This is a genomic window from Pseudomonas sp. 57B-090624 (assembly GCF_003234055.1).
Lineage (GTDB): Bacteria > Pseudomonadota > Gammaproteobacteria > Pseudomonadales > Pseudomonadaceae > Metapseudomonas > Metapseudomonas tohonis.
Genome location: NZ_QKRU01000025.1, coordinates 1 through 55,683, shown reverse-complemented (window position 1 = coordinate 55,683; position 55,683 = coordinate 1). Strand labels below are relative to the sequence as shown.

Sequence of the window (55,683 nt, the reverse complement as noted above, 5' to 3'; positions counted from 1 at the left end):
GGTGTCATGTATGGTCAGTTCTTCGTTTAGAAAATTTATGATTTTATATTTGTGGAGTTTCTTTGAGATCATTCTAGGCAGGCCGTACTCTTCCAGGTCATAAACTACAGAAGGAAGGAAGGCATGAGATAGTTTTGTGGAAAACGAAGAGATTTCTACATTTGAGTTTTTGAATATTGATTTCTGTAGGGTGTTTATGTCGTTCAGTAATGAGGAGAGTTTGAATGATACATTTCTCTCTAGCATGAAAAATGATGAAATATCTATTCGGTGTTGTGCTAGTTCATCTAGTAGTTGTGGGATTGAGTGTGTCCAGTTTTTGGAAAGAATTTTAACAAAGGCCACAAATTTACTGTACTCGATATCCCATTTTCCTGGCAGTAGGTTAATTGCTTTGTACAGTGGTCTCTCCCAATGGTATGGGGTTTCAGAGTTTAGGAATGCAAGGCCATTCCACTCTGATGGGTTCTCCTTCATATCTCTTGCTATGTGTCTGATTAAATTTGCGTCTCCTTGTAGGGTGCCGGATTTTTGGAGGCTCTCATAGTCAAATCCAAGAAGCTCTTGCATCTCATCTTGATAAGATATTATTTTTGCTATTTGTTCATTTGTTAGATCTTGTTTGTACTTGCTGGAGGAAATGTCAGGAAGAATCTCGTCCGGCAGGGTCAGGTTGAGCAGTGTAGCCTCTTCCTCAGGGGGGGCATCCAATATGAATATCTTCCCTATGAAGTGTTTAAACATCCTCCCGCCGCGGCCAATTATGTTCTTATAAGTGAAGTCGTTGAGTTTCGACTTGCCATTTTTATTTCTCCATATGATCACGTTTTCGGCTGATGTATTAACTCCCTCGATTATTGATGAGGTTGATACGATTTTGTTAAGTCCATGTGGTTCTTCAAATAATTTAACTTGGAGCTGGCTTAATGATCTATGAATTTGTCCGTTGTGTATCCCTGTGGATTTTTTTACCAAAGAAATCAAATCCCAGTTCGCTGAGTAGTTGCTCTCTAACCAGTTTGCAAAACTTGTGAGTAGAGGGGTTTCTGAGTTTTTGATATTTTTCTTTATTATCTCGGAAACTCTGTCAATGTCTGCGTAGGTGCCGGCATATATTAAAGATTTTCCATGATTCTTGGATAATATGTCGACTAGGGCTTTGGATTTTTTATTTTCGTTGCCGCCAATTTCGCCGGAATAGTCCTTTTTGTCTAGGTATACAGTATTAAAGTCGAGAGAGATGAATTTCATGTCTCTGGTGAATGGGTTTTCATTTATACGGGATATATTTGGGGCGAGGAAATATCGCTGCTTTGCTATGGAGCCAAGCTTTAAAATGGCACGTAAAAGTGAAGAGGATCGTTCTTTATCGAATAGTTTACTTGCTTTATAGAATTCATCGATGACAAGAATATCAATTGTTTTGATCTTGCTTATATATGAAAGAGCTCTTTCTTGTGGAAATATAAATATATTTCGGTCAGCTGGTTCGGACTCTGTTGTTGTGATGATTTTATGGGTGTCAGAAAACTTAGGGTAAAGCCTGCGGCGCGTTTCATCAGTCAGGGCAATTGTTGGTACTATTATTACAACGTTGTCTGGGTTTTTAATGGAGATAAAGGCGTCTATAACAAAGCTCTTTCCAAAGCTGGTTGGAGCACTTACGGCTAAATTTGTACCATCTAAAAGTTGTTTTAGAAGAGATGATTGCTCTCTATGTAGGGTGATAGGGAATTCTAGCCCAGTATCCACCTTAAATGCTTCAAAGACGAAGCGGTCCTGCCAAGAAGCGGTGTCTGGTTTGAGGTATGGGAAAAGGCCAGTCTCTCTTATTAGTGAGTTTATAAGTGGTGTGTAAGGGATTTTGTACTTCTCATGGTGATCAAGCAGTTTGATTAATTCATTTCTAGCTGCCTGTTCATTGCTTTGGCTTAGAAGGGTATTTATCTCCTGGCACCTCTCAAAAATCTCCATTTCTACTGATCCTTGTAGTGTTCAACATTGGCTAGGAATTTTTTTACGATTTCTTCTTTTGAAGGTACGGGAAATAGAATCAAGTGGAATTTTATTTCGCTGTATTTATGAATGCTTCCGATTTTTTTTGCTTGTTTAGAGAAATATGCTGATGCTCTGTTCTGATGGTATGTGAGTATTTCTTTTTTATATTCCGTAGTCAGGGTTGTTTGGTTTTTAGTTATTTGACACTCATGTAGAAGTAGTATTGGGATGTTGATTTTTGATTTTAGCGGATCAATGGATTCTTGCGGGGATAGTGCTGTTTGTATTTTTCTAAGTATGGATTCGTCTTGCACTACTGATTCTAGGTCTTTGGTGTTAAGTATTATGCTGTTTTCTTTCTTTAGCTTGTTGGTATTGAGGGAGTTTTCAACGGATTTTATTATCTCGGGGAGACGTGCATCTTCAATGCTGTTGTAAAATTTTGCCTCCCCAAACCATAAAGAATAATCGCCATCTTTGATGGTTATGTGGACGCTGTCTGCGCCTTTGGCAGTGTCCTGTGAGTTCTGTTTGTGGAATATTTTAGGTACTACTGGTAATGCCCCGTATTGGTGTTTCATGATTCCGTACAGGACAATTTCTGCAAGTTCGCTTCCTTCGCTTATGTCTCCGTCTTTATCAGTGAGCCTTAAGTTTTTCGCTGCCTCGGTAAGGAGGGAGTGGTTTACTAGTGAAGCTCTTTCTTTAAATGATAGAGATGTCTCGCCGATGTTGTCCCAAATAAAATTTTGGAATTTCTTGAACATCCATTTGCCGTCCTCGAAGTGATTGATCATGCAGAGGACGTTTTTGTTGTGTGCGGGCTGGATTTCGCTTTCTGGAACGAAGGTTAGAAATAGCTCGTCAATTAATACTTCAAAGCTAATGGGCATCTTGGTCTCTTTTAAATATTTGGCTATCGCTAGTCTTCGATCTGCTGGCGCCGGTTTATGCTATGTGGGATTTGTCTTTTATGAAAAACTGCAGGTACGGGGCAGCGAAAGATTAAGAAGTGTCTAAGTCGAAAATATTGATGGTCGAGTAATTGATCGCTAAGACGAGGTGCGAGGGATTGCTGCCAAAGGCCCATAGTGCTTTCCTTTTCGCGCCGAACCGAATCGGCTAATTGGTCCAATGAACTGACATCCTGTTAGGTGATGCGACTTGGATGGCGCATCGCCAGTAGCGTTGTTTGAAATTAGCCAATAAGCAGCGTATTGCGCAAGTAATCCTTTCGTTCAGTACTGGATTCTCGTCGCTATGATCGCTGCAGTGGTTCAGTCAGAGAGCTCGCACTGTAGGGCTAGGATGGATGGCGCATAGGTAAACAGAACCGTGCCGGGTTCTGCTGAAGACTGGGTCTACTCAAGTAGGCTAACCGCTTGCCGCTTTTAGTTGCTTGCCCTCCCGCCCCCTCATCCCTATCCTGCACCGGCCACGGTAAGTCCCGTGGCCGGGTTTGACAGCCCGAAACAACATTGGCGCGAATGCGCCTGAAGGTGCATGCGAAAAACGGCGAACGTTTTTTGCAGGCATCAGCACGCATGCAGTTTTCACAACTGCTCTGCTTTATGGCAGGTCGCGCGGGGAGACCCTCGCGGTCTGCCGGTTCCAATGTTGCCGGTCTGTCAACCCCGCGTGGCCTGCCACCCTTCGACTGACAGCGAATGTGGCGGCCTTCAATCCAACATTGGAGAGCCACCATGCACGACGCATTCACCCGTCTCGTTCTCTACCGCTCAGCCCTGCACCCCATCCTTCCCACCCACGGGGAGGTTTCGGCATGAGCGATATCACTCACGAACAACGCCGCCTCCAGCAATTGGTCCAGGGCCTGGATGCGCGCCTGCATACCACCCTGGTAATTGCCGAGGTGATTCTGGAAAACGTGTCCCTGCACGATGGCGTGCCGGGGCCGTTTCTCGATGGTTACCGGGAGGGCGCGTTGATGGATGCGGTGATCCACCTGTCGCGCAGCAACTATGAGGATTACCTGCGGCTGGTGGAGATGGTCGGGTTGCCTTTGGGGCGCCAGGTGCCCTGATAGGCAGCGGGGCAGGGTGGTGGCGGGCTAGGGCTGCGCCACCCCTTTGGGCGCCGCTGAACTCGGCGGCGCCGTTGCGGTTCCAACCTTCACGGGCTTGCGAACCCCCGGGTGCCGTGGCGCCCGGGCTGGCGCCGTGGTTGCCCGACTTCCTTTATATGAGGTTCGAGCCATGCGCCCATTTGCTGCCTTGCCCATCCGCGCCTTCACCTTCGCGCTCGGCCTGTTGCTCGCCACCGGTGCTTCCGCTGCCGAGGAGGCGGTGCTGGTCGATGCCATCAATGCCTACCGCGCCCAGCCGCAGAACTGCGGCAACCAGCCCACCGTTGCGCTTACGCCTTTGGCCAGTGACCCGCGCCTGGCGCTGCCCACCGGCAATGGCGAAACCTGGCGGGCGGCGCTGGAGCAGTCCGGCTACCGGCCGGGGGATGTGCGCACCATTCTCCTCACTGGCCCGGCCGATGCCCAGGCGGCGTTCAAGGCGCTGCTGGGGTATTGCGATATGCTGCTGAACCCGCAGTTCGTCGATGTGGGCGTGAGCCAGGCGGGGCCGGTGTGGCGGGTGACCTTCGCCCGGCCGTTGCACAGTGCGGCCGTGACCGGCGGGCCGTCGCCGGTGTCGGCGCTGCTGGAGCAGGTGAACGCGGCGCGGGCGCAGCCACGCCTCTGCGGGGGCGAGCCCTTCGCTTCGGCGCCGCCGCTGACCTGGAACCAGGCCCTGGCTGCGGCGGCGACCTCTCACAGCCAGTCGATGGCGCTAAACGGTTTCTTCGCCCACCAGGGCACCGACGGCAGCGCGCCGGCGGATAGGGCGCGCAGCGCGGGCTATACGGGCACGCGGGTGGCGGAAAGCATCGCCGCTGGCATGGGCTCGGCAGCAAGCGCTGTGCAGGGCTGGCTGGCCAGCCCCGAGGAGTGTTCGCGCCTCATGAGCCCGCTGTTCACCGACCTGGGCGGTGCCCAGTCGCCAGCGGCGAAGGCGGGTGGGATTTATTGGACGCTGTTGTTGGGCGCTCCGTAGAAACCTGCCTGCGTTGCCGTCGTCAACGGTATTGGTGGACTACCAGAACGTCGTAATTCGCACGCGTGCGGAGGGCTGTATGGGATGTAGCCCCGACTTGAACCGGGCCAAGGGCGTCATCCCCTCGAGCGCAAGGAGTGGCCAGTGCGGTGCGCATTTGCGGATGGCTTTATCAATTCGTCGGGATTGATATGGCCGTTCATTCAGGCGGCACAGTCGGTTTGGCAGCGCACTCGTCCGGATTCGAGCGCAATGGTTAGCTCCACTGCGGCAGGTTGCCGTATGCGCATCTCCACCTCCCGGTAGTCCGGTTCATCGTGTCGATGCCCATCTTGGCTTCAGAAGCTTCGTGCACTTCCAGGGGCTTTTCCCTATTTCCAGCTCACCATGGTTTCAGCCTACTGTCTCGCGCCCGACTGCAGGCTCATGGTTTCGCATCGAGACAGACAGGCGATGCACGTCGGTCACCATAGGGCTGCCAGCTGTGGCGCCCACCCCGATAAGGCCTGACCATGCTCGCTGGCGTTTGCCCCTTCTTTGATCACAGCTATGCCAGTGACGCTTATGTTCGATAGCGGCCGCATCCCTTCGCCGAACCATTTACGCGTTCCTGCAACGCAATGGAGTCCGAGCATGCGCACACTCAACCAGTCCCCCATATACCTGATTGCGCTGGGGGCCTTTGCCCTCGGCATGGCCTCCTATGTCACAGCCGGGCTGATCCCGATGATCGAGGCCTCGTTCGCAGTCTCTGTCGCGGTGGCCGCACAGTTGGTCACCGCATTCACACTGGCCTATGGCCTGGGTTCACCGATCTTCGTGGCTTTGACGCCAGCACACCATCAGCGCGCCGGCCTGCTGCTGGCACTAGGCCTGTTCGTCATCGCCAACGCAGCCAGTGCGCTAGCCGAGAGCTTCACCGCGCTGATGGCCTGGCGTGCCATCGCCGGCATTGGGGCCGGCGTCTATCTCGCCATGGGTATCGGTGCCTCGACTGCCGTCTCCACCCCGGAACATCGCGGAAAAGCCATTGCAATCATCATGGGTGGCATGGCCAGTGGTGTAGTGCTGGGCGTTCCACTCAGCCTGCTGATCGCAGAACAGCTGGGCTGGCAGGCTGCCCTATGGCTGGTTTCCCTTCTCGGCCTGGTGGCCTTCTTCGGCCTGCTGCTGAAGCTCCCGTCCTTACCGGCAGCCGCTGCCACCACACTGGGCCAGAAGCTGGCTATTCTCGGCGACGGCCATGTGCTGGTCATCCTGCTGGTGTCGCTGCTGGCTGCCGTCGCCAGTTTGGGCATGTACACCTTCATCGCTCCGCTGCTGGCTGATCCGTCCTATGGTGGGGTGCATTCGGTCACCCCCTATCTGTGGGTCTGGGGTATCGGCGGTGTGTTGGGCAGCTTCCTGATCGGCCCACTGGTGGACCGCATCAAGGGCCCGGTACTGACCTTCGTCATCATGCTGATTCTCGCCGTGTCGTTGTTCGTGCTTCCACTTGCGGCTGCCTTCAGCACCTGGCTGGTGATGCTGCCTATCGCGCTGTGGGGCGCGGTTGGATGGGCGCTGCAAGTACCGCAGAACAACGAGCTGATCCTGGCACGTCAGGCACAGGGTGATGGCAACCTGGCTATCGCGTTGAACGAGTCGGCGCTCTACCTGGGTAGCGCCATCGGCGCGGCGGCTGGTGGCTTCGTGCTGCTGTTGCAGATGCCTATCTGGATCCTGACCGCCAGTGCGGGCGGTGTCGCAGCGCTGGGTGCCCTGCTGCAGATTATCAACCTGCGTCGCCAGCCAACCTGGAGCGGTGACGTGCAAACCGAGCCGTGTAACTGACGGAGGCAAAGGGCAGCCCGTCGGAAGCGCCGTGCGGAGGTGCGCACGGCACACCCTACGGCTCGCGTTCATCTTCGGTTCTCAATTCGCATAGTCACCGTATGTAGCCCGGACTTCAGTCCGGGAGTTTTGTGCGCATCGGTTCCCGGGCTGAAGCCCGGCTACGGTAGGGGTGAGAGCTTGTCGCCCTTACTTCGCCTTGGCCAGGCTGGCCATATAGGCCGCGAACATGTCGCTCAAGGCGCCGATCAGTTCGCTGCGCGTGAGCGGCGGCTGGGGATGGCTCATGAAGCGGATGATGGTCATCAGCGCGCTGTTGATGACGACGTAGAGCGTGGGCAGCGGGTTGTCGATGGGGATTTCCCGCAGGTGGCGCAGCAGGTAGAGGCGGCAGAAGTCGAACAGGTGCCGCTCCATCTCGTCGACCACCTTCAGCGTGCGCAAGTCCTGCCAGTGGCGCGCCAGTTCGAGGTGCAGGCTGGCGTTGCGGTCGATGAATGCGAATACCGCCTGCAGCAGGCGCTCCACGGCGGTATGCACGTCGTCCGCCAGCAAGGCCGTGGCGTTGTCGCGGACCACGTCGGCCAGCGCCTGGCTCATGCGGTCGAGCAGGGCCTCGACCAGGGCTTCCTTGCTGGCGAAGTACTGATAGAGCGAACCGACACTGACCCCGGCCTCGGCGGCGATGAGGTTGGTGCTCAGGCGTGCCAGGCCGTCGCGGGCGATGACCCGGGCGCAGGCTTCCACCAGGTCGGCGACCATCTGTTGCGAGCGTTGCTGGCGGGGCTGCTTGCGCATGGCGGGCTCCGGACGCGAATTGAATGCGAGCGGATAGTCGCATTAGCGTGAGGGCGTTTCCAAGCCCTTGCCGGAGCCGCTTTCATGCAAGCACCAGACCTCGCTCAGCCCGCCCATCCACCCGCCCCGCCAAGCCCGCTGGGGCCGGACTCACTCACCTGGCGCTACTTCGGCGACCTGCGCGGCCTGCTGCTGATCGGGCGCACCGGCATACTGCAGAACATGCACCCGGGCCTGGCCGCCGGCGTGCTGCAGCACTCCGACCTGTTCGCCAACCCCTGGAACCGCCTGCTGCGCTCCATCCCGCCCATCCTGGGCGTGGTCTACGACGGCGGCCAGGCTGCCGGCACCGCTTTGCAGGTGCGCTCCTTCCATCGCGATATCAAGGGCCAGGACGGGGAGGGACGGCCCTACCACGCTCTCAGCCCCGAGCTGTTCTACTGGGCCCACGCGACCTTCTTCGAGGCGCAGATCGCCCTGCAGCAGTGGCTCGGTGCGCCCCTGGACGAACAGCAATGCGAGCGCCTCTACCAGGAGTCCGTCCACTGGTATGCCCTCTATGGATTGCCGATGGGGCAGGTGCCGGAGAGCTACGTCGCCTTCCAGGGCTACTGGCAGCGGATGCTGGAGCAACGCCTCCAGCCGACGGAGATCACCACCTGGTACTTCGGCTCGACCGGGGATTTGCAGGCGCCCTATCCCTGGATGCGCGGCCCGCTGTGGTGGTGCCTGCAGCCGGTGCTGGTGGGCGGCGTGCGCTGGGTGGCGCGGGGCACCTTGCCGCCGGTATTGCGTGAGCGGCTGGGGCTGCGGTGGACGGCGTCGGACCAGCGCCGGCTGCGTCTGCTCGCCGGGTTCCTGCGGCTGGCCTGGCGTGTGCTGCCCGGGGAGTGGGGCTATTTCCCCCGGGCGCGACGGGCGATACGGCGTGCGCGGCTGGCTGCCAGCGGAGCGCACCAGGCCCGCCAGGCTTGAGGGGCCTGGGGTAGCCCGGACTTCAGTCCGGGGGCTCTATGTGCGTCCCGCCCCGGGCGGAAGCCCGGGCTACGGGGGCGTGGTTGGGCGGGGGCTTAGTGCGGAGCGCGGTTGCGGATGGTTTTCATCAGGTCATCCGGGCTGATGTGGCCGACCACCTGGGCCGCGGCGCTGCCAGGTTGCGGCAGGTCGAGGATGTGGCCCTTCATCTTGCCGATGACGTGCATTTCGCAGGGCTTGCAGTCGAACTTCAAGGTCAGCACTTCATCGCCGTGCACCAGCTGCATCGGTGCGACCTTGGTGCGCACGCCGGTCACGCCCTTGGCCTGCTTGGGGCAGAGGTTGAAGGAGAAGCGCAGGCAGTGCTTGGTGATCATCACCGGCACTTCGCCGGCTTCCTCGTGGGCCTCGTAGGCGGCGTCGATCAGTTGCACGCCGTAGCGGTGGTAGAAGTCCCGCGCCTTCTGGTTGTAGACGTTGTAGAGGAACGACAGGTGTGCCTCCGGGTACACCGGCGGCGGCACGGCGACGGGCTTGCGGCCACCGCGCGGGTGGGCGGCGACGCGGGCTGCGGTCAGTGCCTCGATGGCTTCGCGGCGCAGGGCCTTGAGCTGGGAGTTGGGGATGAAGAAGGCCTGGGGCGCGTCCAGCTCCACAGCGTCGGCGTGGTACATCGTGGTGCCCAGCTGGCCGAGCAGGTCGTGCAGCTGTTCGAGGGCCTGCTCGGGCTTGTTGGCGGCGCCGAAGGGGCCGTCCAGGGCGACGCTGGCGCTGACGCCTTCCTCGCTGGTGGCGGTCAGTTCCAGGCGCTCTTCACGCAGCTTGGCGACCCAGGAGAGGCCGATGCGGCGCTCGGACGAGGTCTTCTGCAGGGCCTGCTGCCAGTTGTGGTCGAGGTTGCGCGAGAGCGGGTGGTTGGGGCGCAGGCGGAACAGGCCCTCGGGCATCTCGTTGGGCTCGACGCGGTAGCGGTAGCGCTTCTGGCCGTCTTCCTCGAACTCGCCCTTGGGCTCGGCGATGTTGGCGCGGAAGCCCACCACCTCGCGCTTGACCAGCACGTTGAGGCCGTCGCCGTTGGACAGCGGCTCCTGGGTCACCACCAGCAGGTCGCGCTTGTTGACCTTCTCGACGTTGCCCACCAGCAGGCCGGTGAAGGTGGGGGAATCGAAGGCGCCGATGTCGATCTTGCGGTCGGTGACGAAGTAGTCGGTGCTGCCGCGGTGGAAGGTCTTGTCCGGGTCCGGCACGAAGAAGTGGTCGGTGCGGCCGCTGGAGGCGCGGGCCAGGTCCGGGCGGTTCTCGAGGATGCCGTCCAGGCGCTGGCGGTAGTAGGCGGTGATGTTCTTCACGTAGCCCATGTCCTTGTAGCGCCCTTCGATCTTGAAGGAGCGCACGCCGGCATCCACCAGGGCGCTGAGGTTGGCGCTCTGGTTGTTGTCCTTCATGGACAGCAGGTGCTTCTCGAAGGCGACGACGCGGCCCTGGTCATCCTTCAGGGTGTAGGGCAGGCGGCAGGCCTGGGAGCAGTCGCCCCGGTTGGCACTGCGGCCGGTCTGGGCGTGGGAGATATTGCACTGGCCGGAGAAGGCCACGCACAGCGCACCGTGGATGAAGAATTCGATGGCCGCGTCGGTCTCGTCGGCGATGGCGCGGATCTGCTTGAGGTCCAGCTCGCGGGCCAGCACCAGCTGGGAGAAGCCGGCCTGGTCGAGGAACTTGGCCCGCTCCAGGGTGCGGATGTCGGTCTGGGTGCTGGCGTGCAGCTCGATCGGCGGGATGTCCAGTTCCATCACGCCCATGTCCTGGACGATCAGCGCGTCGACGCCGGCGTCGTACAGCTGGTGGATCAGCGCGCGCGCCGGCTCCAGCTCGTCATCGTGGAGGATGGTGTTGATGGTGACGAACACGCGGGCGTGGAAGCGCCGGGCGAACTCCACCAGCTGGGCGATATCGGCCACCTCGTTGCAGGCGTTGTGCCGCGCGCCGAAGCTCGGGCCGCCGATGTACACGGCATCGGCGCCATGCAGGATGGCCTCGCGGGCGATGTGTACATCGCGGGCAGGGCTGAGCAGTTCGAGGTGGTGTTTGGGTAGGGACATGGCAAAAAGGCTTCCGGCACGGTGCAGGGCGCGAATTGTAGCCGTACAGCGCGTGCTCGGCACCCTTGGGCGCGCTCATTCCCGACGGTCGCCGGGGCTGCCGACGGTTGGCGCCCCGGCAACGCCTTCAGCAACTGGAAATATCGCGAATCCAGTCGTCGATCCGCGGGCGGGGTTGCAGCAGGTCGGCGTCGGCGGCGTCCAGCCTTGGCAGGCCGTGGTGGCCGGCGCGGCGCACGTGCAGGCGGATGCGTGCCTGTTGTTCATCGAGGATGTCGCGCCCCTGGCGCAGGCGGGCCAGGAGGCGATCGTCCACCTGGTAGCTGCCACATTCCCGGCAGCGCAGGGCGAGGCCGGGGCCGCCCGAATCCAGGGGTTTGGCTTCGTGTTCGCAGATCAAGCACTTCACGTGGGGCAACTCCTTTGTCCGGTCGACGGCGGGCTTGAGTGGAGTCGCCGCCGCATTGGCCCGCGCGCGAACGCGAACCGTGCGGGACGACCTTCGCTAACCATAGACCGGGCACCGAAAGGTGAGTTGCAGATTATTTTTTGCCTTGCGTCGGGTGCCCCGTGAGGGGCTGGCAGCTTGCTAGATGTCCTTGCCGAGGAAGCTGTCGCGGTCGGTGTGGCGCGGTTTCGGGCGCAGGGCGTCGACCAGGCGGCCGTCGAGGGCGGCGAGGCCGGCGGCGATCAGGGTCATGCCGATGAAGTGCTGGGCCTCCAGCTGTTCGCCCAGCACCAGGGCGCCGAGGAGGATGGCGCTGACCGGGATGAGGAAGGTCACCAGCATCAGGTTGGTGGCGCCGGCGCTGGCGAGGATGCGGAAGTACAGCACGTAGGCCAGGGCGGTGGAGAGCAGGGCGATGCCGGCCAGCGCGGCCCAGGTGGCGGGGCCGGGCAGGGGCAGGGTCCAGGGGTGGTCCACCAGCAGGGCGACGGGGATCAGCAGCAGGGTCGAGGCGCTGATCTGCCCGGTGGCGGTGATCATCGGCGGCACGCCCATGGCCTTGAAGCGGCGGCCGAAAATACCGGCGAAGGCATAGGACAGCGCGGCGCCGAGCATCGCCAGCTGTGCCCAGATGTGGCTGCCGAGCCCCGACAGCGCGGCGGGGCCGATGAGGGTGGCGACGCCGGCCAGGCCGATGAGCACGCCGGCGAGCTTGCGGCCGGTCATCTTCTCGTCCTGGGTCAGCAGGTGCGCCACCAGCACCGAGAACAGCGGCGTGCTGGCGTTGAGGATGGAAGCCAGGCCGCTGGCAATGTGGGGCTGGCCCCAGACGATGAGGCAGAAGGGAATGAGGTTGTTGAGCAGCCCCATGGCGAAGAACGCCAGCCATACGCGGGGATCGCGCGGCATCCGCAGGCCCATGAGGTGCACCAGGGCCAGGAGGGCGATGGCGGCGAGGCCGATGCGGGCCATGACGATGCTGAAGGGGGGCAATTCCTTCACGGCGATGCCGACGAAGAAGAACGAACCGCCCCAGAGGATGGAGAGGGCCACCAGCATGCCCCATTCACGTGCGCCCATGACGTTCTGCGTGTTCATCGCCTGTCTCCTTGCTTGAGTTCCATTCGTTGCAGGCGGTCGCTTGAATGCCGTCTGTGGCTCCCTATTGTTCGGACGGGGCTCGGTATGACAAACGAGCTTTTTTCCATGGATGATCGAGTTTTTCTAAAGCATGAGCACCTTGCCTTCCCTCAGCGCGCTGCGCGCCTTCGAAGCGGCGGCCCGCCACCTCAGCGTGACCCTGGCCGCCCGTGAACTCTGTGTGACGCCGGGGGCGGTGAGCCTGCAGGTGAAGGAGCTGGAGGCGGCCCTCGGCGTGCAGCTGTTCCTGCGCCGGCCACGCAGCCTGGCCCTGACCGCCGAGGGTGCGGACTACTTCGCCACCCTGCGCACGGCCTTCCGCCTGATGCGTGAAGCCACCGCCGAGATCACCGCCCGCGCGCGGCCGGCGGTGCTCACCCTGGCCTGCACGCCGGGCTTCGCCCTGCAGTGGCTGGTGCCCCGGCTGGGTGGCTTCGAGGCGCGGATGCCGGGGATCGACGTGCGCATCAGCCCGTCCAACCGGCGCATGGATTTCGCCCTCGACGGCATCGACCTGGCGGTGCGCCACGGCTTCGGCCGCTACGAAGGGCTGGTGGCCGAGCGGCTGGTGGACGACGAGCTGGTGCCGGTGTGCAGCCCGGCGCTGGCCGCCGGTACAAGCCTGTCGACGCCCGCGCAGCTGGCGGGCTTCACGCTGCTGCACGACGAACACCGCCATGACTGGCCCCTGTGGCTGGAGGCGGCCGGCGTGCCGGGCGTGGACGCCACGCGCGGGCCGCTGTTCGTCGACAGCAACGGCGCCATCGAGGCGGCCCGGGCCGGTCTCGGGGTGGCGCTGGTGCGGCGCTCCCTTGTGCATCGCGAGCTCGCGGCCGGTACCCTGGCGGTGCTTTTCGACCAGGGCGTTGCCAGCGCCCTGGCCTATTTTCTTGTCTACCCGGCCGGCGTTCTGGAGCGTCCCGCAGTGGCGGCGTTCCGCGAATGGCTGCTGGCCGAGGCGGGCAGGGCTTGAGGAATCGAACATGGAATACCTGATCAGAACCGCCACCCCTGACGACGCTGCGGCCATCAGCCAGGTGGTGCTCACGGCGCTGGCCGAGAGCAACGCACGCGACTACCCGCCCAAGGTGATCGCCTCGGTGCAGGCGAACTTCGGCCCCGAGCAGGTGCGGGGGCTGCTGGCAGCGCGCGAGGTGCTGGTGGCGGAGGCGGCGGGCTGCGTGATCGGCACCGCCAGCCTGGACGGGGACATGGTGCGCACCGTCTTCGTCGCGCCAGGTGCCCAGGGGCTGGGCGTCGGCCGGCGGCTGATGGAACAGGTCGAGGCGCTGGCGCGGGAGCGCGGTGTCGCGGTGTTGAAGGTGCCGTCGTCGATCACCGCCGAAGGCTTCTATGCGGGGCTCGGCTTTCAGGCCGTGCAGCAGATCATCCGGGGCGAGGAGCGCACCATCGTGATGGAGCGCTCGTTGGCGGCTGCTCAGCCTGGGTGAGTGATGTGCGGTGGTCTATAAGAAGTCCTTGGCAGCGATCCTCTCGCAGATGGGCTAGGAGGCTGCCACTGACGACCCGGCCCAGCGATGGAGTGCCCTATGCCGCCCAAGAAGAAACCCGTGAATACCGCCGCCGTTGGCACCGTGCAACATGATTCGCTACCCAGGCCGGTCACCGATGAGGAATGGGCGGACTACAGCACTGCCTTCCCCGGCCTGACCCGCGCCAACGTCTACGTGACCTCCCCTGGCTGCTATGACGGCTACAACTGCATCGGCTGGACGGTGGGCGACACCACGCTCGAGTTCGATGTGGAGGCGGTCACTGGCATGGTGCAGTTCTACCTGAGCAAGGGGTTCCTCGAGGTGCCGGCGGGGGATGGGGCCGCCGATGTGGACCTCATGGCCATTTCCAACGGCCATTTCGCCAGCCATGCCACCAAGAAGTACACCGGCCCCAGGGTGCAGGGGATGCCGGACGGGCTGTGGGAGTCGAAGCTCTATCCCGGCGCACGGGTCACCCACGGGCGCCTGGAGCTTGCGGGGGAGACTTACGGTGTGCTCGTGAAGTCGTTCAGGAAAGCGTGAAGGGGACGTCCTTGTCCCCAAGGCGCAGCCAACAAGAACGTCACCAGCCGCAGGCGGCCTCGAAGCTGTCGGCGCGGGCCATTTCCCACATGCGTCCGTAGAAGTCGGCCTCGATCGTGTCCTTGAGCAGGTCACCCGGCTTGAGGAACACGTGGAGCTGGGAGAAGAGGCGGATCTCGCTGTCGGAGACGCGGCGCACCAGGTGGCGCGGCTCCAGCTGCGAGGGGTGGTCGAGGCCGGCGGCGGCAAGCATTTCGGCCAGGGCCTTGAGGGTGTTGCGGTGGAAGCTGTGCACGCGCTGGGCCTTGTCCGGCACCACCAGGGCGCGCTGGCGCAGGGCGTCCTGGGTGGCGACGCCGGTGGGGCACTTGTTGGTGTGGCAGCTCTGCGACTGGATGCAGCCGATGGCGAACATGAAGCCGCGCGCGGAGTTGGCCCAGTCGGCACCGATGGAGAGCACGCTGGCGATGTCGAAGGCGCTGACGATCTTGCCGCTGGCGCCGAGCTTGATCTTGTCGCGCAGGTTCAGCCCCACCAGCACGTTGTGCACGAACAGCAGGCCCTCGCGCAGCGGCACGCCGATGTGGTCGGTGAACTCCAGGGGCGCGGCGCCGGTGCCGCCTTCCTTGCCGTCGACGACGATGAAGTCCGGGTAGATGCCGGTGGCCAGCATGGCCTTGGCGATGCCCATGAACTCCCAGGGGTGGCCCAGGCAGAACTTGAAGCCCACCGGCTTGCCGCCGGACAGCTCACGCAGCTGGGCGATGAACTGCATCATCTCGATGGGCGTGGAGAAGGCGCTGTGGCGCGAGGGGGAGATGCAGTCCTCGCCCATCATCACGCCACGGGTCTCGGAAATCTCCTGGGTCACCTTGTGCTTGGGCAGGATGCCGCCATGGCCCGGCTTGGCGCCCTGGCTGAGCTTGATCTCGATCATCCGCACCTGCGGGTTCTGCGCCTGGGCGGCGAAGCGCTCCGGGTCGAACAGGCCGGCGGCGGTGCGGCAGCCGAAGTAGCCGCTGCCCAGCTCCCACACCAGGTCGCCGCCGTGCTCGCGGTGGTAGGGGCTGATGCTGCCTTCGCCGGTGTCGTGGTAGAAGCCGCCGAGCTTGGCGCCCTGGTTGAGGGCGCGGATGGCGTTGGCGCTGAGGGAGCCGAAGCTCATGGCCGAGATGTTGAAGATCGACGCCGAATAGGGCTGCTTGCACTGCGGCCCGCCGATTTCCACGCGGAAGGCCGACGGGTCGCTCAGCGGCGCCGGGCGCATGGAGTGGCCGATGAATTCGAAACCGGCCTCATAGACGTCCAGCAGGGTGCCGAAGGGCTTGTCGGCGCCCTCGTTCTTGGCCCGCGCGTAGACCAGCGAGCGCTGGGCGCGGGAGAACGGCAGCTTGTCGCCGTCGGCCTCCAGCAGGTACTGGCGGATTTCCGGGCGGATGCCTTCCACCAGGTAGCGGATGTTGCCCAGGATCGGGTAGTTGCGCCGCACCGCGTGGCGCGTCTGCAGCAGGTCGAGGAGGCCGACCAGAGACAGCACGCCGGTGACCAGGGTGAAGGGCCAGAGCCACTCGTGGTGGATGAAGGGCAGGGTGGCGAGGGTGAAGAGCACGCAGAAGGCGAAGAACGCGTAGCGGCTTAGAAGCGACAGGCTCATGCGGATTCCTTGTGAGAGGGCACGGGGTCAGGGTAGCGGAGCGGCAAGGGTACGCCTTGTAGCGCGGCGAGTGGCACCCTGAAGCTCGTCGGGTGAGCCCGCCAGGCGCCATGGGCTAGCGCGGCGCTGCGAAGAAGCGCCGCCACAACTCGGCCTCGCGCCCGCTGGCGCGCAGGGTGGCCAGGCCCTTGTTGAAGGCCTCCAGGTAGTGGCGGTTGCCGGCGGGTTGCGCGGCGAACAGCACGAAGTACTCCCAGCTTTGCAGCGGCGCGGTGGTGGTCAGTTGCGCGGCTTCGTCCGCCTCCAGCTTCCGGTTCACCAGCCACTGCCCGGTGCCCTTGACCATGTCCACGGCGTCGATGCGCCCGGCAGCGAGCTTGCGCAGGTTGCTGGTTTCATCGCCGCCCACCTCGTATTTCAGCAGGCCGCGCTGCTCGGCCTCTTCCAACAGCGGGGTCTTCGCCGAGCCCAGGGGCAGGCCGATGGTGAGCCCACGCAGGCGCTCCATCTCGGCGGGCGTGCCGTCCCAGTGCACCGGGTGGGCGCGGTTGTAGAAGAGCACCACCTCGTCGCTGTAGACCTGCTCGGAAAACAGGCAGCAGGCTTCGCGCTCGGGGCTGCGGCCCCACACCGCCGAGGCCTGCCAGCGGCCCTGGCGCACTTCTTCGAAGGCGCGCTTCCAGGGGAAGAAGCCGTATTCCACGGTGATGCCCTGGGTGGCGAAGGCTTCGCTGATGAGGGTGGGGATCACGCCGTTGCCGGGTTGCGAGGCGCTGATCAGGGGCGGCCACTCGCCGATGGCGATGCGGATGTGCCCCTCGGCGAAGAGCGGGCGGGCGAGGGCGAGGAGGCAGATGAGCAGCAGGACCCGGAATCGGGACATCGAATTCTCCCGGCGATGCATGCGCGGCGGCATGCCGCCCGTTCAGCCAAGCACAGGGCATGCCGGCCCGCCAGCCCGTCACGGCATGTTCATCGGGGCTCTGTTGGGGTTCATGCGAACAGCCGGCCCAGGCCGCCCAGCGCACGGCTGCCGGGCAGGATGCGCTCGGCGATCAGCGCGTCGGGCAGCCCCAGGTGCTGTTCCAGAACGGCGTGGATCAGCCCGCGCAGATCGTTCGCCGGTGGCAGGTCGCGGTCCTGGTAGAGGCGCGCGAGCCCCGGCCAGTCGCCCAGCCAACGGCCGCCCTTGAGCCCGCCGCCCAGCAGCATGGCCAGGCTGGCGGTGCCGTGGTCGGTGCCGCCGCTGCCGTTGCCCCGGGCGGTGCGGCCGAACTCGGTGACCACCAGCACGGCGGTGTTGCGCCAGTGCGCGCCCATGTCTTCGCGGAAGGCCAGCAGCCCCTTGGCCAGCAGTTCCAGTTGGGTGGCCAGGCGACGGTTCTGGTTGACGTGGGTGTCCCAGCCGTTGAGGTCGAGGCTGCCCAGGCGCGCCTCGCCCGTCATGAAGTGTGCAGCCTGGCGGCACAGGGCGACGAAGGCCTGTGGCCCGCGCCCGCCCTCCATGCCGCCCATGGGGCCGGCGTCGTCGAGGGTGCCGGCCAGCAGCGTGTCTTCCTGGTACATGGCCATCACCCGCTGGAGGAAGTCCTCGTCCACGCCGGGCAAGGTGGAGGGCGACCAGGAGCCGGCACGGGCCGGCCCGCGCAACAGCAGCGGCATGCTGGCGCCCAGGGCCATGGCGTGAGCGCCGGGCAGGGCGCCGAGGGTGCGGTTGAGCCAGCCGCTGTCCAGGCCGTGGGCCTTGTCGCCGCCGTTCTCCAGCACGTCCTGGGCGTCGAAGTGGGAGCGCTCGCGGTAGGGGGTGGCGCAGGCCGGCAGGAGCAGCAGCTCGCCCGAGCGCCACAGTGGCTGCAGCGGCCCCAGGGCGTTGTGCAGGGCGAAGGTGGCGTCCAGCTCCAGCAGCCCGGGAGCGCCACCGGCCAGCTCGCGACGCAGGTCGTGGTAGCGGTCGTCGGCGTGGGGCACCAGCACGCCGAGGCTGTCCATGCCGCCGCGCAGTATCACCACCAGCAGGCGGGCGTCCCCCGGTGCGGCGGCGAGGCGCAGCGGCAGGGCGCCGGCGACCCCGAGCAGGGCGGCGTGGATGAGCAGTTGGCGGCGGCTGATCATGGGGGCACCTCAGCGGCGTTGGAATTCGGGGCTGGCCAGCAGCAGGGCGAAGGCGTCCTGGGCGCTGGCGGCACGGGCGATGGTGCGCCGGCTGTTGTCCCCCAGCAGCGGGCCCAGGGCCTGGTCGGCGATGGCCATCGGGTCTGGCGCGGGTGGCAGGCGCTGGCCCAGGCGGTGAGCCCAGCTGACGCGCTTGAGGATGGCGTTGGGGGCGTTCCAGTCGCTGGCGGTGTCCGGCAGCCCGGCGGGGGACGGGGCGTTGAAGGGGCGGGCGTCGAGCGCCTCCAGCCCCTGGATCACCTGCATGGGCTCGGGCACCAGCTGGCACAGGCGCAGGCTGGCCAGGGCGAACTCGTAGGGGGTCTTCAGCTTGGCCAGGGGCTGGGCCCAGGCCTCGTCGCTGCCGATCAGCGCGGCCATCACCCGGGCCAGGTCGCCGTCGCTGTCCTGCCAGGTGCGCGCCAGGCGCTCCACCAGGGCCGGCGGCGGCTGGTCGGCGACGAAGTGGCGGGCCAGCTTGGTGCACAGGTGGCGGGCGGTGGCCGGATGGCGGGCGAGCAGGCGCAGGGCCTGTTCGCCTTCGGCTTCGCCGGCCTCGCCGAAGGACTGGCCCAGCAGCGTCTTGGTGCCGGGCTGGTGCAGTTCCGGGCGGTAGGCGTGACGCGCCACCGGACCGTCGTCGCCACGGGCCAGGCTCCAGCCGGTGAGGATGCGCGCCAGGGCGATGACGTCGTTTTGGCCGTAGGGGCCGTCGACGCCCAGGGTGTGCAGCTCCAGCAGCTCGCGGGCGAAATTTTCGTTCAGGCCACGGTCGCGGCGGCGCCCGGCGCGGGAGTCGGGGCCCACCGATTGGGCGTTGTCGAGGTAGAGCAGCATGGCCGGGTGGCGTGCCACGGCCAGCAGCATGTCTGCGAAGCGGCCGCTGACATGGGGGCGGATGGCCTCCACCTCGTAGCGGTTGGCCAGGCCCGCCACCACCGGCTTCTGCACCGAGACGCAGAAGTGGTTGCTCCAGAACATCACCAGGCGCTCGTGCAGCGGACGCTCGCTTTGCAGCTGCACGACGAAGCGCCGGGCGCTCTGCTCCAGGTAGCGCTGGCGGGCGTCGCGCATCAGCTGCTGGCGGGCGGCGGCGTCGCCCCGGGCACCCAGGGCGGCAGGTGGCGTGCTGGCGATGCCTTGCAGGGCCTCGGGCAGCGGGGCTGGGCGCAGCTGGGCCAGCAGCCAGGCGCGGGGCTCGCCGATAGACACGGCCTCGTCACCCCGGGGGCCGAGGCCGAAGCGTTGCAGGGCGTGGCTCGTGGCCCGGTCCATGGCGGCTAGCGCAGCAGGGCTGGGCGCGCCAGCAGCTGGCGGCGCTGCTCGGCGGGCAGTGTGTCGGCGATCTCCAGCAGCATGGCCTGGGCGGCGGCCTGCAGCTCGCCGGTGGCCTGCCGCTGGCGGGCGAAGCTCTGTTCCAGGGCGGCGCGGTCGAGGCTGGGCTCGCCCAGCTGTTGCAGCAACTGCTGGCGGTTGTCGCGGTTGGCGGCGGCCAGCCGGCGCAGCTCCGCCGCGTGCTCACGGACGATGCCGCGCACCTCGCGACGCTGCTCGGGCGGCAGCTCCTGCACCCGCGCCAGCAGTTGGCGCATGGGCTGGCTCTGCAGGCCGGCGACGGCGGTGGCCGGGCGGGCGATCAGCCAGCCGGCGAGGAAGGCGTTGGCGGCGATGGACAGCAACAGCGCGCCGCCGAGTAGCCAGGTCCTGTTCATGGTTCCTCCGTCCACAGCAGTTGGTCCACGGCCTGGGCGGCCAGCACCAGGTCGTCGTCGGGGCCCGGGCCGGTGAAGTGGCCGGCGAGCAGGCCGAGCACCCCGCACAGGGCGACGCTGGCGAGCTTCACCTGCCAGCCGTAGCCCCAGTTCTCCAGGGCCTTCGCCAATTGGCGGCGCCAGCCCTGGCGCTGGGGTTGCGCGGTGGCGTGGGCGACGATGCGCGCGGCGAGGCCCGCCGGCGGCGTCGGTTGCGGCTGCGCGGCCAGGTGTCGGTGCAGGTCCTGTTCATCGTTCATCGGTGTTCTCCTCGTTCGGGCGGCCGGGCAGCCAGCGCCGCAGTTGCGCGCGGGCGCGGCCCAGCAGCCCCTCCAGTGCCTTGATATGCACCCCCATCAGCTCCGCCGCCTGGGGGTTGCTGTACTCCTCGAAGTAGCAGAGCACCACGGCCATGCGTTGCTTGTCGGGCAGGCGCTGCACCACCCGTTGTACCTCGGCGGCCTCGCGGGCGCGCTGCACTTCGGCGGCGGTGTCGGCGTCGGGGTCGAGCAGCTCCTCCAGCAGGGCGTCGATGTCCTGCTCGGGGCGGCGCTTGCGGCGGCGCAGCTGGTCCAGGCACTGGTTGACCAGGATGCGATGCAGCCAGGTGGTGAACAGCGCCCGGCCCGGTTGCCAGTCGGCGGCGTGGGTCCAGATGCGGGTGAAGGCTTCCTGGGCGGCGTCCTCGGCATCGGCCTGCTCGGGCAGCACCCGCCGGGCGATGGCGTAGGCGCGGGGCAGGTGGCGGTTTACCAGGGCGGCGAAGGCGCGCGGGTCGCCTTCGGCCACGGCGGCCATCAACTGCTCGTCATCGAGTTCCATCCGTCAGTGGGCCGGCTTCAGGGGAACTGGCCGCCCTGGCGCTGTTGCGCCTGCTGCCGCAGCTTGCCGATTTCATCCTGGGTGATGCGGCCGTCGTGGTTGGCGTCCAGGCGCTGGAACTGCTTCTCGGCGTGGGCCAGGTACTCCTCGCGGGAGATGGCGCCGTCGCCGTTGCTGTCCATGGCCTTGACGCGCTCCTGCATGCGCTCCTGGAGCATCTCGCGGCGGCTGCCGTCGCCGGCGGCCTGGGCGCTGAGGCTGGCGCCGAGGAGCAGGGCCAGGCACAGGCTGTGAAAGGGTTTCATGAAGTCACCTCAGGGGTTCGGGGTCAGGGTGAGGCTACCGGTGCGGGTCTCGCCCTGGCTGCCGGTGACGCTGCGGGAAAGGGTGTGGCTGTCGCGGTCGAAACTGTAGCTGGCCGAGCGTTGCGTCGTCTCGCCTGCTGCGTTGGTGACCTGGGTCTGGCGGGTGAGGCCGTCGTCGCCGCGCTGGGACTGCTGGCTGAAGGTTCCGCTGCGGCCGTCGGCGGTGGTCCAGGTGCCGCTGCTCTGGCCGTCGGCGTGGGTGCCTTCCAGGGTGACGCCACGGCCATCGGCACCGCTGCTGCTGCGGCTGAACTGGCCGCTGTCGCGGTCGTAGCGGGTGGTGCTGGTGCGACTCGAACTGCGGCCGTCGTCGCCGGTGACGCTGCGCTGGCGGGTCAGCCCGTCGGCCAGGTTGCCGCTGCGCTGGGTCTGCCAGGTGCCGGCCTGGCCACGGCCGGTGACGAAGCCACCCGTGTGTTGGCGTTCCCTGGCCTCGGCCAGGCCGGCGCACAGCAGGAGCAGGCAGAGCAGGTGGGGCAGGGCGTTGCGCAGGGTGGCGTTCATGGGAGCCTCGTTGCCGGGAAAAGGGCGGGTTCGAGGGTTGTACGACGGCGATGGGGAAGCCCCTGCGTTTATTTTTTGAAGGCACCGGGATGGGGCGGACGCCGGGTACAGCTCCGTGTGATCGGGTGCTCCGCTTGGTGGATGGGTGAAGCGTCATCCACCGGCGGAGCCCGGCGTGACGACGGATGCGGGGCTGGTGAGGCGGTGTTCAGCCTACGGCTGCGGTGGCAAGGCGTTGCTGCAGGCGGTGATCACGGCGTCGTCGGCCTTGAGGCGGTCGGGGAGGAAGTCGCGGAGGAATTCCACCCAGGTGCGGATCTTCGCGTCGAGGAACTGCCGCGACGGATAGAGGGCGTAGATGCCCAGGGGGAACAGGCTGTGGCGCGGCAGCACGCGTACCAGGCTGCCGTCGGCGAGGCCCTTCACGGCGGAGTACACCGGCAGCACGCCGATGCCCATGCCGGCGATCAGCGCCTCGGTCATGGCGTCGGCGGTGTTGGCCTGGAAAGGGGTGTGGTTGATGGAGATCATCTGCTGCCCGTCCGGGCCCTCGAACAGCCATTTGTCCAGGGCCATCACCGAGTTCACCAGGCGCAGGCAGCGGTGCTGGGTGAGGTCCGACGGCTGGCGCGGGGCGCCGTGTTTCGCGATGTAGGCGGGGGAGGCGCAGAGCACGCTGTAGGTGGTGCCGAGCTGCTTGGAGATGAAGCCCGAGTCGGGCAGCTCCTGGGCGATCACCACCGAGATGTCGTAGCCCTCGTCGAGGATGTCGGTGGTGCGGTTGGCCAGGGTCAGGTCGAAGCTCACGTCCGGGTAGGTCTCGCTGTACTGGGCGATGGCCTTGATCAGGTAGTGCTGGCCGATGCCGGTCATGGCGTGGACCTTGAGGTTGCCGGCGGGGCGGGCGTGGGCCTCGCTGGCTTCGGCCTCGGCCTCCTCGATGTAGCCGAGGATCTGCTCGCAGCGCAGCAGGTAGCGCTGGCCGGCTTCGGTGAGGGCGATGCGACGGGTGGTGCGGTGCAGCAGGCGGGTACGCAGGTGGGTTTCCAGGGTGGCCACGGCGCGCGATACGTAGGAGGTGGTGAGGTCGAGGCGGGCCGCCGCAGCGGTGAAGCTGCCGGTTTCGGCCACGCAGACGAAGGCGCGCATGTTGAAGAGGATGTCCATTAAGGGCTCCGGCCTGGAAGGGGTGCGAATTCTGGCATGAAGTGCCGAGGGGATTATGGCCGATCAGTACACAATGAATCGCCTATCCGAGCGCTTATCCCGAAGCCGGGCCACACATAGAATCGCCGCCGTTTCGGGCCTTTCAGGTCCTTGCCTCAGGATGTGCCGCACGTGCCCCGCAATCGTCGGCCCGGGTTGACCCGAGCCAGTCTGTTCGCCGTCTTCCCGCTTCTGTGTTCCTGTATCGATTCCTCCGGCCTCGCGCCATCCTCCCGGCCCCTGGACGCCCATGAACTGGCGCCGGGCGCCGCCATCACCGCCGCTCGGGCCGAGGCCGGTTGGCCCGCCGGGCAGTGGTGGCGCGCCTATGGCGACCCGCAGCTGGACCGCTGGATGGACCGCGCCCTGGCCGGCAGCCCGAGCCTGGCCATGGCCGCCGCGCGGGTGCGCCAGGCCCGGGCGCGGGCCGGGGTGGTGGAAGCCGACGAGGCGCCGCAACTGGGCCTGGACGCCAGCCTGCAACGCAAGCGCTGGCCCGACGATGCCTTCTACGGCCCCGGCGACCTGGCCCGCAGCAGCAGCTGGAACAACACCAGCCAGCTGGGCTTTTCCTACCCGCTGGATATCTGGGGCCGCGAGCGCAGCCGTGGCGAGTCGGCCCTCGACCAGGCCCGGGCGACGGCGAGCGAGGCGCGCCTGGCGGCCCTGGAGCTGCAAGGCAACCTGGTGCGCAGCTACATAGGCCTGGCCCTGCACCACGCCGAGCTGGATATCGCCGAAGCCGAGCTGGCCCGCCAGGAACAGCTGCTGGCGCTGGTTCGCCAGCGCCGCCATGACGGCATCGGCACCGGCCAGGAGGAGGCCCGCGCGCAGTTGGGCCTGCCCGAGGCCCACCGGCAGATCGACCTGCTGCACGAGGCCATCGCGCTGGACCGCAACCAGCTCGCCGCCCTGGCCGGCGCCGGCCCGGGGGAGGGCGAGGCGCTGCAACGCCCGGCCCTGTCGCCGCTGCTGGACCTGGGCCTGCCGCCGCGCCTGCCCCTGGAGCTGCTCGGCCACCGGCCGGACCTGGTGGCCGCGCGCTGGCGCGTGGCGGCCGAGGCACGGGGCATCGAGGCGGCGAAGGCGGACTTCTACCCCAACGTCGATCTGCTCGGCGGCCTCGGCAGCTCGGCGGTGCAGGGCGGGGTACTGGACTTCCTGCGCTATGACAAGCTGACCTGGGGCCTGGGCCCGGCGCTGTCCCTGCCCGTCTACGACGGTGGCTTGCGCCGTGGCCGCCTGGCCGAGGCGGGGGCCGGCTACGACCTGGCGGTGCAGGGCTACAACCAGGCGCTGGTGCAGGCGATCAAGGGTGTGGCCGATGCCCTGGTGCGGCTGAAATCCCTGCGCGAGCAGCAGCACCTGGCTGCCGAGTCGGTGACCCAGGCGCAACACGCCTTCGACCTGGCCCAGCTGGCCCGCCAGCGCGGCCTCACCGACCAGCGCGCGGTGCTGGAGGCGCAACCGGCGCTGCTCCAGGCCCAGCGCCTGCAGCAACGGGTGCGCGCCGCACGCCTGGTGGCCCAGGCCGACCTGCTGCTGCAACTGGGCGGCGGTGTGCTGCCCGGTGCCTCGGGGCCGCAGCCCCGCGAGCTTGAGCCCGGCGAACCCACGTTGCGATTGACCCACCCCTGAGACGACGACCATGACCACGACCCTGCGCCGCGAGCTGGCCCATTGGGCACGCACCGAAGGCCTCACCTGGGTGTTCATCCTCAAGGCCCTGCTCACCGCCTTCATCGCCCTCTGGCTGGCCTACCGCCTGGAGCTGCCGCAACCCGGCACCGTGCTGGTGACGGTGTTCATCGTCATGCAGCCGCAGAGCGGCCAGGTATTGGCCAAGAGCTTCTACCGCATCATCGGCACCCTGCTGGGGCTGACGGTGATGGTGGCGCTGATCGCCCTGTTCAACCAGGAACGGGTGCTGTTCATGCTCAGCGTGGCCATCTGGATCGGCCTGTGCACCGCCGGTGCCGCGCGCTACCGGGATTTTCGCGGCTACGCCTGCGTGCTGGCCGGCTACACGGCGGTGATCATCGGCCTGCCGGCGACCCTGCACCCGGAGGGCGCCTTCATGCAGGCGCTGTGGCGGGTGCTGGAGATCACCCTGGGCATCCTCTGCACCGGGCTGGTCAACGCCCTGGTGCTGCCGCAGACCAGCAGTGCCGATCTGCGCGCCACCTTGCAGGCGCGCTTCCGCGACTTCGCCGCCTTCGCCTGCGAGGGGCTGGCCGGGCGCCTGGACAGCGAGCGCTTCGAGGCGCTCAACGCGCGCTTCGCCGCCGCCGCCGTGGGCCTGGAGAACCTGCGCAACGCCACCGCCTTCGAGGACCCGCACATGCGCTTGCGCGCCGGGCGCCTGGGGCGGCTGAACAACGAGTTCATGGTGCTTTCCACGCGCTTCCACGCTTTGCACCAGTTGCTCAACCGCCTGGCCGAGCCGGCCGGCGGTCAACGGGTGCGCGAGGCCCTGGCCCCGCCCCTGGCGGAGGTGGCGGCATTGCTCGCCGCCCAGCGCGAGCGTCTGGGCAGCGACGCCGAGGCGGCGGAGTTCGCCGGGCGCCTGGCAGCCTGCCGGCAGGAACTGATGCAGCTGATCCGCGCCGGGCGCGGGCGCCTGGCCGTGCAGCAGGTGGACGAGGCCGGCGCGCTGGATTTCGATACCGCCGCCGAGCTGCTGTTCCGCTTCGTCGACGACCTCCACGGCTACGCCCTGACCCTGGCCTCGCTGCTGGACCACCGCCACGCCCGCGAGGACTGGCGGGAGAGCTTCCGCCCCCGCGCCAACCCCCTGGCCGCCGCCGTGGCCGGCATGCGCAGCAGCCTGCTGATCCTCGCCCTGGGCACCTTCTGGATGGCCACCGCCTGGCCGGCCGGGGAGACCTTCACCATGACCGTGGGGATGATCTCGGCACTGGCGTCGTCATCCTCCAACCCCAAGCGCCTGGCCCTGCAGCTGACCATCGGCGCCACCGGCGGCGCCGTGGCCGGTATCGCGACCACCTTCTGGGTGCTGCCCTGGCTGGACGGCTTCGCCATGCTCTGCTGCGCCCTGGCACCCACCTTCGCCCTGGGCGCGCTGCTGCTCTCGCGCAGCCAGTGGTCGGGCTACGGCGTCGGTTTGCTGGTGTGGTTCTGCCTGCTGTCGCTGCCGGCCAACCTGACCCACTACGACCCCTACCGGCTGTTCAACGAGTACCTGGCGGTGCTGCTGTCCATGACCCTGGCCACCCTGGCGGCGGCGCTGATCCTGCCGCCCAACCGGCCCTGGCTGTGGCGGCGCCTGGAGCACGACCTGCGCCTGTGCGCGGTGCACACCGTGAGTGGGCGAATCCGTGGGCTGGTGAGCGGCTTCGAGAGCGGCACCCGGGACCTGCTGGCCCAGGCCTACGCCTTCTCCGCCGGGCGCCCCGACGTGCAGCGTCGCCTCTTGCGCTGGATGTATGCGGTGCAGGAAGTGGGGCACGCGGTGATCGAGCTGCGCCTGGAGCAGGCGCGGTTGCCGGCGCTGTCGTGCTACGCCGAGTCCATGCCCTGGCGCCAGGCGGTGCGGGTGATGGGCCGCGCGCTGATCCGCCTGTTGATCCAGCCTGGCGAGGCCAACCGCCTGCGCGCGCTGCAGGCGGTGGAGCAGGCCATCGAGGCGGTGCGCGCCACCCCCGAGCCCTGCGCGCCGCAGTTCGAGACCTCGCCGCTGCGCCGCCTGCAGAGCTACCTGCACTTCATCCGCACCTCCTTGCTCGACCCGCTGGCGCCCTGGGCCGATGCCCCCGAGCCCGCGCCTGCCCCGGTACTCGCCCATGCCCCGTGAGATCGCCCTGCACGGCGTCTACCTGCCGAGCCTGACGCTGCTGTTCCTCCTGGCCCTGGCCGGCGGCTGGGTGCTCGACCGCCTGGCCGCGCGCCTGGGGCTGTACCGGCACGCCTGGCACCCGGTGCTGCTGCGGGTCAGCCTGTTCACCTGCCTGTACGGCGCCCTGGCGCTGGCCACCTACCGTTGAGAGACCCCTGTCCGTGAAACGAATCATCAGTGTCGTCGCGACCCTGCTCATCCTCGCCCTGGCGGTGACCGTGGTGCACCAGCTCTGGCAGCACTACATGGAGTCGGCCTGGACCCGCGACGGCCGGGTGCGCGCCGACGTGATCAACATCGCCCCCGACGTCGCCGGGCTGGTGGTGGAGGTGCCGGTGCGCGACAACCAGGCGGTGAAGGCCGGCGACGTACTGCTGCGCATCGATCCCTCGCACTACGCGCTGGCGGTGAGCGAGGCGGAGGCGGAGGTGGACGCCGCCCGCGCGGAGCTGGACATGCGCCGCCTCAACGCCCGCCGCCGCGCCGACATGGACGACCTGGTGGTGTCGCGGGAGAGCCGCGAGGACGCCGGCCACATCGCCACGGGTGCCGAGGCACGCTACCGCCGCGCCCTGGCCCGGCGTGATGCCGCGCGGCTGGACCTGGAGCGCACCGAGGTGCGCGCGCCGGTGGACGGCTACGTCACCAACCTCAACGTCTACCGGGGCGACTACGCGCGCACCGGCCAGGCCAGCATGGCGCTGGTGGACGGGCGCTCGTTCTACGTCAACGGCTACTTCGAGGAGACCCGCCTGCCGCGCATCCGTGTGGGCGCGAAGGTGGAGATGCGCCTGATGAGCGGCGAACGCCTGCTGGGCCATGTCGACAGCATCGCCCGGGGCATCTACGACCGCGACAACCCGGAAAGCCGCGAGCTGGTGGCGGACGTCAACCCGACCTTCAACTGGGTGCGCCTGGCCCAGCGCGTGCCGGTGCGCATCCACCTGGACGAGGTGCCCGAAGGGCTGGCGCTGTCCGCCGGGATGACCTGCACCGTGGTGGTGGACGAAGGGCAGGGCGCGGACGCCTCGCGGGGCTGAGGGATTGTTGATCCAGCGGCCACAGTCCTTGTGCTGGATCGCTCTGTAAGCACCGGGTGGCGCTCCTTAAAATCGTCCTGCCTCCCACGACGAGGCACATGCTGATCTACCTCACCGTGTTTGCGGTGTTGCGCTGTACCTTCGGCCCGTTCGTGGAGAGCGGGCCGAAGCCCCCTCCCAAGGCAATTCGGATAACAGATCAATGAAAGCGTTCATGTTGCTGGCCCTGGCCGGCCTGTCTCCTCTCGTCTTCGCTGCCGCCCCCGAACAACCCGCTCCCACCCAGGCCGAGCAGTACCACTACGGCATGGAGCTGGACATCGCCCGGGTCATCTCCCGCAGCGAAGTCCCCGACGTCTGCGGCGTGGTGCCGGCCTACCTGACCTACGAGGACCACCAGGGCAAGGTCCACCGCCTCGAATACATGGTGTTCGGCAATGGGTGCTCCAACGGTTGAGCCCAGCCGCTCGACGTGACAGATGCCCGGCCTCATGAGCCGGGCATTGTCGTTTCTGGGGGAGCCATCGGGTGCGTGTGACGTTTGGATTAAATATCTGACTTGCCGGTCGGAATTCATTATCCTGCGGCACTCTTGCTTGCAGTACAGAACAACCCATCAATAAAAGGATCAACTCCATGGCTCAAGTAACCCTCAAGGGCAACCCCGTCAGCGTCGATGGCCAACTGCCGGCCAAAGGCGCCCAGGCACCGGCTTTCAGCCTGGTCGGCGGCAACCTGGCGGACGTGACCCTGGCCAGCCTGAGCGGCAAGCGCAAGGTGCTGAACATCTTCCCGAGCGTCGACACCCCCACCTGCGCCACCTCCGTGCGCAAGTTCAACGCCGAAGCCAGCAAGCTGGCCAATACCGTGGTGCTGTGCATCTCCGCTGACCTGCCGTTCGCCCAGGCGCGCTTCTGCGGCGCTGAAGGCCTGGAGAACGTGATCAACCTGTCCACCATGCGTGGCGCGCAGTTCCTCAAGGACTACGGCGTCGCCATCGCCAACGGCCCCCTGGCCGGCATCGCCGCCCGCGCCGTTGTCGTGCTGGACGAGAACGACAAGGTGCTGCACAGCGAGTTGGTCGGCGAAATCGCCGACGAGCCGGACTACGCAGCCGCCATCGCCGCGCTCTGATCGGGCGAGGGTGACGAAAAGGGAGGCCATTGGCCTCCCTTTTTCTTTGGGCGCGATTTCATGGCCCAACGCCGCGATGTATGGCCTCGCTGCGGGCATTCCCTGTGGGAGCGGCTTCAGCCGCGAAGGACCCACCGCCGGCACCGGGCTGCGAGTGGGCGGATGTTTCATCGCGAATGAATTCGCTCCCACGGGTTCGAGCAACAGCTTCGCGAGCAGAGCTCGCTCCTACGAGGCGTGCCAGGGCCGACCGACGGGGTTGCGCGGGGCCATCTGCGGCGTTGACCCGTGTGTAGGGTGGAGGTCGCTCTTTACCTCCACCAGCGGTGTGTGGCGGGGCGCCGATGGTGGATGGGTGAAGCGCCATCCACCCTACGCACCGGTCGGCTCCGCAGGGCGGGTGAAGCCCGCTCCCGGGCTGAAGCCCGGGCTACGGGGGGTGTGGCGCTATAGCGTGAGCTGCAGGCGCTTGACCAGGGCGCCGGGGAGCTGGGAGGAGAGGGTCTGGCGTTCGCCGTAGGTGCTGGCGGAGAGGCGCAGCTGGCGTTCGGCGGTGAGGGCTTCGAGCTGCTCGCCGAAGAGGTCGAAGAGGCTGTCGTCGAAGCGCATGGTGCTGACCGGAGCCTGGATGCGGCCGTCTTCCACCCAGAAGGTGGCGAAGCGGGTCATGCCGGTGATGCGGGCGGCGGGCAGGTCGGACCAGTTCAGGTACCAGAGGTTGCCGATGTAGAGCCCGGTACCGAGGGCGGCGAGGGCGTCGGCTTCGGGCAGGGTGCCGGCGTCCATCACCAGGGCCAGGGGATTTTCGTCGCCGCTGGCGCCGTTGCCGGGCAGGCCGTATTCACGGGCGCTGCGCGAGCCCACCAGGCGGCCGGTGAGGCGACCCTGCTGGATGAGCGCGACGTCGCTGCGCGGCGAGCCTTCGGCGGTGAACGCCGGCGAGAGGGCGCCGGCCACCTGCTCGTGCAGGCCCAGCAGCGGGCTGAAGCGGGCGCCGTCGTCCAGGCGCTGCAGCGGGCTTTCCTTGCTGGCCAGGGCGCGGGCGGAGAAGCCCCCCCAGCAGAGCATGCCGGTGATCTCCTCCAGCGCCGCCGGGGCGATGTAGGCGCGGTAGCCGCCTGGGGCGAGGATGCGCAGCGGCTTGCCCAGGTGCTCCAGCTGGGCACGGGCGGCGGCGAAGCGGCGGAGGAATTCCTCATCGCTCCAGCCCTGGCCGGCGTAGTCGGCCTTCACCGCCTGGCCGTTGGCGTGGAACAGGCTGAAGTCGAAGTTGAAGCAGTGGGCGCTGTGCCAGCCGAAGGCGCCCCAGCTGTTGGCGAAGCCCCGGTAGAGCGGGCCGGCGGCGTAGATGCCGACCATATCCAGCCCCTCGGCGGCGGCGCTGATGCAGGGCAGCACGGCGGCCGGGTCGGGCAGCGGCTGGCTGTCGACATGGCGGCGCTGCCAGGGCGTGCGGTCGGGCATCAGGTAGGGGTCGGGCGGCAACTGGCCGATCACCGCGCGCAGGCGTTCGAGGCCGTCGGCCAGGCGCTGGCGGTCTTCGTCCGGCTGGCCGGAAAGGGTGACGGCCATCTGCGCCTGGCGCTCGGCGGCGATCAGCTGCAGGGTGGCGCCGGCCTGGGACACATGGCCGGCCTGGCGCACGCGGGCGTGGTTGAAGCGGATGAAGTCGGAGGCCTCGGCGCTGTACCACAGGGTGAAATCCTCGCCGGGGCGCATGGCCTGGCGCAGGGAGTCGGCGAGGGCGGCGAAGCCGGCTTCGCGGGTGTCGATCTGGATGCTCATCAGGCGGCACCTCCGAATACGTCGACCTGGCTGAACACGCAGGCGGGGGACGCGTGGCCCACCCTCACCACCTGGTTGGGCTCGCCCTTGCCGCAGAAGGGCGTGCCGAGCACTTCGAAGGTGCTGGCATCGCCCACCGCCGCGAGGCTGCGCCAGAAGCTGGCGGAGATGCCCCGGTAGTTGGGGTTCTTCACCACGCCCTTGAGCTCGCCGTTCTCGATGAGCTGGCCCCATTCGCAGCCGAACTGGAACTTGTTGCGCGCGTCGTCGATGGACCAGGAGCGGTTGGTGGTCATCAGGATGCCGCGCTCGATGCCGCCGATCAGCTGCTCCAGGCGCTGGTCGCCGGGCTCGATGTTGAGGTTGGCCATGCGGTCGATGGGCGCGCGGTTCCAGCTGCAGGCGCGGCTGTTGGCGACCCCCGGCAGGCCGCTGCGTTGCTGCGAGAGGGCGCCGCCGAGGGGCCGCAGGAGCAGGCCCTTCTCGATCAGCAGGGTTTTTTGGGCGGCACTGCCGTCGTCGTCGTGGCCGTAGCTGGCCAGTTCCTCGGGGATGCCCGGGTCGAAGCTGACGTTGAGCAGCGCCGAGCCGTACTGGTAGTGGCCGAAGTCTTCCTGGCGGATGAAGCTGGTGCCGGCGTAGTTGCGCTCGTCGCCGAGGATGCGGTCCAGCTCCAGCGGGTGGCCGATGGATTCGTGGATCTGCAGCATCATCTGCTCGGGCATCAGCAGCAGGTCACGCGGGCCTTCCGGGGTGTTGGGCGCCAGCAGCAACTGCAGCGCCTCGTCGGCCACGCGGGGCGCCGAGCCGCGCAGGCCCAGGCGCCGGATGACCTCGGCGCCGCCCTGCTGGCCGCCGTGGTAGCCGCCGAAGCTGCGGGTCTGGCTGTCGTGGCCGTCGAAGGCGGTGACGCTGGCGCCGGGGTAGACGAATTGCAGCTCCTGCCAGTGTTCGGCGCCGGCGCTGTTGAGGTAGAGCTGCTCGTGGCGGTCGACGCTGAGCAGCAGGGTCCAGTTGACCAGGCGCGGGTCGGCGGGCACCGCGGCGGACTCCTCGCGCAGCAGCTCGATGCGCTCGGCGATGCCGGGCAGCGGCTGGTCGAGGCCGGGGGAGCGGTACTCGGCGCGGCCCTGGGGCGGGGCGACGCGGGCGTCCACCAGGTTGTGCGGGGTGATCAGCCGGGCGCGCGCCTCGGCCAGGTCGAGGGCGCGCTGCAGGCCTTCGCTGCTGAGGTCGCTGGTGGCGGCATAGGCTTCGACGCCATTGATACGCACGCTGAGCATGGCGCCCAGGTCGCTGGAGAAGAACGGTGGCTCGGCGACGTTGCGCCGCACCCGGCAGTGCTCGCCGCTCTGGCGGACGATGCGCAGGGCGTGGAAGTCGGCGCGGCTGCGCAGGGTGGAGAACTGCTGCTTGAGTCGTTCGAACACGGGGCACTCCCAGGAAGCGGAAAGGCGAGCGCGCATGGTCGCGCGGGGCGCCTTCGGGGACAAGGGCGGGCGCGGAAAGGAGATGTGACATTTGCGCAGGTGGCCGCGAGGCGGCGCCACCGCTCAAGGGCGCGCCGGAGGGGCGGTAAGGATTGGGTAAATAGGCGGTAAAGAGGCTTTGCCTCGGGACGCCGAGTGCTTATCGTGCACGCTCTCGCACAGACCGACCTTCAATCATGTCCTCGATACAAGACTCTCGCCCCTCCCGTTCCCGCAACTGGCTGATCATCACCCTCTGCCTGGCCGCCCTGGTGGCGCTGGTGTGGTGGTTCTGGCCGGCCTCGTCCAGGCACGCCGATGCCGAGGCGAGCCGCACCCGCCCCGGCCCCGCCGGCATGGCGCGCCCGGGCTTCGGTGCATTCGGCGGGCCGGTACCGGTGCGCGTGGCGGCCGCCAGCGAAGGCGACTTCCCGGTGTTCTACAAGGCGCTGGGCACCGTGACTTCGCTGAACACGGTGAACGTGCGCAGCCGGGTCAACGGCGAGGTGATGAAGCTGGCCTTCGAGGAAGGCCAGCAGGTGAAGGCCGGCGACCTGCTGGCGGTGATCGACCCGCGCCCCTATGAGGTGGCGCTGCAACAGGCCGAGGGCACGCTGCTGCAGAACCAGGCGCAGCTGAAGAACGCCGAGATCGACCTGGCGCGCTACCGCGGCCTGTACGCCGAGGACAGCATCGCCAAGCAGACGCTGGACACCCAGGAAGCGCTGGTGGGCCAGTACAAGGGCACGGTGAAGGCCAACCAGGCGGCGGTGGCCGATGCCAGGCTCAACCTCAGCTTCACCCAGGTGCGCGCCCCGGTGACCGGCCGCGTCGGCCTGCGCCAGGTGGACCTGGGCAACCAGGTGAGTTCCGGCGACACCACGCCGCTGGTGGTGATCACCCAGACCAAGCCCATCAGCGTCGTTTTCACCCTGCCGGAGAACCAGCTGCCGTCGGTGGTCACGCGCTTCCGCGCCGGTGACTCCATGGCGGTGGAGGCCTGGGACCGTGGCGACACCCTGAAGCAGGCCGAGGGCGTGCTGCAGAGCCTGGACAACCAGATCGATACCGCCACCGGCACCCTGAAGTTCAAGGCGCGCTTCGCCAACGAGGGCGAGACGCTGTTCCCCAACCAGTTCGTCAACGTGCGCCTGCTGGCCGACACCCTCAAGCAGGCGGTGCTGATCCCGTCCGCCGCCGTGCAGTTCGGCAACCAGGGCACCTTCGCCTACGTGATGGACGGCGACAAGAAGGTGCGCGTGCAGGCCCTGGAAACCGGGCCGAGCGATGGCGAGCGCACCGTGATCAAGGCCGGGCTCAAGGCCGGCGAGCGCGTGGTGCTGGAAGGCACCGACCGCCTGCGCGACGGCAGCGAGGTGGAGGTGGTGCACGACAGCGGCCAGGTGCCGACCCAGCCCAGCGAGCAGCTGCAAGGCGCGGACAAGGGCGCCGAGAAGGGCGGCAAGGCTGAAAAAGGCGGCGTATGAACATCTCCCGCCTGTTCATCCTGCGGCCGGTCGCCACCACGCTGAGCATGCTGGCGATCCTGCTGGCCGGCCTGATCGCCTACCGCCTGCTGCCGGTCTCGGCGCTGCCGGAGGTGGACTACCCGACCATCCGCGTCATGACCCTGTACCCGGGCGCCAGCCCGGACGTGATGACCAGCGCCGTGACCGCGCCGCTGGAACGCCAGTTCGGGCAGATGCCGGGGCTGACGCAGATGTCGTCCACCAGCTCCGGCGGCGCCTCGGTGATCACCCTGCGCTTCAGCCTGGAGGTGCAGCTGGATGTGGCCGAGCAGGAGGTGCAGGCAGCCATCAACGCGGCCACCAACCTGCTGCCCAACGACCTGCCGGCGCCCCCCGTCTATAACAAGGTCAACCCGGCCGACACCCCGGTGCTGACCCTGGCGGTGAGCTCCAGGACCCTGCCATTGCCGCAGTTGCACACCCTGGTCGACACGCGCATGGCGCAGAAGCTGTCGCAGATCAGCGGCGTCGGCATGGTCAGCATCGCCGGCGGCCAGCGCCAGGCGGTGCGCATCAAGGTCAACCCGGAGGCGCTCGCCGCCAATGGCCTGAACCTCTCGGACGTGCGCTCGCTGGTCAGCGCCTCCAACGTCAACCAGCCCAAGGGCAACTTCGACGGCCCGACCCGCACCTCGATGCTGGACGCCAATGACCAGCTGAAGTCGCCGCAGGAGTACGCCAACCTCATCCTCGCCTACAAGAACGGTGCGGCACTGCGCCTGAAGGACGTCGCCGAGATCGTCGAGGGCGCGGAGAACGAGCGCCTGGCCGCCTGGGCCAACCAGAACGAGGCGGTGCTGCTGAACATCCAGCGCCAGCCCGGCGCCAACGTCATCGAGGTGGTCGACCGCATCCAGGAACTGCTGCCGAAGATGACCGCCAACCTGCCGGCGGGCCTGGACGTGGTGGTGCTCACCGACCGCACCCAGACCATCCGCGCCTCGGTCACCGATGTGCAGCACGAGCTGCTGATCGCCATCGCCCTGGTGGTGATGGTGACCTTCCTGTTCCTGCGCAGGGTCAGCGCCACGCTGATCCCGTCCATCGCCGTGCCGCTGTCCCTGGTGGGCACCTTCGGGGTGATGTACCTGGCCGGCTTCTCGGTGAACAACCTGACGCTGATGGCCCTGACCATCGCCACCGGCTTCGTGGTGGACGACGCCATCGTCATGCTGGAGAACATCGCCCGCCACCTGGAGGAGGGCGCCACGCCGCTGGAGGCCGCGCTCAAGGGGGCGAAGCAGATCGGCTTCACCCTGATCTCCCTGACCTTCTCGCTGATCGCCGTGCTGATCCCGCTGCTGTTCATGGCCGATGTGGTGGGGCGGCTGTTCCGCGAATTCGCCATCACCCTGGCGGTGGCCATCCTGATATCCCTGGTGGTGTCGCTGACCCTCACGCCGATGATGTGCGCGCGGCTGCTCAAGCCCGAGCCGGAGGAGAAGGAGCAGGGCCGCTTCTACCGCGTCAGCGGTGCCTTTATCGACGGCATGATCAAGCGCTATTCCCACGGCCTGCGCTGGGTGCTGCGCCACCAGGCGCTGACCCTGCTGGTGGCCGTCGCCACCCTGGGCCTGACCGTGGTGCTCTACCTGGCGGTGCCCAAGGGCTTCTTCCCGGTGCAGGACACGGGTGTGATCCAGGGCATCACCGAGGCGCCGCAATCGGTGTCGTTCCGCGCCATGAGCGAGCGTCAGCAGCGCCTCGCCGAGCTGGTGCTGAAGGACCCGGCGGTGGCCAGCCTGACCTCCTACATCGGTGTCGACGGCGACAACGTCACCCTCAACAGCGGGCGCATGCTGATCAACCTCAAGCCCCACGGCGAGCGCGACGTCACCGCCAGCGAGGTCATCCAGCGCCTGCAGCCGCAGCTGGAACGCCTGGTGGGCATCCGCCTGTACCTGCAGCCGGTGCAGGATCTGACCATCGAGGACCGGGTCAGCCGCACCCAGTTCCAGTTCAGCATGGAGTCCCCGGACGCCGAGCTGCTGCGCGAGTGGACCGGCAAGCTGGTGGACGCCTTGCGCCAACAGCCGGAGCTGTCCGACGTGGCCAGCGACCTGCAGGACAAGGGCCTGCAGGTGTACCTGGACATCGACCGCGACATGGCCGGGCGTCTGGGTGTGGAAGTCTCTGCCATCACCGATGCGCTCTACGACGCCTTCGGCCAGCGGCAGATCTCCACCATCTTCACCCAGGCCAGCCAGTACCGCGTGGTGCTGGAGTCCGCCACGGGCGACCGCATCGGCCCGCAGGCGCTGCAGCAGCTGCGCGTCGCCGGCACCGACGGCGTGCAGGTGCCGTTGGCCACCCTGGCGCGCATCGAGGAGCGGCAGACGGAGCTGGCGATCAACCACATCGGCCAGTTCCCGGCGGTGAACCTGTCGTTCAACCTGGCCCCCGGCGTCGCCCTGGGCGAGGCGGTGGCGGTGATCGAGCGGGTGCAGCAGGAGATCGGCATGCCGGAAGGCATCCAGACCCGCTTCCAGGGCGCGGCGGCGGCCTTCGAGGCCTCGCTGTCGAGCACGCTGCTGCTGATTTTGGCAGCGGTGGTGACCATGTACATCGTCCTGGGCGTGCTCTACGAGAGCTACATCCACCCGGTGACCATCCTCTCCACGCTGCCCTCGGCGGGCGTCGGCGCCTTGCTGGCCCTGCTGCTCTCGGGCAACGACCTGGGCCTGATCGCCATCATCGGCATCATCCTGCTGATCGGCATCGTCAAGAAGAACGCGATCATGATGATCGACTTCGCCCTGGAGGCCGAACGCCACCAGGGCATGAGCCCCGAGGACGCCATCTACCAGGCCGCGCTGCTGCGCTTCCGGCCGATCCTGATGACCACCCTGGCCGCGCTGTTCGGCGCCGTGCCGCTGATGCTCGCCACCGGCTCCGGCGCCGAACTGCGCCAGCCCCTGGGCCTGGTGATGGTGGGTGGTTTGCTGGTGAGCCAGGTGCTGACGTTGTTCACGACGCCCGTTATTTATCTGGCCTTTGATCGGTTGTCGCGACGGTTTACCGGGCGGAGTGCGGCGGGGGTGGAGGTATGACGGGCGTCAGCGGCAAGTTGCAAGCGGCAAGCTGCAAGTGGGTCCGTGCGGGCGGTGAGGTTGATTCTGGCCTGCTCTTTTCTTGCGGCTTGAAGCTTGTCGCTTGGAGCTGCGTTCAGCCATGAACCTCTCCGCCCCCTTCATCCACCGCCCCGTCGCTACGATGCTTCTGAGCCTGGCGATCATGCTGCTGGGCGGCATGAGCTTCGGTTTGTTGCCGGTGTCGCCGCTGCCGCAGATGGATTTCCCGGTGATCACGGTGCAGGCGAGCCTGCCCGGGGCGAGCCCGGAGATCATGGCGTCGAGCGTGACCACGCCGCTGGAGCGTTCCCTGGGGACCATGTCCGGGATCACGCAGATGACCAGCCGCACCAGCCAGGGCTCGACGCGGATCATCATCCAGTTCGACCTGGACCGTGACATCAACGGCGCCGCCCGCGATGTGCAGGCGGCCATCAACGCCTCGCGCAACCTGCTGCCCAGCGGCATGCGCAGCATGCCCACCTACAAGAAGGTCAACCCGTCGCAGGCGCCGATCATGGTGCTGTCGCTGACCTCCGACGTGCTGGAGAAGGGCCAGTTGTACGACCTGGCCTCGACCATCCTGGCCCAGAGCCTGTCCCAGGTTAAGGGCGTGGGCGAGGTGCAGATCGGCGGCAGTTCGCTGCCGGCGGTGCGGGTGGAGCTGGAGCCGCAGCTGCTCAACCAGTACGGCCTGTCGCTCGACGAGGTGCGCAGCCGTATCGCCGCCGCCAACCAGCGCCGGCCCAAGGGGGCGGTGGAGGATGATGGGCGCCATTGGCAGGTGGGTGCCAGCGACCAGTTGGAGAAGGCCGCCGACTATGCGCCGCTGATCCTCCGCTATCAGGAGGGTTCGGCCCTGCGCCTGGGCGATGTGGCCAAGGTGCGCGACGCGGTGGAGGACCGCTACAACAGCGGTTTCTTCAACGACGAGAACGCGGTGCTGCTGGTGATCAACCGCCAGGCCGGCGCCAACATCATCGAGACCATCGAAAGCATCAAGGCGCAGCTGCCGAGCCTGCAGGCGGTGCTGCCGGCCAGCGTCAAGCTGAACCAGGCGATGGACCGCTCGCCGGTGATCCGCGCCACCCTGCACGAGGCCGAGCGCACCCTGCTGATCGCCGTGGCGCTGGTGATACTGGTCGTCTACCTGTTCCTCGGCAGCCTGCGTGCCTCGCTGATCCCGGCGCTGGCGGTGCCGGTGTCGCTGGTGGGCACCTTCGCGGTGATGTACCTGTGCGGCTTCTCCCTCAACGTGCTGTCGCTGATGGCGCTGATCCTCGCCGCCGGGCTGGTGGTGGACGACGCCATCGTGGTGCTGGAGAACATCTCGCGGCACATCAACGACGGCATGCCGCCGTTCAAGGCGGCGCTGCAGGGCACCCGCGAGGTGGGCTTCACCCTGCTGTCGATGAACCTGTCGCTGGTGGTGGTGTTCGTCTCCATCCTGTTCATGGGCGGCATCATCGACCGCATGTTCCGCGAGTTCTCCCTGACCCTGGCGGCGGCCATCCTGGTGTCGCTGCTGGTGTCGCTGACGCTGACCCCGATGCTCTGCGCGCGCTGGCTCAAGCCCCACGTGCCGGATGCCGACAGCCGCATGCAGCGCTGGAGCGAGGCCATCCACGAGCGCATGACGCGGCTCTACGACGTCACCCTCGGCTGGGCCCTGCGCCACCCGCGCCTGACCCTGCTCAGCCTGTTCGTCACCATCGGCCTCAACGTCGCGCTCTACGTGATCGTGCCCAAGACCTTCCTGCCGCAGCAGGACACCGGGCAGTTGATCGGCTTCATCCGTGGCGACGACGGCCTGTCCTTCACCGTGATGCAGCCGAAGATGGAGATCTTCCGCCGTGCCGTGCTCAAGGACCCGGCGGTGGAGAGCGTGGCCGGCTTCATCGGCGGCAGCGGCGGCATCAACAACGCCTTCATGATCGTGCGCCTGAAGCCGATCAAGGAGCGCGGGCTGTCGGCGCAGAAGGTCATCGAGCGGCTGCGCAAGGAGATGCCGCTGGTGCCCGGCGGCCGGCTGATGCTGATGGCCGACCAGGACATCATGACCGGCGGCTCCCGCGAGCAGCGCAGCTCCGAGTACGAGTACGTGCTGCAGGCCGAGGACCTGGGCGACCTGCGCACCTGGCTGCCGCAGGTGACCGCCGCGCTGAAGGCCCTGCCGGAGCTGACCGCCATCGACGCGAAGGAAGGCGAGGGCGCCCAGCAGGTGACCCTGAAGGTGGACCGCGAGACGGCCAAGCGCCTGGGCATCGACATGAACATGGTCACGGCGGTGCTCAATAACGCCTACAGCCAGCGGCAGATCTCCACCATCTACGACAGCCTCAACCAGTACCAGGTGGTGATGGAGGTCAACCCGAAATACGCCCAGGACCCGGCGACCCTGGAGCAGGTGCAGGTGATCACCGCCGACGGCCAGCGCGTGCCGCTGTCGAGCTTCGCCCACTACGAGCGCAGCCTGGAGGAGGACCGGGTCAACCACGAAGGCCAGTTCGCCTCGGAGAGCATCTCCTTCGACCTGGCGCCGGGCGTGAGCCTGGACCAGGCCACCGTGGCCATCGAGAAGGCGGTCGCCGCCATCGGCATGCCCAGCTCGGTGGTCGCGCGCCTGGGCGGCACCGCCGACGCCTTCGCCAGCACCCAGCAGAACCAGCCGTGGATGATCCTCGCCGCCCTGGTGCTGGTGTACCTGGTGCTGGGCATCCTCTACGAGAGCTACATCCACCCGCTGACCATCCTTTCGACGTTGCCGTCGGCGGGGGTGGGGGCGCTGCTGACCATCCAGCTGATCGGTGGCGAGTTCAGCCTGATCTCGCTGCTGGGGCTGTTCCTGCTCATCGGCATCGTCAAGAAGAACGCCATCCTGATGATCGACCTGGCGCTGCAGCTGGAGCGCAACGACGGCCTGTCGCCGGCCGAGTCGATCCATCGCGCCTGCCTGCTGCGCCTGCGGCCGATCCTGATGACCACCCTGGCCGCCATCCTCGGCGCGGTGCCGCTGCTGATCGGTGGTGCGGAAGGCGCGGAGATGCGCCAGCCGCTGGGCGTGACCATCATCGGCGGCCTGGTGCTGAGCCAGATCCTCACCCTCTACACCACCCCCGTGGTCTACCTGTACCTCGACCGCCTGCGCCATCGCTTCAACCGCTGGCGCGGCGTGCGTACCGACGCTTCGCTGGAGACACCGCTATGAGTCCGCAAACCCGCCGTCTTTTCCCGGTGCTGGCCCTGGCCATCGCCCTGGCCGGTTGTGCCGTGGGGCCGGATTACCAGCAGCCCGACCATGCCGTGCCCGCCCGCTTCAAGCACGCCGAGGGCTGGAAGGCCGCCGCCCCCGCCGACGCCCTGGCCCGTGGCGCCTGGTGGGAGCTGTACGGCGACGCCACCCTGAACGACCTGCAGCAGCGCCTGGAAACCTCCAACCAGACCCTGGCGCAGTCCGTCGCCCAGTTCCGCCAGGCCCAGGCGCTGGCCCGGGGCGCGCGCGCCTCGTTCTTCCCCTCGGTGAGCGCCAACGCCAGCAAGACCCGCTCCGGCCAGGGCGGGAGCAGCAGCACCGTGCGCCTGTCCGACGGCTCCACCGTCACCAGTGGCGGCAGCGGCGGCATCTCCAACAGCTACAGCGCCACCCTCGGGGTGAGCTGGGAGCTGGACCTCTGGGGCAAGCTGCGCCGCCAGCTGGAAGCCGACAGCGCGAGCATGCAGGCCAGCGCCGCCGACCTCGCCGCCGTGCGCCTGAGCCAGCAGTCCGAGCTGGCACAGAACTACCTGCAACTGCGGGTGATGGACGCGCAGAAGCGCCTGCTTGATGCCACCGTGCAGGCTTACGAGCGCTCGCTGAAACTCACCGAGAACCAGTTCCGCGCCGGCATCGTCACCCGCGCCGACGTGGCCCAGGCGCGCACCCAGCTCAAGAGTACCCAGGCCCAGGCCATCGACCTCAAGTACCAGCGCGCGCAACTGGAGAACGCCATCGCCGTGCTCATCGGCGTGCCGCCCTCCGAGTTCGACCTGGCCGAGGTGGACAGCGTCCCGAGCCTGCCCCAGGTGCCGGCGCTGGTGCCCTCGCAGCTGCTGGAGCGCCGCCCGGACGTGGCTTCGGCCGAGCGCAAGGTGATCGCCGCCAACGCACAGATCGGCGTGTCCAAGGCCGCCTACTACCCCAGCCTCAACCTCAGCGCCACCGGGGGCTACCGCAGCGGTGGCCTGAGCGACTGGATCAGCACGCCGAACCGCTTCTGGTCCATCGGCCCCGAGTTCGCCCTCAACCTGTTCGACGGCGGCCTGATCCGCTCCCAGGTCGACCAGGCCGAGGCCAGCTACGACCAGACGGTGGCCAGCTACCGCCAGACCGTGCTCGACAGCTTCCGCGAGGTGGAGGACTACCTGGTCCAGCTCAGCGTGCTGGAGGAGGAGAGCGGCGTGCAGCAGGAGGCCCTGGAGTCCGCCCGCGAGGCCCTGCGCCTGGTCACCAACCAGTACAAGGCCGGCCTGCAGGACTACAGCAGCGTGGTTTCCAGCCAGGCCACGGCGCTCTCCAACGAACGCACCGTGCTCACCCTCACCGGCACGCGCCTGACCGCCAGCGTCCAGCTCATCGCCGCCATGGGCGGTGGTTGGGAGCAGGGCCGTCTGGAACAGGTGGATTCTGACGACCAAGGCCAGCCGACGCCCTGAGCGGGGCGGCTGGCACGTTGCCCTGCATCCTGCTCGTAGGATGGGTAGAGCGAAGCGAAACCCATGCGGTTGTGCGGTGACCCAATGCCTTTGTGCATGGGATCGGCTTCGCTCGGTGGATGAAAAGAGCGCCATCCCCCCTACGCAGCGGTCACGTCCATCCGTCGTGGAAGCGAATTCATTCGCGAACGGCGTTCGTGCCGGGCATCGCGGTTATTGGCTGCCCCCGCCACAGAGCCTGACCAGCCCGTAGGATGGGTAGAGCGAAGCGAAACCCATGCGGTTGTGCGGTGACCCAATGCCTCTGTGCATGGGATCGGCTTCGCTCGGTGGATGAAAGAGCGCCATCCACCCTGCGCCGCGGGAAAGTGGGTTTGTCGCGGATGCCCCTACAGGTCTGCGCCATCTGGGCTGAGGAGCCTGACCAGGCGCTCTTCCAGCTCGCGGCCGGCGCTGCCCTGGCCTTGGCGGCTGTAGAGGGCCAGGCGTACGCCCTGGATGTCGGGCAGGCCGCTGGCGGCGTCGAGCACGCGGTGCTGGTCGGTGGCGACGCGCAGGGGCAGGAGGCTGATGCCGAGGCCCGCGGCGACGGCGGAGCAGACGCTGGCGAGGCTGGCGCTGGAGTAGGCGATGCGCCAGCGGCGGCCCTGCACGTCGAGGCCGTGGAGCATCTCGTTGCGATACAGGCCGCCGGCGGGGAAGGCCACCAGGGGCAGGGGCTCGCGGCCCAGCGCCGGGTTGTCGCGGCTGTCGAACCAGCCCATGGGTTCCGGCCAGGAGGCGAGGCAGTCGTCGCTCTCGCCCATCTGCTTGACCAGCAGCAGGTCGAATTCGCCGCCCTGCCAGGCACGGCGCAGGTCCGGGCCCAGGCCGCTGGTGACTTCCAGGCGCGTGCCGGGGTGGTTGGCGGCGAAGGCGGCCAGCAGCGGCATCAGCCGTTCGGCGGCGAAGTCCTCGGGCACCCCCAGGCGCAGCACACCGGCGCTTTCCAGGTCACCCATGGCGTCGCGCGCTTGCTCGTGCAGGGCGAGGATGCGTCGCGCGTAGCCCAGCAGCCGTTCGCCCTCGACCGTGGCCACCACGCGACGCTGGCTGCGGTCGAGCAGGCGGCAACCGGCGTCTTCCTCCAGGCGTCGCACCTGCTGGCTGACGGTGGACTGGGTGAGGTGCAGGCGCTCGGCGGCGCGGGTGAAGTTGCCGCAGTCGGCCACCGCCACGAAGCTGCGCAGGAGTTGCGGGTCGAACATGGAGTCATGCCCTCTGCCACTGGTTTGCATGGTCATATTTAATTTCAGAATACCTGGCCGGCTGGACATAATCCGCAGGTTTTCCTCACCTTCGGAGCGATTTCCATGACGGATGACCAGGCATTCCTGCAGCGGGCGGTGGAGCTGGCTCGCGCCAACGTCGAGCGCGGCGGCCGGCCTTTCGGTGCGCTGCTGGTGAAGGACGGTGACGTACTGGCCGAGGCGGTGAACGAGATCCACCTGAGCGGCGACCCCACCGCCCACGCCGAGTTGCTGGCCCTGCGTGCCGCCAGCCAGAGCCTGGGCCCGCGCCTGGAGGGCTGCGTGATCTACGCCAGCGGCCAGCCGTGCCCGATGTGCCTGGCCGCCATGCACCTGAGCGGGGTGAGCCGCGCGGTGTTCGCCATCGCCAACGAAGAGGGCGAGCCCTTCGGCCTCTCCACCGCCGCCATCTACCAACAGATGGCGCTACCCCTGGCGCAGCAGCGCCTGCCGGTGCGGCACTTGCCCCAGGCGGGCGCCACCGCGCTCTACCAGCGCTGGAAGGACCTGCATGCACCAGGCTGAAACCCGCCCCCCGCTGGTCGCCTGGCTGTTGCTGGTGGCCCTGGGGCTGAACCTGCGGCCGATCCTCGGCTCGGTCAGCCCGTTGCTGGGGGAGATCCGCGCGGCCACCGGCCTGAGCTTCCAGGGTACGGCGCTGCTGACCACCCTGCCGGTGATCTGCATGGGCCTGGTGGCGCTGGCGGCGGTGCGCCTGGAAGCGCGCCTGGGTGAGCGACGTGGCGTGGCCATCGGGCTGGCGTTGATCTTCGCTGCCTGCCTGGCCCGCTGGCTCTGCGACCGGGGTGATGCGTTGCTGGGCACGGCGCTGCTGGGTGGCATCGGCGTGGCGTTGATCCAGGCGCTGGTGCCGGCGGTGATCAAGCGCCAGTTCGCCGGGCGCGTGGCGCTGGCCATGGGGCTGTACTCGGCCTCGCTGATGAGCGGTGGCGGGCTGTCGGCCTTGCTCAGCCCGGTGCTGGCCGGGCATTTCGGCCATTGGCAGGCGGGGCTGGGCTTGTGGCTGGTGCCGGCGGCGCTGGCGCTGCTGCTGTGGCTGCGCCTGCCACTGGCGCGGGCCGATTCGTCGCGCGCAAGCGCTGGGCCGGGGCTGCTGGGGGATCGCCGGGCCTGGACGCTGGCGCTGTACTTCGGGCTGATCAATTGCGGCTACATGAGCATGGTGGCCTGGTTGCCGGCCTTCTATCAGCAGTTGGGTTGGAGCCCGACCCGCAGCGGCTCCCTGCTGGCCTTCATGACCCTGTTCCAGGTGCTGGCGGCGTTGGTGATGCCGGCCCTGGCCCAGCGCGGGGTGGACCGCCGCCCGCTGCTGACGCTGTGCCTGGCGGCCCAGGCGGTGGGGTTCGCCGGCCTGGTGTGGGCGCCGCAGCAGGCCACCTTGCTGTGGGTGGCGCTGATCGGCTTCGGCCTGGGGGCGTGCTTTGCGCTGAGCCTGATCCTCACCCTCGATCACCGTCGCGACCCGCGCGAGGCGGGGCAGCTGGCGGCCTTCGTGCAGGGCGTCGGCTTCCTGATCAATGCGGTGTCGCCCTGGCTGACGGGCTGGCTGCGGGAAGTCACCGGGGGCTTCACCAGTGCCTGGGTGGTGCTGGTGGTGATGGTGCTGGCGATGCTGGCGCTGACCCGGGTGTTCAGCCCGGCCAGCTATGGGGTGGCGCCGGGCGGCGAGGTGCCGGCCCGGGCCTGAGGCGGGTTACTGCGACTGCTTGCGGTTGACGATCTGCGCGGCCTTGACGATGTCGGCGCCGATGTCGGGGGTGAACTGCTCCCACACCGGTTGCATGGCGGTGCGCCAGGCCTGGCGTTCCTCGGGGCTGAGGGTCACCAGCTGGGTCTTGCCGCTGCTCTGGATGCGCTGGCGGTCGGCCTGGTTCTGCTGCTCGGCGGCGTGGTTCACCGCGAAGGTGACCTCGTCGATGATGGCTTCCAGCTCGGTGCGGGTCTTGTGCGGGATGGCGTACCAGGTGCGCGCGTTGCTCACCAGCATGTAGTCCAGCACACCGTGGTTGGTCTCGGTGATGAAGGGCTGCACGGTGTTGATCTTCTGGCTGTAGAGGTTGGACCAGGTGTTCTCGGTGCCCTGGACCTTGCCGCTCTGCAGCGCCGCGAAGGCATCGGCGAAGGGCATCGGCACGGCCTTGGCGCCGAGCTGGGCGAACTGCGCCTCGAGCACGCCGGAGGCCTGGATGCGGAAGGACAGGCCGCGGGCGTCGGCCGGCGTGTGCAGGGCGCGGTTGGCCGACATCTGCTTCATGCCGTTGTGCCAGTAGGCGAGGCCGATGATGCCCTTGTCTTCCATGGAGCGCAGCAGCTGGCGGCCCTTGGCGCGCTTCTGGAAGCGGTTGACGGCTTCGAGGTCGTCGAACAGGAAGGGCAGGTCGAAGATCTGCAGCTGCTTGGTGTACTGGTCGAACTTGGCCAGCGACGGGGCCAGCAGGTCCACCTTGCCGTCCGCCAGGGCCTGCAGTTCGTCGGCGTCGCCGAACAGGGTGGAGTTGGGGTAGACCTCCACCTTCACCTGGCCGCCGAGGCGCTCCTGGACCAGTTTCTGGAACATGAGCGCACCCTGGCCCTTGGGCGTGTCGTCGGCGACCACGTGGGAGAAGCGCAGGGTGATGGGGGCTTCGTCCGCCACGGCGTGGCCGATGGGCAGGCTGAGGACGCAGGCCAGGACGGCGATGTACTTCTTGATCATTGATGTCCCTTTCTTGTTATCGGGCAGATAAATGCGCCGTCGCCGGTGGGCGAGGGCGGCAGGCGCAGTGGCGTCCATGGCTGAGCGTCCGGCTGCGTCCTTGTCGTTATGGTAGTTCCCGCTCCGGTAGTTTGCCGGGGCGGTATCGGGCAGGGGCTGGCGGGTGGCCATCGACTGCGACGGACCGGCGATTATCTCCCAGAGCCGGCGCTCCAATGAGCGGAGCACTGCTCAGTTCTGGCAAGTCGCCGCGTGCCGGGGTGACGTGTCGTCGGCTGGCCGCCTCGCCCGTGCCCCTGGCGGATGACCGGCAGGACGGTCGCGACCCGGCCAGCTATACCCAGTGGAGGCCCGGCCTGCCCGAAGTCGCCGTGGCCTTCCCGGAGGGCTCCATGTCGCACCCTGCCAGAACCGCACTCGTCACGGGCGCTTCAAGAGGAATAGGCGCCGCCGTCGCCCTGCGCCTCGCCCTCGACGGCTTCCAGGTCGTGGTCAACTACGCCGCCCGTCCCGAGGCCGCCGAGCAGGTGGTCAGGGCGATCATCCAGGCCGGCGGCAAGGCCTACGCCATCCTCGCCGACGTCAGCGACCCGGCGGCGGTGGCCGCGCTGTTCGACCACGCCGAGATGGAGTACGGCGGCCTCGACGTGCTGGTGAACAATGCCGGCATCATCCAGCCCGGGCAGATCGATCTCGCCGACACCAGCGAGGCGCTGTTCGATCGCATCTTCGCGGTCAACGCCCGGGGCACCTTCAACACCATGAAGCTCGCGGCCAGACGCCTGCGCGACGGCGGGCGGATCATCAATTTCTCCACCAGCGTGGTGGGCCTGGCGCTGCCGGGGTACGCCGCCTATGCCGGCTCCAAGGCGGCGGTGGAGGCGATGAGCCGGGTGTTCGCCAAGGAGTTGCGTGGGCGCGGGGTGACGGTCAATTGCGTGGCGCCGGGGCCGACCGCCACCGAGCTGTTCCTCGATGGCAAGGACCCCGGCACGGTGGAGCGCCTGGCCAACCAGGCGCCCTTGCAGCGCCTCGGCCGCCCTGAGGACATCGCCGGTGTGGTGGCCTTTCTCGCCAGTGACGAGGGCGGCTGGATCAACGGCCAGACGCTGCGGGTCAACGGCGGCATCGTCTGAACCGCTTCGACGCTATCGGAACCGGGAAAAACACCTGCAAGCCCTGTACAGTCGCGCCGCGGAATCCCGCTCGGCGGTCAATCGATACAGGTGCATGGAGTGTTGGCATGGTGAAGGGAAGCAAGGCGCTGTTGGGGGGCCTGGCGCTGCTGCTGGGTGGTGCGGGCACTGCCGAGGCGGCGTCGCAGCTGCTGTGCGGGATGCGCTGGTCGAGCGCCAACGAGGCGGTCGACCAGCGCCTGGGGGGCGACTGCATGCTGGTGACGGCGGAGGGGGCGTTGCGCGTGCCGCAACTGTTCCAGCAGGTGGGCGGGGGACTGCAGGCCGGCCGCTTCGCCTTCAAGCGCGATGAGCTCTGGGGCTATGCCGAGGGTGACGGGCGGGTGCTGGCGGCGCCTTCGTTCAGCATCGCCCGGCCCTTCGTCGAGGGGCGGGCGATGGTCTGCCGCGAGGAAGCCGACCGACGCTTCTGCGGCTACCTGGGCCTGGATGGCGAGCCGGCCTTCCCGCTGGTCGAGGGCCTTTATTTCCTCCGTGACTACCGGGGCGGCCAGACCCTGGTGGCCCCCGATGGCGGTCGGGGCAACTTCTATATGGACGGCAGCGGAAACCGCCAGGAGCCGGGCGCGAGCGCGGCCGGGCGCTGCAACGCCTGGGTGCTGGAGACCCGTTCCGCCCGCGCCCTGGGTCGCTTGCCGGCGGATGGGCGGCTGCCGCTGCCGGGGGCCGATGCCCAGCACCCGCTGGGCGATTGCGCCCAGGTGCTGGAGGCGGTGCCGCCCCTGGAACTGGACCTGGCGGCGCTGTTCAGCGAGTGGCTGCACCTGCAGGTGACCCAGGTGCATGCCCTGCACGAAGGCGTGCGGGTGATGGCGACGGACGGGCCCTGGGGCTGGGGCCTGCTGGATGAGCAGGGCAAGCCGCTGTTCGGCCCGGCGCCCCGGCTGTACAGCGAACCGCTGGAGCTGAGCGTGCGCGAAGGCCTGCTGCCGGTGCGCCTGCCCACCGGCGAGAACCTGGGCCAGGTGCAATCGCCGAGCACGGTGCGCTTCATGGCGCCGGACGGCCGCTACCCGCTGCCGGGCGATTTCGAGGACGCCCACGGCTTCCACGAGGGCCTGGCGGCGGCGCGCTCGCCGCAGAACCACCTGTGGGGCTTCATCGATCACCAGGGCGCCTGGGTGATCGCCCCGACCTACGCCGCCGTGATCGAGGACTTCGAACAGGGGCGGGCGGTGGTGAGCCTGGGGCCCGCCAACGAGCGCGGGGTCGAGGCGCTGATCGACCGCAACGGACAGGTGCTGGCCCGTTACGACGAGCTCCTGGCACGCCACTTCGCCGACCCGCAGCTGGAGCAGTTGCCGGAGCCCCTGCCTTTCCTGCCCTGCGCGCTGAGCGGTGCGAACTACCTCTCGCCCGAGGAGCGGCGGGTGGCGCTGGCCGGGCAGGGCGGTGACTGGGCGGGCCTGTGCAGTGACGATCAATTGCGCGCGAAAGCGCAGCAGATGGCGTTGCGCCTGCACGGCAGCCTGACGCCGGAGCGCTCCATCCTCCAATGGGCCGCTGCCGTCGAGGCCTGGCCGCAGCGCTTGCGTGGCTGCAAGGCTGATGCCGCGTGCCAGCGGGCGCTGCTGGAGGAGGGGTTGGCCGACCCGGGCTGGGCGTCGCCGGAGGCGTCGGGAGCGGGTTCGGCATTGCCCGAGCTCCCCGGCACGGTTTCGCCGGCAACCCAGGAACTCCTGCGTCAGCAGGTGGCGCGATCGGGCAGCTACACGCCCGAAGACGAGGACATGGGCGATGGCTGGGGTGACGCGAGCCTGGGCTTCGGCCGGGTCGACCTGGGCCAGGGCAGGCCGGGCATCCTGGTGTCGCAGAACGTGCAGCGCAGCAACGCCCAGTGGTTGTTCGAGATGGACGCCGCCGGGGCGCCGCGCCTGCTGCTGGAAGGGGCGGGCATGCTCGGGAGGGTTGCCGGGCCGCTGAGCGAAGGCCATGCGCCCGTGCGCCTCCATGCGGACCAGGGGCAGGGCGTTTCCGATTGGCGCTTCGATGGCACGGCCTATGTGCTGGAGGCCTCGTGCTGGCAGGCCTGGGGCACGGATGTGCTGTTCGCCTACGATTGCAAGCCTGCCGGCCCCGACTCAGGGGGCTAGGGGGAACTCCAGCACGAAGCGCGTCCAGCCGCCGGCCGATTCGCAGCGGATGCTGCCGCCGTGGGCGTGGACGATGGAGCGGGTGATGGCCAGGCCAAGGCCGGCGTGTTCCGCCTGGCCTTCGCGGCGCGCCGGGTCGGCGCGGAAGAAGCGGTCGAACAGCCGGGGCAGCAGTTCGGCAGGGATCGGCGCACCGTCGTTGGCCACTTCCAGGCGCACCCCTGCGGCCTCGCGCTGCACGCTGAGGCGGATGTGGCCGCCCGGCGGGGTGAAGCGCAGGGCGTTGTCGATCAGGTTGGACAGGGCGCGGCGCAGCAGGGCGCGGTCGGCCGGCAGGCGGCCGTCGCCCTGGCGGCTGAGGGTGACCTGGCCATCCTCGGCCAGGGGCGCGAAGAATTCCGCGAGGGCATCCAGCTCGTCACCCAGTTGCAGCGGCTCCAGGCGCGTGGCCAGCAGGCCGTGCTCGGCCTTGGCCAGGAACAGCATGTCGTTGACCATTTGCGCCAGGTGCTGCAGCTCTTCCAGGTTGGCGTGCAGGGCTTCGCGGTAGGTGTCGCCGTCGCGCGGCTGGGCGAGGGTCACCTGAGTCTGGGTGAGCAGGTTGGACAGCGGCGTGCGCAACTCGTGGGCGATGTCGCTGGAGAAGGCCGAGAGGCGCTGGAAGGCGTCGTCCAGGCGGCCGAGCATGGCGTTGAAGGCGCGGGTCAGCTCGGCCAGCTCGGGTGGCACCGGGTCTTCGGCGAGGCGGGTGGTGAGGGAGTCGGCAGAGACGCCGGCGGCCACTTCGGCCATGCGTCGCAGGGGGCGCAGGCCGCTGCGCACGGCCCAGGCGCCGAGCAGGGCGGTGGCCAGGGCGCTGAGGCCGACGGTGAGCCAGATCAGCCGTTGCATGCGTTCGAGGAAATGCTGGTGGTGGGTGATGTCCAGGCGCAGTTCCAGCCGTGGCGAGTCCGCACGTGCGGGCTCCAGCGGGGTTTCGAAGCGGCGCCAGGCGATGTCGCCGTGGCTGTCGTGACCGGCGCTGGCCGCGGCCTCACTGTCGAACCAGGGCTCGCCGTCGGCGCCGACGATGCGCAGGGCGAGGTCGGGGTGGCGCTCGAGCTCCGTGCGCAGCTGGTCTTCATGGGGCGCCAGGTCGCCGGGTTGGCGGGCGGGGCCGAGGATGCTGCGGAACACTTCGGCCTTGCCGTCCAGCAACTGGCGGTCGAGCTCGATGAAGTGGGCTTCGCTGGCGCGGTCGAAGAGCACCCCGGCGATCAGCGAGACGGCGGCGGTGCTGGCGGCGAACAGCAGGCTGAGGCGGGCGCCGAGGGACAGGCGGCGCATCAGGCGTCCCGCGCCTCGAGCACGTAGCCCATGCCACGCACGGTGTGGATCAGCTTGGTCGGCCAGGCGTCGTCGACCTTGGCGCGCAGGCGGCGGATGGCGACCTCGATGACGTTGGTGTCGCTGTCGAAGTTCATGTCCCAGACCTGGGAGGCGATCAGCGACTTGGGCAGCACCTCGCCGTGGCGGCGCAGCAGCAGTTCGAGCAGGGCGAATTCCTTGGCGGTGAGGTCGATGCGCTGGCCGTCGCGCTCCACCCGGCGGCGCAGCAGGTCGAGGCGCAGGTCGGCCAGTTGCAGGCTGGTGTCCTGCTGCCCGGCGCTGCCCCGGCGCAGCAGGGTGCGCACGCGGGCCAGCAGCTCGGCGAAGGCGAAGGGCTTGACCAGGTAGTCGTCGGCGCCCAGCTCCAGGCCGTGCACGCGGTCTTCCACGGCGTCGCGGGCGGTGAGGAACAGCACGGGTATCTCCAGGCCCGCCTCGCGCAGGGTGCGCAGCACCTGCCAGCCGTCGCGGCCGGGGAGCATCACGTCGAGGATGATCAGGTCGTAGTCGCCGGTGAGGGCCAGGTGCTGGCCGGCGATGCCGTCGCTGGCGAGGTCGACGAGGAAGCCGGCCTCGCCCAGGCCCTGGCGCAGGTACTGGCCGGTCTTGGGCTGGTCTTCGACTATCAGCAGTTTCATGGGGCACTCGTGGCGGGGAACGGTTGCTTTATACCGCGACGGCGGCCGCCGGTGGCGCAAGCTGACAAAGTTGTAATGTCGCGGTCAGCCAGGCGCCAGCCTGGGGTGCTTAAGGTGGCGCCATCGTCACTCAAGGAGCACCTCATGAAATCCTCCCTCATCGCCCTGGCCCTGGGCCTTTCCATCAGCCTGCCGGTGCTGGCCGACACCCCGGCCGGGGGCTACGGCTTCGGTCACCCGGGCAAGGCCGCCGAGGCCGACCGCACCGTGGAGATCACCCTCGGCGATATGTACTACGAGCCGGCCGAGCTGGACGTGAAGGCGGGCGAGACGGTGCGCTTCGTGCTGAAGAACACCGGCGCCCTGCTGCATGAGTTCAACCTGGGCGACGCCGCCATGCATGCGGCGCACCAGAAGGAAATGCTGCAGATGCAGCAGATGGGCATGCTCACCCCCACCGGCATGGACCACGACAGGGGCCAGATGGACCCCGGCAAGATGGGCCACGACATGGCCGGCATGGACCACGGCGCGATGATGAAGCACGACGACCCCAACAGCGTGCTGGTGGAGCCGGGCAAGACCGCCGAGCTGACCTGGACCTTCAGCGCCGCCACCGGGCTGGAGTTCGCCTGCAACATCCCCGGCCATTACCAGGCGGGGATGGTCGGCCGCCTCAAGGTCACGCCATGAAGCGCACGCTGATCGGCGCCGGGCTGCTGGCCCTGGCCGCCGACGCCCTGGGCGGCAGTTACGACCTGGTGATCGATGAAGGCCGGGTGGAGCTGAGCGACGGCAGCCGGCCGGCGCTGACCATCAATGGCCAGTCCCCCGCCCCGGAGCTGCGTTTCAAGGAGGGCGAGGAGGTGGCGATCCGCGTCACCAACCGCCTGGACCGCGACACCTCGCTGCACTGGCACGGGATCATCCTGCCCTACGACCAGGACGGCGTGCCGGGCATCAGCTTTCCCGGCATCAAGCCCGGGCAGACCTTCACCTACCGCTTCCGCCTGCAGCAGTCGGGCACCTACTGGTACCACGCCCACAGCGATTTCCAGGAGCAGGAGGGGCTGTACGGGCCTCTGGTCATCGAGCCCCGTGCCCGCGAGCCGTACCGCTACGACCGCGAATATACGGTGATGCTGTTCGACTGGCAGGACGAGAAGCCCGAACGCACCCTGGCCAACCTGAAGAAGGACGCCGAGTACTACAACGACCAGAAGCTGACCGTCGGGGACTTCTTCCGCGATGCCGTTCGCGATGGCGTCTGGGCGACGCTGAAGGACCGCTGGGCCTGGGGCGGCATGCGCATGTCGCCGACCGATATCGCCGATGTCAGCGGCTTCCGCTTCCTGGTCAACGGCCGCGACGCCGCGCAGAACTGGACGGCGCTGTTCAAGCCCGGCGAGCGGGTGCGCCTGCGCATCATCAACGCCTCGGGCATGAGCTACTTCGACCTGCGCATTCCCGGGCTGCCGATGACCGTGGTGCAGGCCGACGGCAACGATGTGCTGCCGGTGACGGTAGACCGCCTGCGCATGGCGGTGGCGGAAACCTATGACGTGATCGTGCAGCCCACCGAGGACCGCGCCTATTCGCTGCTGGCCGAATCCATGGACCGGCGCGGCCTGGTGCGCGCCACCCTGGCGCCGCGCGAGGGCATGGCCGGCGAGGTGCCGCCCCTGGGCGCGCCACGCCGCCTGACCATGGCCGACATGGGCATGGCCCACGACATGGGCGACATGGGTGATAGGGCGGGCATGGACCACGGCGCCATGGCCGGGATGGATCACGCTGCCATGGGTCACGGCATGCCTGCGGCCTCGTCTGGCAACCCCGACTATGCGCCGGGCAGCGGTGTGGCGCCGGAGACCGAGGGCGGGCGCGTGCTGGTCTATGGCGACCTCAGGGCGATGCGCCCGGATGCCCGCTACCGCGCGCCGGACCGCACCATCGAGCTGAAGCTCACCGGCAACATGGAGCGTTACTTCTGGTCCTTCGACGGGGTGAAGTATTCGGAGGCCGAGCCCATCCGCCTGCGCTACGGCGAGCGTGTGCGCTTTCGCTTCGTCAACCAGACGATGATGAATCACCCCATGCACCTGCACGGCATGTGGATGCAGCTGGACAAGGGCAACGGCCGGCTCAACCCGCTCAAGCACGTGGTGAACGTGGCGCCCGGCAGCACCCTGGAAGTGGATGTGCCGGCCGACGCCATCGGTGAGTGGGCCTTCCACTGCCACCTGATCTACCACATGGCCAGCGGCATGTTCCGCAAGGTGATCGTCGAGGCGCCCGATGGCAGCAGCCGGTCCCTGGGCGACGCCATGGACATGAAGGAGGCCGCCCATGCGCAGCATTGAGTGGGGGATGCTGGCGGTTCTGGCCAGCCCGGCGGCGCTGGCGATGGACATGGACGCCATGCCCGTCGGTTATTTCGGCTTCGATCGCCTGGAGAGCCGTTTCCACGGCGACGACGCGCAGCTGGCCTGGGAGGCGGAGGGTTGGTACGGCACCGACCTGCACAAGCTGGTGCTGAAGAATGAGGGCCTGCGCGATGCCGGTGGCCCGACCGTGGACAGCGAGACGCAGCTGCTCTATCGGCGCATGGCGAGCGAATTCTTCGACTGGCAGGCGGGGCTGCGTTACGACGACCAGCCGGGGCCTTCGCGCAGCCACGCGGTGCTCGGCCTCAAGGGCCTGGCGCCGCAGTGGTTCGAGGTGGAGGCGAACCTGTTCGTCAGCGAACGGGGCGATACCTCCCTGCGCCTGGAGGCGGAGTACGAGCTGCTGCTGACCCGGCGCCTGGTGCTGGAGCCACGCCTGGAATACGACCTGGCCCTGGCGGACGACCCCGACCTGGGGCGCGGCGCCGGCGGCAGCACGCTGGAGACCGGGCTGCGCCTGCACTGGCGGTTGGCGCCGGACTTCTCGCCCTACGTTGGCTACGAGTGGGAGCGCACTTATGGGCGCAGCGGCGATTGGTTGCGGCAGGAGGGCGAGGCGGACGAGGAGGGCGCCTGGGTGGTGGGGCTGCGCGCCTGGTTCTGAGCGGGCGCCGCGCGGGTTTCACGGCGGGTGGCGGCCTGTATACAATTGCCGGGTTTTCCCGCTCAGGTCGCCTTCCTCATGCAGCATCCCGCCGAACACTCGCCGCTGGGCAAATCCAGCGAGTACATCAGCACCTACAGCCCGCAACTGCTGTTCCCCATCTCCCGCGTGGCGAAGTGGAACGAGCTGGGGCTGACGGCGGAGACCCTGCCTTACAAGGGCGTGGATTTCTGGAACTGCTACGAGCTGTCCTGGCTGACCCCGTCCGGCAAGCCGGTGGTGGCCATCGGCGAGTTCGCCATCCCGGCGGATTCGCCGAACATCATCGAGTCGAAGTCGTTCAAGCTCTACCTCAACTCGCTGAACCAGAGCGCCTTCGCCGATGCCGCCGCGCTGGTGGCGGTGCTGGAGAAGGACCTGTCCGCTGCCGCCGGTGCTCCGGTGCAGGTGCGGGTGCGCAGCCTGGCCGAGGTGGAGGCCGAAGGCGTGGCCCGTGCCGCCGGCGTGTGCATCGACGACCTGGATATCGCCATCGCCAACTACGAGCACCCGCAGCCGGAGCTGCTGCGCGCCGATGCTGGCGAGGTGGTGGAAGAGGCGTTGCACAGCCACCTGTTGAAGTCCAATTGCCCGGTCACCAGCCAGCCGGACTGGGGCACCCTGGTGGTGGAGTACAAGGGCGCGCGCCTGGATCACGCCAGCTTCCTGGCCTATATCGTCAGCTTCCGCCAGCACTGCGACTTCCACGAGCAGTGCGTGGAGCGCGTCTTCCTCGACCTGCAGCGCCTGCTCAAGCCGGAGTACCTGACGGTGCATGCCCGCTACGTGCGCCGGGGCGGGCTGGATATCAACCCCTACCGCAGCACCCACGTGCTGGCGCCGGACAACGGGCGGCTGGCACGGCAGTAGGCGGCCCATTTTTCCGGGCTGAGGCCCGGCTACGGCCCCAGAACGCAAAACCCCGGCACAAGGCCGGGGTTTTTGGTTGCAGCTGCCGTCAGATGCCCATGTTCGCCAGGCTCTGGACGATGTTGCGCAAGGTGCCGGCCAGGGTCGGGTGCTTGATCTCGAAGCGCTCGACCGCGAGGTTGACGCCATCCACCAGGCTGTCGTCGGGCGGGGTGGCCGGCTCGGTGGCCAGTTGCAGTTCGATGTCCTGGATCAGCGTGTTCAGCTCGGCGCGTTCCTCTTCATCCATCGGGGCGTCGCTGGCCAACTGCTCGCGCAGTTCTTGCAGTTGCTGCTGCAGACGTTCAGACATGGCGTTCTCCTTTCATAAGACTTTGGAGTGGACCTCCAGCGGCTGCCAAAAGGTCCCTCGTGTCGTTGAGATTAATCCAGGAGTGAGAGGCGCGCCTGATCCCGATCAAGGCTGTAACAATTGCCGGCTCAGGGCTTTTCCCCCTTCTGCCGGCGCGCTGCCAGGTCGTCCAGGCAGGCGGGCAGTTCGCCCAGGTGGTCGATCACCGAATGGGCGCCCAGGCGGTACAGCTCCAGGGTCGCGCGGGCGCGTAGCGGGTCGCGTTCGCTGCTGGGCAGGGCCTGCCAGTCGCCGAGGGCCTGGCCGCAAAGGCGCCCGCTGGTGGCCAGGCCCACGGTCCACAGCCCGGCGTTGAGCCCGGCCTGGATCAGGCGCGGCTCGCCGCTGACCAGCACGCAGCCTTCGAGGCGATCGACGCCCAGGCTGGCGAGGGCGCTCCAGCAGGCGTCGGGCGCGGGCCAGGGGCGGCAGTCGGGGTCGTTGCCGGCGGCCAGGGTGCTGGCCAGGGGGCCGGAGAGGGCGTGGGTGCTGCCTTCGGGCAGCTCGTCCAGCCGGGCACCGGGGATCTGCCGGGTGGCCAGGAGGTCGAGGAGCTGGTCCAGGTCCTGGGCCGCTTCGGCGTGTTCGTCGGCGGCGCTGGCCAGTGT

At 67.5% G+C, this 55,683-nt stretch carries 49 protein-coding genes (1 of these 49 only partly in view); 25 read left to right on the top strand and 24 right to left on the bottom strand.

Annotated elements, in window-relative coordinates:
* Both DMX10_RS13715 and DMX10_RS13710 read right to left on the bottom strand, forming a co-directional pair.
* A protein-coding gene (locus tag DMX10_RS13715; protein WP_111261581.1) for a DEAD/DEAH box helicase crosses the window boundary here: on the bottom strand, nt 1-1,974 show its 5' portion. It extends 120 nt beyond the left edge of the window; only the first 1,974 of its 2,094 coding nucleotides appear in the window; its start codon is at nt 1,972-1,974; its stop codon lies off the left edge, out of view.
* Nucleotides 1,975-1,976: 2 nt separating this feature from the next.
* Nucleotides 1,977-2,891, bottom strand: a complete 915-nt coding sequence (locus DMX10_RS13710) for a DUF1837 domain-containing protein (protein WP_111261580.1) — start codon at nt 2,889-2,891, stop codon at nt 1,977-1,979.
* 890 nt (nt 2,892-3,781) lie between these two features.
* Between DMX10_RS13710 and DMX10_RS13705 the strand changes: the two genes are divergently transcribed.
* From DMX10_RS13705 to DMX10_RS13695, 3 genes are all read left to right on the top strand, one after another.
* Entirely contained in the window at nt 3,782-4,042 is a 261-nt protein-coding gene (locus DMX10_RS13705; RefSeq protein WP_021221747.1) for a hypothetical protein, read from the top strand.
* Nucleotides 4,043-4,214: 172 nt separating this feature from the next.
* Nucleotides 4,215-5,063 (top strand): CAP domain-containing protein, encoded by an 849-nt coding sequence (locus DMX10_RS13700; protein ID WP_111261579.1) that lies wholly within the window; start codon nt 4,215-4,217, stop codon nt 5,061-5,063.
* 633 nt (nt 5,064-5,696) lie between these two features.
* Entirely contained in the window at nt 5,697-6,896 is a 1,200-nt protein-coding gene (locus DMX10_RS13695; RefSeq protein WP_111261578.1) for an MFS transporter, read from the top strand.
* A gap of 189 nt (nt 6,897-7,085) precedes the next feature.
* Here DMX10_RS13695 and DMX10_RS13690 read toward each other — a convergent pair whose 3' ends face one another.
* Nucleotides 7,086-7,694, bottom strand: coding sequence for a TetR/AcrR family transcriptional regulator (locus DMX10_RS13690; RefSeq protein WP_111261577.1), 609 nt, complete (start codon nt 7,692-7,694; stop codon nt 7,086-7,088).
* Nucleotides 7,695-7,778: 84 nt separating this feature from the next.
* Between DMX10_RS13690 and DMX10_RS13685 the strand changes: the two genes are divergently transcribed.
* Nucleotides 7,779-8,669 (top strand): oxygenase MpaB family protein, encoded by an 891-nt coding sequence (locus DMX10_RS13685; RefSeq protein ID WP_111261576.1) that lies wholly within the window; start codon nt 7,779-7,781, stop codon nt 8,667-8,669.
* A gap of 95 nt (nt 8,670-8,764) precedes the next feature.
* Here the strand turns inward: DMX10_RS13685 and DMX10_RS13680 are convergent, their stop codons facing one another.
* The 3 genes from DMX10_RS13680 to DMX10_RS13670 all read right to left on the bottom strand — a co-directional run bounded on the left by DMX10_RS13680 (nt 8,765) and on the right by DMX10_RS13670 (nt 12,314).
* The gene (locus DMX10_RS13680; RefSeq protein ID WP_111261575.1) at nt 8,765-10,768 is read right to left on the bottom strand and encodes a U32 family peptidase; all 2,004 of its coding nucleotides are present in this window, start codon (nt 10,766-10,768) and stop codon (nt 8,765-8,767) included.
* 127 nt (nt 10,769-10,895) lie between these two features.
* Nucleotides 10,896-11,177 (bottom strand): hypothetical protein, encoded by a 282-nt coding sequence (locus DMX10_RS13675; protein WP_111261574.1) that lies wholly within the window; start codon nt 11,175-11,177, stop codon nt 10,896-10,898.
* A 180-nt stretch (nt 11,178-11,357) separates the two neighbouring features.
* The gene (locus tag DMX10_RS13670) at nt 11,358-12,314 is read right to left on the bottom strand and encodes a DMT family transporter (RefSeq protein ID WP_256604801.1); all 957 of its coding nucleotides are present in this window, start codon (nt 12,312-12,314) and stop codon (nt 11,358-11,360) included.
* A 133-nt stretch (nt 12,315-12,447) separates the two neighbouring features.
* Between DMX10_RS13670 and gcvA the strand changes: the two genes are divergently transcribed.
* The 3 genes from gcvA to DMX10_RS13655 all read left to right on the top strand — a co-directional run bounded on the left by gcvA (nt 12,448) and on the right by DMX10_RS13655 (nt 14,395).
* Nucleotides 12,448-13,329, top strand: coding sequence for a transcriptional regulator GcvA (gcvA, locus tag DMX10_RS13665; RefSeq protein WP_111261573.1), 882 nt, complete (start codon nt 12,448-12,450; stop codon nt 13,327-13,329).
* Between the two features lie 10 nt (nt 13,330-13,339).
* Nucleotides 13,340-13,807 (top strand): GNAT family N-acetyltransferase, encoded by a 468-nt coding sequence (locus DMX10_RS13660; RefSeq protein WP_111261572.1) that lies wholly within the window; start codon nt 13,340-13,342, stop codon nt 13,805-13,807.
* A 99-nt stretch (nt 13,808-13,906) separates the two neighbouring features.
* Complete coding sequence (locus DMX10_RS13655) at nt 13,907-14,395, top strand: hypothetical protein (RefSeq protein ID WP_111261571.1); 489 nt, start codon at nt 13,907-13,909, stop codon at nt 14,393-14,395.
* Between the two features lie 40 nt (nt 14,396-14,435).
* Here the strand turns inward: DMX10_RS13655 and DMX10_RS13650 are convergent, their stop codons facing one another.
* The 10 genes from DMX10_RS13650 to DMX10_RS13605 form a co-directional block, all read right to left on the bottom strand.
* On the bottom strand, nt 14,436-16,049 hold the full coding sequence (locus DMX10_RS13650; RefSeq protein ID WP_111261570.1) for an FMN-binding glutamate synthase family protein: 1,614 nt from the start codon (nt 16,047-16,049) through the stop codon (nt 14,436-14,438).
* A gap of 115 nt (nt 16,050-16,164) precedes the next feature.
* Nucleotides 16,165-16,932: an ABC transporter substrate-binding protein gene (locus tag DMX10_RS13645; protein ID WP_158545603.1), complete on the bottom strand. Its 768-nt coding sequence runs from the start codon at nt 16,930-16,932 to the stop codon at nt 16,165-16,167.
* Between the two features lie 110 nt (nt 16,933-17,042).
* Complete coding sequence (locus DMX10_RS13640; protein ID WP_111261568.1) at nt 17,043-18,161, bottom strand: DUF1501 domain-containing protein; 1,119 nt, start codon at nt 18,159-18,161, stop codon at nt 17,043-17,045.
* A gap of 9 nt (nt 18,162-18,170) precedes the next feature.
* Nucleotides 18,171-19,475 carry a DUF1800 family protein gene (locus DMX10_RS13635; protein WP_111261567.1) on the bottom strand — a complete coding sequence of 435 codons (1,305 nt, stop codon included), beginning with the start codon at nt 19,473-19,475 and terminating at the stop codon, nt 18,171-18,173.
* A 5-nt stretch (nt 19,476-19,480) separates the two neighbouring features.
* Nucleotides 19,481-19,912 carry a periplasmic heavy metal sensor gene (locus DMX10_RS13630; protein ID WP_111261566.1) on the bottom strand — a complete coding sequence of 144 codons (432 nt, stop codon included), beginning with the start codon at nt 19,910-19,912 and terminating at the stop codon, nt 19,481-19,483.
* Nucleotides 19,909-20,211: a hypothetical protein gene (locus DMX10_RS13625; protein ID WP_111261565.1), complete on the bottom strand. Its 303-nt coding sequence runs from the start codon at nt 20,209-20,211 to the stop codon at nt 19,909-19,911. Before DMX10_RS13625 ends, DMX10_RS13630 begins: the two co-directional genes overlap by 4 nt.
* Complete coding sequence (locus DMX10_RS13620) at nt 20,201-20,773, bottom strand: sigma-70 family RNA polymerase sigma factor (RefSeq protein WP_111261564.1); 573 nt, start codon at nt 20,771-20,773, stop codon at nt 20,201-20,203. Before DMX10_RS13620 ends, DMX10_RS13625 begins: the two co-directional genes overlap by 11 nt.
* Nucleotides 20,774-20,790: 17 nt before the next feature.
* The gene (locus DMX10_RS13615) at nt 20,791-21,078 is read right to left on the bottom strand and encodes a hypothetical protein (RefSeq protein ID WP_111261563.1); all 288 of its coding nucleotides are present in this window, start codon (nt 21,076-21,078) and stop codon (nt 20,791-20,793) included.
* 9 nt (nt 21,079-21,087) lie between these two features.
* Nucleotides 21,088-21,642 carry a hypothetical protein gene (locus DMX10_RS13610; RefSeq protein ID WP_111261562.1) on the bottom strand — a complete coding sequence of 185 codons (555 nt, stop codon included), beginning with the start codon at nt 21,640-21,642 and terminating at the stop codon, nt 21,088-21,090.
* A gap of 213 nt (nt 21,643-21,855) precedes the next feature.
* Entirely contained in the window at nt 21,856-22,809 is a 954-nt protein-coding gene (locus tag DMX10_RS13605; protein ID WP_111261561.1) for a LysR family transcriptional regulator, read from the bottom strand.
* A gap of 171 nt (nt 22,810-22,980) precedes the next feature.
* Here DMX10_RS13605 and DMX10_RS13600 point away from each other — a divergent pair, with 171 nt between their 5' ends.
* From DMX10_RS13600 to tpx, 6 genes are all read left to right on the top strand, one after another.
* Nucleotides 22,981-24,486, top strand: a complete 1,506-nt coding sequence (locus tag DMX10_RS13600; RefSeq protein WP_111261560.1) for an efflux transporter outer membrane subunit — start codon at nt 22,981-22,983, stop codon at nt 24,484-24,486.
* A 10-nt stretch (nt 24,487-24,496) separates the two neighbouring features.
* Nucleotides 24,497-26,662, top strand: coding sequence for an FUSC family protein (locus tag DMX10_RS13595; protein WP_111261559.1), 2,166 nt, complete (start codon nt 24,497-24,499; stop codon nt 26,660-26,662).
* Complete coding sequence (locus DMX10_RS13590) at nt 26,652-26,852, top strand: DUF1656 domain-containing protein (RefSeq protein WP_111261558.1); 201 nt, start codon at nt 26,652-26,654, stop codon at nt 26,850-26,852. Before DMX10_RS13595 ends, DMX10_RS13590 begins: the two co-directional genes overlap by 11 nt.
* Before the next feature lie 7 nt (nt 26,853-26,859).
* Nucleotides 26,860-27,744 carry an HlyD family secretion protein gene (locus DMX10_RS13585; RefSeq protein WP_111261557.1) on the top strand — a complete coding sequence of 295 codons (885 nt, stop codon included), beginning with the start codon at nt 26,860-26,862 and terminating at the stop codon, nt 27,742-27,744.
* 202 nt (nt 27,745-27,946) lie between these two features.
* On the top strand, nt 27,947-28,201 hold the full coding sequence (locus DMX10_RS13580; protein WP_111261556.1) for a DUF2790 domain-containing protein: 255 nt from the start codon (nt 27,947-27,949) through the stop codon (nt 28,199-28,201).
* A gap of 179 nt (nt 28,202-28,380) precedes the next feature.
* Nucleotides 28,381-28,878, top strand: a complete 498-nt coding sequence (gene tpx, locus DMX10_RS13575; protein WP_043244675.1) for a thiol peroxidase — start codon at nt 28,381-28,383, stop codon at nt 28,876-28,878.
* A gap of 447 nt (nt 28,879-29,325) precedes the next feature.
* Here the strand turns inward: tpx and DMX10_RS13570 are convergent, their stop codons facing one another.
* The gene (locus DMX10_RS13570) at nt 29,326-30,663 is read right to left on the bottom strand and encodes a TldD/PmbA family protein (RefSeq protein ID WP_111261555.1); all 1,338 of its coding nucleotides are present in this window, start codon (nt 30,661-30,663) and stop codon (nt 29,326-29,328) included.
* Nucleotides 30,663-32,129 carry a TldD/PmbA family protein gene (locus DMX10_RS13565; RefSeq protein ID WP_371921692.1) on the bottom strand — a complete coding sequence of 489 codons (1,467 nt, stop codon included), beginning with the start codon at nt 32,127-32,129 and terminating at the stop codon, nt 30,663-30,665. Before DMX10_RS13565 ends, DMX10_RS13570 begins: the two co-directional genes overlap by 1 nt.
* A gap of 200 nt (nt 32,130-32,329) precedes the next feature.
* Here DMX10_RS13565 and DMX10_RS13560 point away from each other — a divergent pair, with 200 nt between their 5' ends.
* From DMX10_RS13560 to DMX10_RS13545, 4 genes are all read left to right on the top strand, one after another.
* Nucleotides 32,330-33,619, top strand: coding sequence for an MdtA/MuxA family multidrug efflux RND transporter periplasmic adaptor subunit (locus DMX10_RS13560; RefSeq protein ID WP_111261553.1), 1,290 nt, complete (start codon nt 32,330-32,332; stop codon nt 33,617-33,619).
* Nucleotides 33,616-36,711, top strand: a complete 3,096-nt coding sequence (locus tag DMX10_RS13555) for an MdtB/MuxB family multidrug efflux RND transporter permease subunit (RefSeq protein WP_111261552.1) — start codon at nt 33,616-33,618, stop codon at nt 36,709-36,711. Before DMX10_RS13560 ends, DMX10_RS13555 begins: the two co-directional genes overlap by 4 nt.
* 121 nt (nt 36,712-36,832) lie before the next feature.
* The gene (locus tag DMX10_RS13550) at nt 36,833-39,940 is read left to right on the top strand and encodes an efflux RND transporter permease subunit (protein ID WP_111261551.1); all 3,108 of its coding nucleotides are present in this window, start codon (nt 36,833-36,835) and stop codon (nt 39,938-39,940) included.
* Nucleotides 39,937-41,424 carry an efflux transporter outer membrane subunit gene (locus tag DMX10_RS13545; protein WP_111261550.1) on the top strand — a complete coding sequence of 496 codons (1,488 nt, stop codon included), beginning with the start codon at nt 39,937-39,939 and terminating at the stop codon, nt 41,422-41,424. Before DMX10_RS13550 ends, DMX10_RS13545 begins: the two co-directional genes overlap by 4 nt.
* 389 nt (nt 41,425-41,813) lie before the next feature.
* Here DMX10_RS13545 and DMX10_RS13540 read toward each other — a convergent pair whose 3' ends face one another.
* Nucleotides 41,814-42,671, bottom strand: coding sequence for a LysR family transcriptional regulator (locus DMX10_RS13540; RefSeq protein WP_111261549.1), 858 nt, complete (start codon nt 42,669-42,671; stop codon nt 41,814-41,816).
* Between the two features lie 105 nt (nt 42,672-42,776).
* Between DMX10_RS13540 and DMX10_RS13535 the strand changes: the two genes are divergently transcribed.
* Both DMX10_RS13535 and DMX10_RS13530 read left to right on the top strand, forming a co-directional pair.
* Nucleotides 42,777-43,238 carry a nucleoside deaminase gene (locus tag DMX10_RS13535; RefSeq protein WP_111261548.1) on the top strand — a complete coding sequence of 154 codons (462 nt, stop codon included), beginning with the start codon at nt 42,777-42,779 and terminating at the stop codon, nt 43,236-43,238.
* Entirely contained in the window at nt 43,225-44,421 is a 1,197-nt protein-coding gene (locus DMX10_RS13530) for a CynX/NimT family MFS transporter (protein ID WP_111261547.1), read from the top strand. The genes DMX10_RS13535 and DMX10_RS13530 overlap by 14 nt, the downstream gene beginning before the upstream one ends.
* Nucleotides 44,422-44,427: 6 nt before the next feature.
* Here the strand turns inward: DMX10_RS13530 and DMX10_RS13525 are convergent, their stop codons facing one another.
* The gene (locus DMX10_RS13525; RefSeq protein ID WP_111261546.1) at nt 44,428-45,429 is read right to left on the bottom strand and encodes a TRAP transporter substrate-binding protein; all 1,002 of its coding nucleotides are present in this window, start codon (nt 45,427-45,429) and stop codon (nt 44,428-44,430) included.
* A 392-nt stretch (nt 45,430-45,821) separates the two neighbouring features.
* Here DMX10_RS13525 and DMX10_RS13520 point away from each other — a divergent pair, with 392 nt between their 5' ends.
* On the top strand, nt 45,822-46,565 hold the full coding sequence (locus DMX10_RS13520) for an SDR family oxidoreductase (protein WP_111261612.1): 744 nt from the start codon (nt 45,822-45,824) through the stop codon (nt 46,563-46,565).
* 107 nt (nt 46,566-46,672) lie between these two features.
* Nucleotides 46,673-48,718, top strand: a complete 2,046-nt coding sequence (locus DMX10_RS13515; protein WP_111261545.1) for a WG repeat-containing protein — start codon at nt 46,673-46,675, stop codon at nt 48,716-48,718.
* Here the strand turns inward: DMX10_RS13515 and DMX10_RS13510 are convergent.
* Nucleotides 48,707-50,044: a heavy metal sensor histidine kinase gene (locus DMX10_RS13510; RefSeq protein WP_111261544.1), complete on the bottom strand. Its 1,338-nt coding sequence runs from the start codon at nt 50,042-50,044 to the stop codon at nt 48,707-48,709. The two genes, DMX10_RS13515 and DMX10_RS13510, sit on opposite strands and share 12 nt — an antisense overlap.
* Complete coding sequence (locus DMX10_RS13505) at nt 50,044-50,724, bottom strand: heavy metal response regulator transcription factor (RefSeq protein ID WP_111261543.1); 681 nt, start codon at nt 50,722-50,724, stop codon at nt 50,044-50,046. The genes DMX10_RS13510 and DMX10_RS13505 overlap by 1 nt, the downstream gene beginning before the upstream one ends.
* Before the next feature lie 144 nt (nt 50,725-50,868).
* Here DMX10_RS13505 and DMX10_RS13500 point away from each other — a divergent pair, with 144 nt between their 5' ends.
* From DMX10_RS13500 to queF, 4 genes are all read left to right on the top strand, one after another.
* Nucleotides 50,869-51,417, top strand: a complete 549-nt coding sequence (locus tag DMX10_RS13500; RefSeq protein WP_111261542.1) for a plastocyanin/azurin family copper-binding protein — start codon at nt 50,869-50,871, stop codon at nt 51,415-51,417.
* On the top strand, nt 51,414-53,087 hold the full coding sequence (locus DMX10_RS13495) for a copper resistance system multicopper oxidase (RefSeq protein ID WP_111261541.1): 1,674 nt from the start codon (nt 51,414-51,416) through the stop codon (nt 53,085-53,087). Before DMX10_RS13500 ends, DMX10_RS13495 begins: the two co-directional genes overlap by 4 nt.
* Nucleotides 53,074-53,775, top strand: a complete 702-nt coding sequence (locus DMX10_RS13490; RefSeq protein WP_111261540.1) for a copper resistance protein B — start codon at nt 53,074-53,076, stop codon at nt 53,773-53,775. Before DMX10_RS13495 ends, DMX10_RS13490 begins: the two co-directional genes overlap by 14 nt.
* A gap of 78 nt (nt 53,776-53,853) precedes the next feature.
* Nucleotides 53,854-54,684 carry an NADPH-dependent 7-cyano-7-deazaguanine reductase QueF gene (gene queF / locus DMX10_RS13485; protein ID WP_111261539.1) on the top strand — a complete coding sequence of 277 codons (831 nt, stop codon included), beginning with the start codon at nt 53,854-53,856 and terminating at the stop codon, nt 54,682-54,684.
* An 88-nt stretch (nt 54,685-54,772) separates the two neighbouring features.
* Here the strand turns inward: queF and DMX10_RS13480 are convergent, their stop codons facing one another.
* Complete coding sequence (locus DMX10_RS13480; protein ID WP_111261538.1) at nt 54,773-55,036, bottom strand: DUF4404 family protein; 264 nt, start codon at nt 55,034-55,036, stop codon at nt 54,773-54,775.
* Between the two features lie 128 nt (nt 55,037-55,164).
* Nucleotides 55,165-55,683: HAD family phosphatase (locus DMX10_RS13475; RefSeq protein WP_256604800.1), on the bottom strand; the 519-nt coding region annotated here is incomplete at its 5' end.

Bases quoted from the DNA above. Each gene is read 5' to 3' on its own strand.
- DMX10_RS13710 (WP_111261580.1), bottom strand. From the start codon at position 2,891: ATGCCCATTAGCTTTGAAGTATTAATTGACGAGCTATTTCTAACCTTC.
- DMX10_RS13705 (WP_021221747.1), top strand. From the start codon at position 3,782: ATGAGCGATATCACTCACGAACAACGCCGCCTCCAGCAATTGGTCCAG.
- DMX10_RS13700 (WP_111261579.1), top strand. From the start codon at position 4,215: ATGCGCCCATTTGCTGCCTTGCCCATCCGCGCCTTCACCTTCGCGCTC.
- DMX10_RS13695 (WP_111261578.1), top strand. From the start codon at position 5,697: ATGCGCACACTCAACCAGTCCCCCATATACCTGATTGCGCTGGGGGCC.
- DMX10_RS13690 (WP_111261577.1), bottom strand. From the start codon at position 7,694: ATGCGCAAGCAGCCCCGCCAGCAACGCTCGCAACAGATGGTCGCCGAC.
- DMX10_RS13685 (WP_111261576.1), top strand. From the start codon at position 7,779: ATGCAAGCACCAGACCTCGCTCAGCCCGCCCATCCACCCGCCCCGCCA.
- DMX10_RS13680 (WP_111261575.1), bottom strand. From the start codon at position 10,768: ATGTCCCTACCCAAACACCACCTCGAACTGCTCAGCCCTGCCCGCGAT.
- DMX10_RS13670 (WP_256604801.1), bottom strand. From the start codon at position 12,314: ATGAACACGCAGAACGTCATGGGCGCACGTGAATGGGGCATGCTGGTG.
- gcvA (WP_111261573.1), top strand. From the start codon at position 12,448: ATGAGCACCTTGCCTTCCCTCAGCGCGCTGCGCGCCTTCGAAGCGGCG.
- DMX10_RS13660 (WP_111261572.1), top strand. From the start codon at position 13,340: ATGGAATACCTGATCAGAACCGCCACCCCTGACGACGCTGCGGCCATC.
- DMX10_RS13655 (WP_111261571.1), top strand. From the start codon at position 13,907: ATGCCGCCCAAGAAGAAACCCGTGAATACCGCCGCCGTTGGCACCGTG.
- DMX10_RS13650 (WP_111261570.1), bottom strand. From the start codon at position 16,049: ATGAGCCTGTCGCTTCTAAGCCGCTACGCGTTCTTCGCCTTCTGCGTG.
- DMX10_RS13645 (WP_158545603.1), bottom strand. From the start codon at position 16,932: ATGTCCCGATTCCGGGTCCTGCTGCTCATCTGCCTCCTCGCCCTCGCC.
- DMX10_RS13640 (WP_111261568.1), bottom strand. From the start codon at position 18,161: ATGATCAGCCGCCGCCAACTGCTCATCCACGCCGCCCTGCTCGGGGTC.
- DMX10_RS13635 (WP_111261567.1), bottom strand. From the start codon at position 19,475: ATGGACCGGGCCACGAGCCACGCCCTGCAACGCTTCGGCCTCGGCCCC.
- DMX10_RS13630 (WP_111261566.1), bottom strand. From the start codon at position 19,912: ATGAACAGGACCTGGCTACTCGGCGGCGCGCTGTTGCTGTCCATCGCC.
- DMX10_RS13625 (WP_111261565.1), bottom strand. From the start codon at position 20,211: ATGAACGATGAACAGGACCTGCACCGACACCTGGCCGCGCAGCCGCAA.
- DMX10_RS13620 (WP_111261564.1), bottom strand. From the start codon at position 20,773: ATGGAACTCGATGACGAGCAGTTGATGGCCGCCGTGGCCGAAGGCGAC.
- DMX10_RS13615 (WP_111261563.1), bottom strand. From the start codon at position 21,078: ATGAAACCCTTTCACAGCCTGTGCCTGGCCCTGCTCCTCGGCGCCAGC.
- DMX10_RS13610 (WP_111261562.1), bottom strand. From the start codon at position 21,642: ATGAACGCCACCCTGCGCAACGCCCTGCCCCACCTGCTCTGCCTGCTC.
- DMX10_RS13605 (WP_111261561.1), bottom strand. From the start codon at position 22,809: ATGGACATCCTCTTCAACATGCGCGCCTTCGTCTGCGTGGCCGAAACC.
- DMX10_RS13595 (WP_111261559.1), top strand. From the start codon at position 24,497: ATGACCACGACCCTGCGCCGCGAGCTGGCCCATTGGGCACGCACCGAA.
- DMX10_RS13590 (WP_111261558.1), top strand. From the start codon at position 26,652: ATGCCCCGTGAGATCGCCCTGCACGGCGTCTACCTGCCGAGCCTGACG.
- DMX10_RS13580 (WP_111261556.1), top strand. From the start codon at position 27,947: ATGAAAGCGTTCATGTTGCTGGCCCTGGCCGGCCTGTCTCCTCTCGTC.
- tpx (WP_043244675.1), top strand. From the start codon at position 28,381: ATGGCTCAAGTAACCCTCAAGGGCAACCCCGTCAGCGTCGATGGCCAA.
- DMX10_RS13570 (WP_111261555.1), bottom strand. From the start codon at position 30,663: ATGAGCATCCAGATCGACACCCGCGAAGCCGGCTTCGCCGCCCTCGCC.
- DMX10_RS13565 (WP_371921692.1), bottom strand. From the start codon at position 32,129: ATGCGCGCTCGCCTTTCCGCTTCCTGGGAGTGCCCCGTGTTCGAACGA.
- DMX10_RS13560 (WP_111261553.1), top strand. From the start codon at position 32,330: ATGTCCTCGATACAAGACTCTCGCCCCTCCCGTTCCCGCAACTGGCTG.
- DMX10_RS13555 (WP_111261552.1), top strand. From the start codon at position 33,616: ATGAACATCTCCCGCCTGTTCATCCTGCGGCCGGTCGCCACCACGCTG.
- DMX10_RS13550 (WP_111261551.1), top strand. From the start codon at position 36,833: ATGAACCTCTCCGCCCCCTTCATCCACCGCCCCGTCGCTACGATGCTT.
- DMX10_RS13545 (WP_111261550.1), top strand. From the start codon at position 39,937: ATGAGTCCGCAAACCCGCCGTCTTTTCCCGGTGCTGGCCCTGGCCATC.
- DMX10_RS13540 (WP_111261549.1), bottom strand. From the start codon at position 42,671: ATGTTCGACCCGCAACTCCTGCGCAGCTTCGTGGCGGTGGCCGACTGC.
- DMX10_RS13535 (WP_111261548.1), top strand. From the start codon at position 42,777: ATGACGGATGACCAGGCATTCCTGCAGCGGGCGGTGGAGCTGGCTCGC.
- DMX10_RS13530 (WP_111261547.1), top strand. From the start codon at position 43,225: ATGCACCAGGCTGAAACCCGCCCCCCGCTGGTCGCCTGGCTGTTGCTG.
- DMX10_RS13525 (WP_111261546.1), bottom strand. From the start codon at position 45,429: ATGATCAAGAAGTACATCGCCGTCCTGGCCTGCGTCCTCAGCCTGCCC.
- DMX10_RS13520 (WP_111261612.1), top strand. From the start codon at position 45,822: ATGTCGCACCCTGCCAGAACCGCACTCGTCACGGGCGCTTCAAGAGGA.
- DMX10_RS13515 (WP_111261545.1), top strand. From the start codon at position 46,673: ATGGTGAAGGGAAGCAAGGCGCTGTTGGGGGGCCTGGCGCTGCTGCTG.
- DMX10_RS13510 (WP_111261544.1), bottom strand. From the start codon at position 50,044: ATGCGCCGCCTGTCCCTCGGCGCCCGCCTCAGCCTGCTGTTCGCCGCC.
- DMX10_RS13505 (WP_111261543.1), bottom strand. From the start codon at position 50,724: ATGAAACTGCTGATAGTCGAAGACCAGCCCAAGACCGGCCAGTACCTG.
- DMX10_RS13500 (WP_111261542.1), top strand. From the start codon at position 50,869: ATGAAATCCTCCCTCATCGCCCTGGCCCTGGGCCTTTCCATCAGCCTG.
- DMX10_RS13495 (WP_111261541.1), top strand. From the start codon at position 51,414: ATGAAGCGCACGCTGATCGGCGCCGGGCTGCTGGCCCTGGCCGCCGAC.
- DMX10_RS13490 (WP_111261540.1), top strand. From the start codon at position 53,074: ATGCGCAGCATTGAGTGGGGGATGCTGGCGGTTCTGGCCAGCCCGGCG.
- queF (WP_111261539.1), top strand. From the start codon at position 53,854: ATGCAGCATCCCGCCGAACACTCGCCGCTGGGCAAATCCAGCGAGTAC.
- DMX10_RS13480 (WP_111261538.1), bottom strand. From the start codon at position 55,036: ATGTCTGAACGTCTGCAGCAGCAACTGCAAGAACTGCGCGAGCAGTTG.